This is a genomic window from Pseudomonas rhodesiae, assembly GCF_013285305.1.
In the GTDB taxonomy this organism is placed as follows: domain Bacteria; phylum Pseudomonadota; class Gammaproteobacteria; order Pseudomonadales; family Pseudomonadaceae; genus Aquipseudomonas; species Aquipseudomonas rhodesiae.
On record NZ_CP054205.1, the window covers coordinates 1888476 to 1942511 of the forward strand.

General features: G+C 57.9%; 68 protein-coding genes and 1 pseudogene (2 of these 69 running past the window's edge). 48 read left to right on the forward strand and 21 right to left on the reverse strand.

Going from position 1 to position 54036, the window contains the following annotated elements:
• Positions 1–1241 carry the 3' portion of a lipoprotein-releasing ABC transporter permease subunit gene (locus tag HRH33_RS08520; RefSeq protein WP_167416529.1) on the forward strand. 4 nt of this gene lie to the left of the window's left edge, so 1241 of the gene's 1245 nt are visible here — the last part of the coding sequence; the start codon falls outside the window, past its left edge; the stop codon is at positions 1239–1241.
• Between the two features lie 99 nt (positions 1242–1340).
• On the opposite strand, the gene HRH33_RS08525 is transcribed toward HRH33_RS08520, so the two are convergent.
• Positions 1341–2696, reverse strand: a complete 1356-nt coding sequence (locus HRH33_RS08525; protein ID WP_167416579.1) for a heavy metal sensor histidine kinase — start codon at positions 2694–2696, stop codon at positions 1341–1343.
• Positions 2693–3373, reverse strand: a complete 681-nt coding sequence (locus HRH33_RS08530; RefSeq protein ID WP_094064618.1) for a heavy metal response regulator transcription factor — start codon at positions 3371–3373, stop codon at positions 2693–2695. Before HRH33_RS08530 ends, HRH33_RS08525 begins: the two co-directional genes overlap by 4 nt.
• Before the next feature lie 156 nt (positions 3374–3529).
• Between HRH33_RS08530 and copI the strand changes: the two genes are divergently transcribed.
• Together copI and queF are read left to right on the forward strand one after the other, a co-directional pair.
• Entirely contained in the window at positions 3530–4048 is a 519-nt protein-coding gene (gene copI / locus HRH33_RS08535; protein ID WP_123480448.1) for a copper-resistant cuproprotein CopI, read from the forward strand.
• 68 nt (positions 4049–4116) lie between these two features.
• The gene (gene queF / locus HRH33_RS08540; protein ID WP_034096494.1) at positions 4117–4947 is read left to right on the forward strand and encodes an NADPH-dependent 7-cyano-7-deazaguanine reductase QueF; all 831 of its coding nucleotides are present in this window, start codon (positions 4117–4119) and stop codon (positions 4945–4947) included.
• A gap of 136 nt (positions 4948–5083) precedes the next feature.
• Here queF and HRH33_RS08545 read toward each other — a convergent pair whose 3' ends face one another.
• Together HRH33_RS08545 and pcrP are read right to left on the reverse strand one after the other, a co-directional pair.
• On the reverse strand, positions 5084–5350 hold the full coding sequence (locus HRH33_RS08545; protein ID WP_094064616.1) for a DUF4404 family protein: 267 nt from the start codon (positions 5348–5350) through the stop codon (positions 5084–5086).
• Between the two features lie 110 nt (positions 5351–5460).
• Positions 5461–6069, reverse strand: a complete 609-nt coding sequence (gene pcrP, locus HRH33_RS08550) for an HAD superfamily inactivated hydrolase PcrP (RefSeq protein WP_167416530.1) — start codon at positions 6067–6069, stop codon at positions 5461–5463.
• Positions 6070–6265: 196 nt separating this feature from the next.
• Here pcrP and HRH33_RS08555 point away from each other — a divergent pair, with 196 nt between their 5' ends.
• Positions 6266–6955, forward strand: coding sequence for an MlaA family lipoprotein (locus HRH33_RS08555; protein ID WP_167416531.1), 690 nt, complete (start codon positions 6266–6268; stop codon positions 6953–6955).
• 62 nt (positions 6956–7017) lie between these two features.
• On the opposite strand, the gene HRH33_RS08560 is transcribed toward HRH33_RS08555, so the two are convergent.
• Positions 7018–7314, reverse strand: coding sequence for a PilZ domain-containing protein (locus HRH33_RS08560; protein ID WP_173603385.1), 297 nt, complete (start codon positions 7312–7314; stop codon positions 7018–7020).
• A gap of 277 nt (positions 7315–7591) precedes the next feature.
• On the opposite strand from HRH33_RS08560, the gene rssB reads away from it, so the two are divergent.
• Together rssB and rssC are read left to right on the forward strand one after the other, a co-directional pair.
• Complete coding sequence (gene rssB, locus HRH33_RS08565) at positions 7592–8773, forward strand: two-component system response regulator RssB (protein WP_034137416.1); 1182 nt, start codon at positions 7592–7594, stop codon at positions 8771–8773.
• Positions 8773–9255 carry an anti-sigma factor antagonist RssC gene (rssC, locus tag HRH33_RS08570; protein ID WP_003172602.1) on the forward strand — a complete coding sequence of 161 codons (483 nt, stop codon included), beginning with the start codon at positions 8773–8775 and terminating at the stop codon, positions 9253–9255. The genes rssB and rssC overlap by 1 nt, the downstream gene beginning before the upstream one ends.
• Before the next feature lie 161 nt (positions 9256–9416).
• Here rssC and tal read toward each other — a convergent pair whose 3' ends face one another.
• Together tal and dusA are read right to left on the reverse strand one after the other, a co-directional pair.
• A complete protein-coding gene (gene tal / locus HRH33_RS08575; RefSeq protein WP_034096500.1) occupies positions 9417–10343 on the reverse strand; it encodes a transaldolase in 927 nt (308 codons plus the stop codon).
• A 276-nt stretch (positions 10344–10619) separates the two neighbouring features.
• Positions 10620–11639 carry a tRNA dihydrouridine(20/20a) synthase DusA gene (gene dusA / locus HRH33_RS08580; protein WP_173603386.1) on the reverse strand — a complete coding sequence of 340 codons (1020 nt, stop codon included), beginning with the start codon at positions 11637–11639 and terminating at the stop codon, positions 10620–10622.
• A gap of 102 nt (positions 11640–11741) precedes the next feature.
• Between dusA and HRH33_RS08585 the strand changes: the two genes are divergently transcribed.
• The 3 genes from HRH33_RS08585 to HRH33_RS08595 all read left to right on the forward strand — a co-directional run bounded on the left by HRH33_RS08585 (position 11742) and on the right by HRH33_RS08595 (position 14767).
• Positions 11742–12827 (forward strand): site-specific integrase, encoded by a 1086-nt coding sequence (locus HRH33_RS08585; RefSeq protein ID WP_173603387.1) that lies wholly within the window; start codon positions 11742–11744, stop codon positions 12825–12827.
• 109 nt (positions 12828–12936) lie between these two features.
• On the forward strand, positions 12937–14094 hold the full coding sequence (locus HRH33_RS08590; RefSeq protein ID WP_173603388.1) for a DUF262 domain-containing protein: 1158 nt from the start codon (positions 12937–12939) through the stop codon (positions 14092–14094).
• 1 nt (position 14095) lies between these two features.
• Positions 14096–14767 (forward strand): MAE_28990/MAE_18760 family HEPN-like nuclease, encoded by a 672-nt coding sequence (locus HRH33_RS08595; RefSeq protein ID WP_173603389.1) that lies wholly within the window; start codon positions 14096–14098, stop codon positions 14765–14767.
• Here HRH33_RS08595 and HRH33_RS08600 read toward each other — a convergent pair.
• From HRH33_RS08600 to HRH33_RS08645, 10 genes are all read right to left on the reverse strand, one after another.
• Positions 14712–15776: a DNA cytosine methyltransferase gene (locus HRH33_RS08600; protein ID WP_173603390.1), complete on the reverse strand. Its 1065-nt coding sequence runs from the start codon at positions 15774–15776 to the stop codon at positions 14712–14714. The two genes, HRH33_RS08595 and HRH33_RS08600, sit on opposite strands and share 56 nt — an antisense overlap.
• Before the next feature lie 150 nt (positions 15777–15926).
• Positions 15927–16196, reverse strand: coding sequence for a pyocin activator PrtN family protein (locus tag HRH33_RS08605; protein WP_173603391.1), 270 nt, complete (start codon positions 16194–16196; stop codon positions 15927–15929).
• Positions 16193–16477: a hypothetical protein gene (locus HRH33_RS08610; protein ID WP_173603392.1), complete on the reverse strand. Its 285-nt coding sequence runs from the start codon at positions 16475–16477 to the stop codon at positions 16193–16195. The genes HRH33_RS08605 and HRH33_RS08610 overlap by 4 nt, the downstream gene beginning before the upstream one ends.
• Complete coding sequence (locus HRH33_RS08615) at positions 16474–17016, reverse strand: phosphohydrolase (protein WP_173603393.1); 543 nt, start codon at positions 17014–17016, stop codon at positions 16474–16476. Before HRH33_RS08615 ends, HRH33_RS08610 begins: the two co-directional genes overlap by 4 nt.
• Positions 17013–17234 (reverse strand): hypothetical protein, encoded by a 222-nt coding sequence (locus tag HRH33_RS08620; RefSeq protein WP_173603394.1) that lies wholly within the window; start codon positions 17232–17234, stop codon positions 17013–17015. The genes HRH33_RS08615 and HRH33_RS08620 overlap by 4 nt, the downstream gene beginning before the upstream one ends.
• Positions 17231–17632, reverse strand: coding sequence for a hypothetical protein (locus tag HRH33_RS08625; RefSeq protein ID WP_173603395.1), 402 nt, complete (start codon positions 17630–17632; stop codon positions 17231–17233). The genes HRH33_RS08620 and HRH33_RS08625 overlap by 4 nt, the downstream gene beginning before the upstream one ends.
• A 49-nt stretch (positions 17633–17681) precedes the next feature.
• Positions 17682–18008 (reverse strand): pyocin activator PrtN family protein, encoded by a 327-nt coding sequence (locus tag HRH33_RS08630; protein ID WP_173603396.1) that lies wholly within the window; start codon positions 18006–18008, stop codon positions 17682–17684.
• A complete protein-coding gene (locus HRH33_RS08635) occupies positions 17959–18138 on the reverse strand; it encodes a hypothetical protein (protein ID WP_173603397.1) in 180 nt (59 codons plus the stop codon). Before HRH33_RS08635 ends, HRH33_RS08630 begins: the two co-directional genes overlap by 50 nt.
• Before the next feature lie 25 nt (positions 18139–18163).
• On the reverse strand, positions 18164–18448 hold the full coding sequence (locus tag HRH33_RS08640; protein ID WP_169903532.1) for a phage antirepressor KilAC domain-containing protein: 285 nt from the start codon (positions 18446–18448) through the stop codon (positions 18164–18166).
• Positions 18449–18457: 9 nt separating this feature from the next.
• Positions 18458–19039, reverse strand: a complete 582-nt coding sequence (locus HRH33_RS08645) for a hypothetical protein (protein WP_173603398.1) — start codon at positions 19037–19039, stop codon at positions 18458–18460.
• A 359-nt stretch (positions 19040–19398) separates the two neighbouring features.
• Between HRH33_RS08645 and HRH33_RS08650 the strand changes: the two genes are divergently transcribed.
• Positions 19399–20412 (forward strand): DUF2806 domain-containing protein, encoded by a 1014-nt coding sequence (locus HRH33_RS08650; RefSeq protein WP_173603399.1) that lies wholly within the window; start codon positions 19399–19401, stop codon positions 20410–20412.
• On the opposite strand, the gene HRH33_RS08655 is transcribed toward HRH33_RS08650, so the two are convergent.
• Positions 20413–21138 carry a LexA family protein gene (locus HRH33_RS08655; RefSeq protein ID WP_173603400.1) on the reverse strand — a complete coding sequence of 242 codons (726 nt, stop codon included), beginning with the start codon at positions 21136–21138 and terminating at the stop codon, positions 20413–20415.
• A gap of 78 nt (positions 21139–21216) precedes the next feature.
• Here HRH33_RS08655 and HRH33_RS08660 point away from each other — a divergent pair, with 78 nt between their 5' ends.
• From HRH33_RS08660 to HRH33_RS08820, 34 genes and pseudogenes are all read left to right on the forward strand, one after another.
• Positions 21217–21477 (forward strand): hypothetical protein, encoded by a 261-nt coding sequence (locus HRH33_RS08660; protein ID WP_173603401.1) that lies wholly within the window; start codon positions 21217–21219, stop codon positions 21475–21477.
• A gap of 328 nt (positions 21478–21805) precedes the next feature.
• On the forward strand, positions 21806–22324 hold the full coding sequence (locus HRH33_RS08665) for a phage regulatory CII family protein (RefSeq protein WP_173603402.1): 519 nt from the start codon (positions 21806–21808) through the stop codon (positions 22322–22324).
• Positions 22317–22544, forward strand: a complete 228-nt coding sequence (locus HRH33_RS08670; protein ID WP_093126267.1) for a TraR/DksA family transcriptional regulator — start codon at positions 22317–22319, stop codon at positions 22542–22544. Before HRH33_RS08665 ends, HRH33_RS08670 begins: the two co-directional genes overlap by 8 nt.
• On the forward strand, positions 22534–24753 hold the full coding sequence (locus HRH33_RS08675; protein WP_173603578.1) for a VapE domain-containing protein: 2220 nt from the start codon (positions 22534–22536) through the stop codon (positions 24751–24753). The genes HRH33_RS08670 and HRH33_RS08675 overlap by 11 nt, the downstream gene beginning before the upstream one ends.
• Positions 24746–25111: a PA0613 family protein gene (locus HRH33_RS08680; protein ID WP_173603403.1), complete on the forward strand. Its 366-nt coding sequence runs from the start codon at positions 24746–24748 to the stop codon at positions 25109–25111. Before HRH33_RS08675 ends, HRH33_RS08680 begins: the two co-directional genes overlap by 8 nt.
• Before the next feature lie 527 nt (positions 25112–25638).
• Positions 25639–25983, forward strand: a complete 345-nt coding sequence (locus HRH33_RS08685; protein WP_093527474.1) for a phage holin family protein — start codon at positions 25639–25641, stop codon at positions 25981–25983.
• A 206-nt stretch (positions 25984–26189) separates the two neighbouring features.
• On the forward strand, positions 26190–26786 hold the full coding sequence (locus HRH33_RS08690; RefSeq protein ID WP_173603404.1) for a terminase small subunit: 597 nt from the start codon (positions 26190–26192) through the stop codon (positions 26784–26786).
• Between the two features lie 3 nt (positions 26787–26789).
• Positions 26790–28814, forward strand: coding sequence for a phage terminase large subunit family protein (locus tag HRH33_RS08695; protein ID WP_173603405.1), 2025 nt, complete (start codon positions 26790–26792; stop codon positions 28812–28814).
• Between the two features lies 1 nt (position 28815).
• Entirely contained in the window at positions 28816–29022 is a 207-nt protein-coding gene (locus HRH33_RS08700) for a phage head-tail joining protein (RefSeq protein WP_069023714.1), read from the forward strand.
• Entirely contained in the window at positions 29022–30503 is a 1482-nt protein-coding gene (locus HRH33_RS08705; protein ID WP_173603406.1) for a phage portal protein, read from the forward strand. The genes HRH33_RS08700 and HRH33_RS08705 overlap by 1 nt, the downstream gene beginning before the upstream one ends.
• A complete protein-coding gene (locus tag HRH33_RS08710; protein ID WP_173603407.1) occupies positions 30500–31642 on the forward strand; it encodes a head maturation protease, ClpP-related in 1143 nt (380 codons plus the stop codon). Before HRH33_RS08705 ends, HRH33_RS08710 begins: the two co-directional genes overlap by 4 nt.
• Positions 31639–31977, forward strand: coding sequence for a head decoration protein (locus HRH33_RS08715; protein ID WP_069077637.1), 339 nt, complete (start codon positions 31639–31641; stop codon positions 31975–31977). The genes HRH33_RS08710 and HRH33_RS08715 overlap by 4 nt, the downstream gene beginning before the upstream one ends.
• A gap of 62 nt (positions 31978–32039) precedes the next feature.
• Positions 32040–33035 carry a major capsid protein gene (locus HRH33_RS08720; protein ID WP_173603408.1) on the forward strand — a complete coding sequence of 332 codons (996 nt, stop codon included), beginning with the start codon at positions 32040–32042 and terminating at the stop codon, positions 33033–33035.
• 2 nt (positions 33036–33037) lie between these two features.
• Complete coding sequence (locus HRH33_RS08725) at positions 33038–33358, forward strand: head-tail joining protein (RefSeq protein ID WP_173603409.1); 321 nt, start codon at positions 33038–33040, stop codon at positions 33356–33358.
• Positions 33355–34011, forward strand: a complete 657-nt coding sequence (locus HRH33_RS08730) for a hypothetical protein (RefSeq protein ID WP_173603410.1) — start codon at positions 33355–33357, stop codon at positions 34009–34011. Before HRH33_RS08725 ends, HRH33_RS08730 begins: the two co-directional genes overlap by 4 nt.
• Entirely contained in the window at positions 34004–34537 is a 534-nt protein-coding gene (locus tag HRH33_RS08735) for a hypothetical protein (RefSeq protein ID WP_173603411.1), read from the forward strand. Before HRH33_RS08730 ends, HRH33_RS08735 begins: the two co-directional genes overlap by 8 nt.
• Complete coding sequence (locus tag HRH33_RS08740; RefSeq protein ID WP_173603412.1) at positions 34537–35112, forward strand: phage baseplate assembly protein V; 576 nt, start codon at positions 34537–34539, stop codon at positions 35110–35112. Before HRH33_RS08735 ends, HRH33_RS08740 begins: the two co-directional genes overlap by 1 nt.
• Positions 35113–35169: 57 nt before the next feature.
• Positions 35170–35400, forward strand: a complete 231-nt coding sequence (locus HRH33_RS08745) for a hypothetical protein (protein ID WP_173603340.1) — start codon at positions 35170–35172, stop codon at positions 35398–35400.
• A gap of 5 nt (positions 35401–35405) precedes the next feature.
• A complete protein-coding gene (locus tag HRH33_RS08750; protein WP_173603413.1) occupies positions 35406–35732 on the forward strand; it encodes a GPW/gp25 family protein in 327 nt (108 codons plus the stop codon).
• On the forward strand, positions 35729–36610 hold the full coding sequence (locus tag HRH33_RS08755; protein WP_173603414.1) for a baseplate assembly protein: 882 nt from the start codon (positions 35729–35731) through the stop codon (positions 36608–36610). Before HRH33_RS08750 ends, HRH33_RS08755 begins: the two co-directional genes overlap by 4 nt.
• A 1-nt stretch (position 36611) precedes the next feature.
• Positions 36612–37217, forward strand: coding sequence for a phage tail protein I (locus HRH33_RS08760; RefSeq protein ID WP_173603415.1), 606 nt, complete (start codon positions 36612–36614; stop codon positions 37215–37217).
• Complete coding sequence (locus HRH33_RS26365) at positions 37214–38917, forward strand: phage tail protein (RefSeq protein WP_244962433.1); 1704 nt, start codon at positions 37214–37216, stop codon at positions 38915–38917. Before HRH33_RS08760 ends, HRH33_RS26365 begins: the two co-directional genes overlap by 4 nt.
• Positions 38918–38919: 2 nt before the next feature.
• On the forward strand, positions 38920–39393 hold the full coding sequence (locus HRH33_RS08770; protein WP_173603416.1) for a phage tail assembly chaperone: 474 nt from the start codon (positions 38920–38922) through the stop codon (positions 39391–39393).
• A gap of 89 nt (positions 39394–39482) precedes the next feature.
• Complete coding sequence (locus HRH33_RS08775; protein WP_173603417.1) at positions 39483–40655, forward strand: phage tail sheath subtilisin-like domain-containing protein; 1173 nt, start codon at positions 39483–39485, stop codon at positions 40653–40655.
• A gap of 13 nt (positions 40656–40668) precedes the next feature.
• Entirely contained in the window at positions 40669–41172 is a 504-nt protein-coding gene (locus HRH33_RS08780) for a phage major tail tube protein (protein ID WP_173603418.1), read from the forward strand.
• A gap of 14 nt (positions 41173–41186) precedes the next feature.
• Positions 41187–41468 (forward strand): annotated as a pseudogene (locus HRH33_RS26675) (phage tail assembly protein); the annotation flags it as partial.
• Between the two features lie 45 nt (positions 41469–41513).
• Positions 41514–41798, forward strand: a complete 285-nt coding sequence (locus tag HRH33_RS26680; protein ID WP_244962438.1) for a phage tail assembly protein — start codon at positions 41514–41516, stop codon at positions 41796–41798.
• Between the two features lie 140 nt (positions 41799–41938).
• Positions 41939–44422, forward strand: a complete 2484-nt coding sequence (locus tag HRH33_RS08790; RefSeq protein WP_173603420.1) for a phage tail tape measure protein — start codon at positions 41939–41941, stop codon at positions 44420–44422.
• 9 nt (positions 44423–44431) lie between these two features.
• A complete protein-coding gene (locus HRH33_RS08795; protein ID WP_173603421.1) occupies positions 44432–45277 on the forward strand; it encodes a phage tail protein in 846 nt (281 codons plus the stop codon).
• The gene (locus tag HRH33_RS08800) at positions 45252–45458 is read left to right on the forward strand and encodes a tail protein X (protein WP_173603422.1); all 207 of its coding nucleotides are present in this window, start codon (positions 45252–45254) and stop codon (positions 45456–45458) included. The genes HRH33_RS08795 and HRH33_RS08800 overlap by 26 nt, the downstream gene beginning before the upstream one ends.
• Before the next feature lie 68 nt (positions 45459–45526).
• Positions 45527–45844: a hypothetical protein gene (locus HRH33_RS08805; RefSeq protein ID WP_173603423.1), complete on the forward strand. Its 318-nt coding sequence runs from the start codon at positions 45527–45529 to the stop codon at positions 45842–45844.
• 70 nt (positions 45845–45914) lie between these two features.
• The gene (locus HRH33_RS08810) at positions 45915–46958 is read left to right on the forward strand and encodes a phage late control D family protein (protein ID WP_173603424.1); all 1044 of its coding nucleotides are present in this window, start codon (positions 45915–45917) and stop codon (positions 46956–46958) included.
• A gap of 63 nt (positions 46959–47021) precedes the next feature.
• Positions 47022–47585: a glycoside hydrolase family 19 protein gene (locus tag HRH33_RS08815; RefSeq protein WP_173603425.1), complete on the forward strand. Its 564-nt coding sequence runs from the start codon at positions 47022–47024 to the stop codon at positions 47583–47585.
• On the forward strand, positions 47567–48109 hold the full coding sequence (locus HRH33_RS08820; protein ID WP_173603426.1) for a lysis system spanin subunit: 543 nt from the start codon (positions 47567–47569) through the stop codon (positions 48107–48109). The genes HRH33_RS08815 and HRH33_RS08820 overlap by 19 nt, the downstream gene beginning before the upstream one ends.
• A 54-nt stretch (positions 48110–48163) precedes the next feature.
• On the opposite strand, the gene HRH33_RS08825 is transcribed toward HRH33_RS08820, so the two are convergent.
• Positions 48164–48499, reverse strand: a complete 336-nt coding sequence (locus HRH33_RS08825; protein ID WP_173603427.1) for a GrlR family regulatory protein — start codon at positions 48497–48499, stop codon at positions 48164–48166.
• Between the two features lie 254 nt (positions 48500–48753).
• Here HRH33_RS08825 and HRH33_RS08830 point away from each other — a divergent pair, with 254 nt between their 5' ends.
• A complete protein-coding gene (locus HRH33_RS08830) occupies positions 48754–49548 on the forward strand; it encodes a DNA adenine methylase (RefSeq protein ID WP_173603428.1) in 795 nt (264 codons plus the stop codon).
• A gap of 124 nt (positions 49549–49672) precedes the next feature.
• Here the strand turns inward: HRH33_RS08830 and HRH33_RS08835 are convergent, their stop codons facing one another.
• On the reverse strand, positions 49673–50422 hold the full coding sequence (locus tag HRH33_RS08835; RefSeq protein WP_173603429.1) for an SOS response-associated peptidase family protein: 750 nt from the start codon (positions 50420–50422) through the stop codon (positions 49673–49675).
• Between the two features lie 101 nt (positions 50423–50523).
• Between HRH33_RS08835 and HRH33_RS08840 the strand changes: the two genes are divergently transcribed.
• Together HRH33_RS08840 and umuC are read left to right on the forward strand one after the other, a co-directional pair.
• Positions 50524–50949, forward strand: a complete 426-nt coding sequence (locus HRH33_RS08840; protein ID WP_044286813.1) for a LexA family protein — start codon at positions 50524–50526, stop codon at positions 50947–50949.
• Complete coding sequence (gene umuC / locus HRH33_RS08845) at positions 50942–52216, forward strand: translesion error-prone DNA polymerase V subunit UmuC (protein ID WP_173603430.1); 1275 nt, start codon at positions 50942–50944, stop codon at positions 52214–52216. Before HRH33_RS08840 ends, umuC begins: the two co-directional genes overlap by 8 nt.
• A gap of 176 nt (positions 52217–52392) precedes the next feature.
• Here umuC and HRH33_RS08850 read toward each other — a convergent pair whose 3' ends face one another.
• A complete protein-coding gene (locus HRH33_RS08850; protein ID WP_173603431.1) occupies positions 52393–53229 on the reverse strand; it encodes a hypothetical protein in 837 nt (278 codons plus the stop codon).
• 737 nt (positions 53230–53966) lie between these two features.
• Here HRH33_RS08850 and HRH33_RS26380 point away from each other — a divergent pair.
• On the forward strand, positions 53967–54036 hold the start of the coding sequence (locus tag HRH33_RS26380; protein WP_167416534.1) for a hypothetical protein. Its footprint extends 149 nt past the window's final position; only the first 70 of its 219 coding nucleotides appear in the window; its start codon is at positions 53967–53969; the stop codon falls past the right edge of the window.

Consider the following 54036-nt stretch of genomic DNA (forward strand, 5'->3'; position numbering starts at 1 on the left):
TCAGACCGTTATCGATTTTTATCGGCACGCGCTATACCCGCGCCAAGCGCCGCAACCGTTTTGTCTCGTTTATCTCGATGACCTCGATGATCGGCCTCGCCCTCGGCGTACTGGCGATGATCGTGGTGCTGTCGGTGATGAACGGCTTCCAGCGCGAAATGAGTTCGCGCATTCTCGGCATGGTGCCCCATGCGACCATTGTCGGCGTGAAGCCCATTGACGATTGGCAGCCAGTGGCCGCCGCGGCGATGAAGAACCCGCAGGTCACCGCTGCGGTGCCTTTCACGCAAATGGACGGCATGTTTTCCTATAAGGGTGCCATGCAGCCGATTGAAATCAGCGGCGTCGACCCGGCCCAGGAAGGCAAGGTGTCGATCGTGGCCCAGCATATCGTGCGCGGCAAACTGGAAGACTTGAGGCCCGGCGAGTTCGGCGTGGTGGTCGGTGAGATCACCGCGCGGCGTTTCCGCCTCAATGTGGGCGACAAGCTGACCCTGATCGTGCCGGAACTCAGCAGCGCGCCGGGCGGCATCACCCCGCGCATGCAGCGGTTGAATGTGGTGGGGATCTTCAAGGTCGGCGCCGAGCTGGATGGCTCCATGGCCTTGATCAACATGGCCGACGCCGCCGAGATTCAGCATTGGCAGCCGAACCAGGTGCAAAGCGTGCGTCTGGCGGTGAAAGACTTGTACGCGGCACCCAAGGTTTCGGCGGATATCGCCGCCAGCCTGGGCGCGGGCTACAAGGCCGATGACTGGACCCACACCCAGGGCAGCCTGTTCAGCGCCATGAAAATGGAAAAAACCATGATCGGCCTGTTGCTGCTGATGATTGTCGCCGTGGCCGCGTTCAACATCATCGCCACGTTGATCATGGTAGTGAATGACAAGGGCGCGGACATCGCGATCCTGCGCACCATCGGCGCCACGCCGCGACAGATCATGGCGATTTTCATGGTGCAGGGCACCGTGATCGGCATCGTCGGTACCTTGATCGGCGGCGTACTCGGCGTGATCGCGGCACTGAACGTGAGCGAACTGGTGGGCTGGCTGGAGCGCGTGACCGGGCAGCATATCTTCAGTTCGGATGTGTACTTTGTCAGTAACCTGCCCTCCGAGCTGCAGGGCGGCGACGTGCTGCTGATCTGCTCGGCCGGTTTTGTGCTGAGCTTTCTGGCGACGATCTACCCGGCGTATCGTGCGGCGAAGATCGAGCCGGCCCACGCGCTGAGATATTCGTAATCATTGAGACCGCTATCGGGGGCAAGCCCCCTCCCACATAAGAACGGCATTCAAGGTGTGGGAGGGGGCTTGCCCCCGATAGGGCCGGCCCATCTTGCATCAACTTACCCTGGGCAACTCAATCACAAACCTTGTCACTCCAGCCGCGGATTCACAAAAAATCCGCCCCCCATGGGCCCGCACGATCGACTGGGTAATCGCCAAGCCCAAGCCGGCATGCTCGCTGCTGCCTTCGCGCCGCGCTGGATCTGCCCGATAGAAGCGGTCGAACAATCTCGGCAGTAACTGCGCCGGGATGCCATCGCCAGTGTTTTCCACCGCCAACCTCACCCCGTGCGCATCCTCAAGCATCGTCACCCGCACTTCGCCCCCGGCGGGGGTGAAGCGCAGCGCGTTGTCCAGCAGGTTCGACAACGCCCGGCGCAACATGCCGCGATCGCCGCGTGTGTAGGCAGCGCCCTCACGCACCAGGCGCACATTGGCGTCTTCGGCCAGCAGCGCAAAAAACTCCAGCAGCGCCTCCACTTCATCCGCCAGCGCCAGGGGCTCACGCTTGGGCGTGAGCAACCCATGGTCGGCCTTGGCCAGGTACAACATGTCGTTGACCAACTGCGCCATCCATTGCAGTTCTTCCAGGTTGCTGTGCAGCGCTTCGCGATAATCTTCCAGCGGGCGCGGCTGGGTGAGGATGACTTGGGTGTGGGTCAGCAGGTTCGACAGCGGCGTGCGCAGTTCATGGGCGATGTCGGCGGAGAACGCCGAGAGGCGCTGGAATGCGTCATCCAGGCGACCGAGCATGGCATTGAAGGCCTGGGCCAGCTCCGCCAGTTCGGCGGGCATATGTTGCTGGGGCAGGCGCTGGGTTAGGGAATTGGCCGACACACTGGCCGCGACTTCGCCCATGCGCCGCAGAGGCCGCAACCCGCTGCGCGCAGCCCAGGCGCCGAGCAGGGCGGTGGCCAGTGCCGAGAGGCCGACGGTAAGCCAGATCAAATGCTGCATGCGTTGCAGGAAATGCTGATGGTGGGTGATATCGAGCAGCAGGCTCAGTTGCGGCGAACCGGCCTGGCCCGCAATCAGTGGTGCGTTGAGCACCCGATAGTCCGTGCCGGCCTGTCGCAGGCTATGCAGGCCGGGCGATTCCGGCAGGGTCAGGTTCGCTGTGCTGTCAAACCAGCGCTGGCCGGCAGCCGTGACACGCAGCGTCAGGTCCGGTTGGCGGCTGAGTTCGGCGTGCAAAGGGGCTTGGTGTTGAGCGAACGCCTGCGGGGAATCGACGCCTTGCAGGGCGCCGCGTAGCGCCATCAGTTTGCTGTCCAGCAGTTGCTGATCCAGCTCCAGGAAATGCGCCTCGCTGGCTCGATTGAACAGCACGCCGGCCAACAGCGAGACCACCGCAGTACAGGCGGCAAACAACAGCGCCAGGCGGCTGGCCAGGGACAGGCGGCGGATCAATTGCACCGCTCCTCCAGCACATAGCCCATGCCGCGCACGGTGTGGATCAGTTTATTGGGGAAGTTGTCATCGACTTTCAGGCGCAGACGGCGGATCGCCACTTCGATGATGTTGGTATCGCTGTCGAAATTCATGTCCCACACCTGGGAGGCAATCAGCGACTTGGGCAACACTTCGCCCTGGCGCCGCAGCAGCAATTCGAGCAGGGAGAATTCCTTGGCCGTGAGGTCGATACGTTGGCCGTCGCGTTCGACGCGGCGGCGGATCAGGTCCAGGCGCAGGTCGGCCAACTGCAGCGCAGTCTCCTGGGGCGCACTGCTACCGCGTCGTAACAGGCTGCGCACGCGGGCCAGCAGTTCGGAAAAGGCGAACGGTTTGACCAGATAATCATCGGCGCCCAGTTCCAGGCCATGCACGCGGTCTTCCACGGCGTCACGCGCGGTGAGGAACAGTACCGGCACATCCAGCCCGGCGGCACGCACCGCTTGCAGGATTTGCCAGCCGTCGCGGTCCGGTAGCATGACGTCGAGGATCAACAGGTCGTAGTCACCGGACAATGCCAGGTGCTGCCCGGTAGTACCATCGATCGCCAATTCGGTGGTGAAACCTGCCTCGGCCAGGCCCTGGCGCAGGTAGTGGCCGGTTTTTGGTTGGTCTTCGACGATCAGCAGTTTCATGGGCGGCTCTAGGCAACGGGTAACGAAGGGCTTTATACCGTGGGCGCCAGGGCAAAGGCGCAACCTGACAAAGTTGTAATCTAGCAGTCAGCTGGCTGGCAGCGGCGCCATCTTAGAGTGCGTCTCAAGCGGATTACATTTTTTTGGAGAATAGCGATGGCATTGCGTACACCCCTGCTATTGGCGGGCTGCCTGTTGGCGTTGAGCTTCGATGCGCTGGCCGATGGGGCTTCCACCTATGCGTTCGGCCAGCCGGCGCCGGCCGACAAAGCCACGCGTACCGTGGAAGTGACGATGCAGGACATTGCCTACTCGCCAGCATCCATCGATGTAAAGGCCGGTGAGACGGTGCGTTTCGTACTGGTCAACAAAGGCAACCTGCTGCACGAATTCAACCTGGGCGACGCGGCGATGCATGCGCAGCACCAGAAGGAAATGTTGCAGATGCAGGCCAGCGGCATGCTCACCGCCACCGGCATGGGAAAAATGGACCACAGCGCCATGGGGCACGGTGGGATGATGAAACATGACGATCCCAACAGCGTGCTGGTGGAGCCGGGCAAGACGGCTGAACTGACGTGGACCTTCAAGCAAGCCACTGGCCTGGAGTTCGCGTGTAACCTACCGGGCCACTATCAGGCCGGCATGGTGGGTAAGGTCAACGTCAGCCAGTAAGCGGCTGAGGCGCAAAGGCGGGGGCAAGGCTGTTAGACTGGCGCGGTTTATTTAGCCAGGTTTCCGCCATGCATCCCGCAGCCGAACATTCGCCGCTGGGCAAGTCCAGTGAATACATCTCCACTTACACTCCGTCGTTGCTGTTCCCGATTCCCCGCGCCGCCAAGTGGGCCGAGCTGGGCCTTAGCGCCGAAACCCTGCCGTACCAAGGCGTGGATTTCTGGAACTGCTTCGAGCTGTCGTGGCTGTTGCCATCGGGCAAACCGGTGGTGGCCATCGGTGAATTCAGTATCCCCGCCGATTCGCCGAACATCATCGAATCCAAGTCTTTCAAGCTGTACCTCAACTCGTTGAACCAGAGTGCTTTTGCCGATAGCCAGAGCCTGGAAGCGACCCTGCGCGCCGACCTCAGCGCGGCGGCCGGCAAACCGGTGGGCGTGCGCATCCGCAGCCTGGCCGACGTGGAAGCCGAAGGCGTACAGGCGCTTCCGGGTGTCTGCATTGACGATCTGGATATCAAGGTCAGCAGTTACGAGCATCCGCGCCCAGAGCTGCTGCGCTGTGATGCATCGCGCATCGTCGAGGAGAGCGTGCATAGCCATTTGCTCAAGTCCAATTGCCCGGTCACCAGTCAGCCGGACTGGGGCAGCGTGGTGGTGGAGTACCGGGGGGCGGCGCTGGATCACGCCAGTTTGCTGGAATACTTGGTGAGCTTCCGCCAGCACTCGGACTTCCATGAGCAGTGCGTGGAGCGGATTTTCCTGGATGTGCAGCGTTTGCTGAAGCCGGAGAAGCTAACGGTATATGCACGGTATGTGCGGCGGGGTGGGTTGGACATCAACCCATATCGAAGCACCGAGAATACTCAGTTCTTAAATATGAGGCTCGCGCGTCAGTAAGCCTTTACCCAAAAATACTGTGGGAGCTGGCTTGCCTGCGATTGCGATCTTTCAGTCATTTATCCAGTGACTGATACGTCGGTATCGCAGGCAAGCCAGCTCCCACACTTGGTTTTGGGTTCGGCTTGGGCTTGGGTTAGATGCCCATGCTGCCCAGGGTAGTGACTATATTGCGAAACGTTCCAGCCAGCCCGGGATGACTGGATTCAAACTCGATCGCCGCTTTGTTGAAATCGTCGGCAATGCTGGGTGACTGGGCGCCCGGTTCCATTTGAAGTTGAAAATTCAAATCGGCAACCAGTTTTTCCAGTGCTTGGCGCTTTTCGAGGGGCAAGTCTGGATGCTCTTCCAGTTGTTTGCTCACTATATCGGCCTGCTGTTTTAACTTCTCGCGATCAGGCATCACATTCTTCCTTTTATCGATAGGCACTGGCATAGACCGCGCCACGCCGGGAAAGGTCTACGGACTTACTCGTAGATTAATCCACTGGCGGCGACTGTGCATGATCTCGATCAGGGCTTCTCGCCTTTGAGTTGGCGCAGGCTGATGTCCGCCAGGCAGGTGCCGAGTTCGCCGAGGTGATCGATCACCGAGTGCACGCCCAGCCCATACAACGCCACGGTGGCTTTACCGCGCTTGTACTCGCGTTCCTGTTCGCTGAGCGCTTGCCATTGCTCGGGTGCCAGGCCGCACAGCGAGCCGCAGGAGGCCAGGCCGATGGTCCACAGTCCGGCATTCAAGCCTGACTGCAGCAGGCGTGGCTCGCCGCTGACCAGTACGCAGCCTCCCAAACGCTCGATATTCAACTCCATCAAGGCTTGCCAGCAGGCATGGGGCGCCGGCCAGCGGATCGAGGAGGGCGTCGCGGCCTTCAGCCAGTGCGGCAGTACGGCTGCCAATGGCGTGGTCACGATAGGCGGCAGCTCATCCAACCAGGCGCACGGTACGCCTTGTTCCTTCAGGCTGCGTAGGACGTTCAGAGCGCCTGGGGTGGCTTGGGAGTGTGGCGACGATGAGTCGGTGCGCGCCTGGGAACCAAAGTCCACTAGGCAGCCACTCAGGCCGAACAACACGGCAGTCAAGGTAGGAGCGCTGGCGTTGGCAATTTCGGCGTGTGGCATGTCGACGTCCCTGAAATAGCTCAAACGCTATCGAGACGGGATGACAAGGCGATGACAGCTTTATTTAATTGTAGGAATTTTGTCCATTTTGCGTATGTCGTTTCCTAGCGGCTGCCTAATTGGATACTTCCGTCATATACTAACGGCCTTATTCAGGGCATAGCGCCCATGACAGACTATTCAAGGAGCTAAAGCTATGCGCTGGAGCCATTATTTCGCTCAGCTGTCGGTGTGTGCCGCAGTGATGCTGGCGCCGTTCGCCGTACAGGCTGCATCGGAAGACGATCCATGGGAAAGCATCAACCGCCCGATCTTCACATTCAACGACACGGTTGATACCTACGCCCTCAAGCCTTTGGCTCAAGGCTATCAGTGGATCACCCCGCAATTTGTCGAAGACGGCATCCATAACTTCTTCCGCAATATCGGCGATGTCGGCAACCTGGCCAACAACGTGCTGCAACTCAAGCCCCATAACGCAGGTGTGGATACGGCCCGTTTGCTGGTCAACACCACATTTGGCGTGCTCGGCTTTATTGATGTCGGCACCAAAATGGGGCTGCAACGCAGTGATGAAGACTTCGGCCAAACCTTGGGTTACTGGGGCGTGGGCAGCGGTCCGTACGTGATGCTGCCGCTGTTGGGGCCTAGTACGCTGCGTGATGCACCGTCCAAGTATGTCGATAGCTACACCCAGCCGTATCGCTATATGAACGATATCGACTGGCGCAACAGCACCATGGGCCTGAACATCATCGACACCCGTGCCAGCTTGCTCGACAGTGAGAAGCTGATCACCGGTGACAAGTACACTTTCATCCGCAATGCTTACCTGCAGAACCGCGAGTTCAAGGTTCGAGATGGCAAGGTGGTTGACGACTTTTAAGCTGTGACATATTGAAATGAAAAAGGCGACCTCTGTAGGGTCGCCTTTTTTGTGCGCGCTTTTCAGCTCTTTTTCAAGATTTTGAGCCCCAGCTTCTGTTGCCCGTCTTGCGCGTTGACCCAAACCACCTCGGTATCGGCTTCAAAGCCCTTGAGTGCTGCGTGCTCGGATTCAATGCGCACCCTCAGCAGGTCACCGACGCTGAATTGACGAGGCGCCTGCACCTGCATACCGGAGCTGGAAAGGTCCAGGCACACACCTTCAATTTCCTGGCCTGCGTGGATCAAAGACACATTGGTATCCACCCGCATGCGGATGAAATCGCGTTTTTCGGCGTAGTCGCGCTCTCGGTCGCTCATCGGTTTCATCCTTACTTTGTGTTGTGGTCTTGGCTGTTCTTATAACTCCCGGTGATTTGCGGTGTAAAGACGCCCGGCGACCATCGGCATGAGCTTGAAACACCTGGCGGATGGGAGTACCGTCTGCGCCTTAGAAGGGCACCTCTGCTTTACAGTTGTGCGTGGGCAAAAGGCCTATGCTTTGTAGGACAGAGAGGCTAGAAAGCGAATCCAGTAGTATGAGCCCGGCCATTGCCGTGCCGCCTACGCCAACCTAATTCTGGCGCCGTTTGCCCACATGCAAAAAACCAGTGCCACGCTGCTGATAATCGATGACGACGAAGTAGTGCGCGCGAGCCTCGCGGCCTATTTGGAAGACAGTGGCTTCAGCGTCCTGCAGGCCAGTAATGGCCAACAGGGTCTCCAGGTGTTCGAGCGCGATAAGCCCGACCTCGTGATCTGCGACCTGCGCATGCCCCAGATGGGTGGCCTTGAGCTGATTCGCCAAGTCGCCGAGCTGGCGCCGCAGACGCCGGTGATTGTGGTGTCCGGCGCTGGCGTGATGAATGATGCCGTCGAAGCCTTGCGCCTGGGCGCCGCCGATTACCTGATCAAACCCCTGGAAGACCTGGCGGTGCTGGAGCACTCGGTACGCCGTGCCCTGGACCGTGCGCGTCTGCTGCTGGAAAACCAGCGCTACCGTGAAAAGCTCGAAACCGCCAACCGCGAGTTGGAAGCCAGCCTGAATCTGCTGCAGGAAGACCAGAACGCCGGTCGTCAGGTACAGATGAACATGCTGCCGGTAAGCCCGTGGACGATCGATGAGTTCCGGTTTGCCCACCAGATCATCCCGTCGCTGTACCTGTCGGGAGATTTTGTCGACTATTTCCGCGTCGATGAGCGTCGCGTTGCGTTCTACCTGGCGGACGTGTCCGGCCACGGTGCTTCATCCGCCTTCGTGACCGTGCTGTTGAAATTCATGACCACACGGCTGTTGTTTGAATCCAAGCGCAATGGCACCTTGCCGGAGTTCACTCCGTCACAGGTACTGGGCCACATCAATCGAGGCCTGATCAGCTGCAAGCTGGGCAAGCATGTGACGATGGTCGGCGGCGTGATTGACGAAGAAACCGGTCTTTTGACCTACAGTATCGGCGGTCACCTGCCGATGCCTGTTTTATACACTCCCGACAGTGTGCGTTACCTGGAAGGCCGTGGCCTGCCCGTAGGCTTGTTCAATGAAGCCACCTACGAAGACCATATTCTGGAACTGCCGCCGACGTTCAGTCTTACGCTGATGTCCGACGGCATTTTGGATCTTCTTCCAGAGCCTACACTCAAAGAGAAAGAAGCTGCCTTGCCCCAACGGGTCAAGTCGGCGGGCGGCAGCCTGGATGGCTTGCGGCAGGTTTTTGGATTGGCCACGCTGGGGGAGATGCCGGATGATATCGCCCTACTGGTGTTGAGCAGGAATCTTTGATGAGTACCGGAAGAATCCAATTCGCCGAGCAAGACGGGACGTTTGTCCTGAAGTTTGTCGGTGAAGTGCGCCTGACCTTGTGTTCGGCGCTGGATGCGACGATTGAGCGGATCTTCACTGCGCTGAACTTCTCGGCGATCGTGATCGATCTGACCGAAACCCGCAGTATCGATAGCACCACGCTGGGGCTGCTGGCCAAGCTGTCCATTCTGTCGCGCCAGAAGGTCGGCCTGTTGCCGACGGTGGTGACGACCCACGAGGACATCACCCGTCTATTGCAATCCATGGGCTTCGATCAGGTGTTCAACATCGTCGATCGCCCGATACCTTGCCCGGAATGCCTGACAGACCTGCCCTCCCAGGACCAGTCCGAGGAAGTAGTGCGGGTCAAAGTGCTGGAGGCGCACAAGATCCTCATGGGCCTCAACGAATCCAACCGCGAAGCCTTCCACGATCTGGTCAACGCCCTCGAGCGCCACTGAGCCTCTGCCTAACATTCGCCCCATTGTGGGAGGGGGCTTGCCCCCGATAACGCAGTGTCAGTCAATGTATCTTCCCCTGTTGAAATGACATCGGCCTGAGACATCGACACAAAAAAGGGCGGTACCCTCACAGGTACCGCCCTTTTTGTCGCCTCCGCCGTTTACAGCTTAGCGGACAGCAGTGCCTCCAGCTTCTCCTGGTCCCGCGCAAACTGGCGAATACCCTCGGCCAGTTTCTCGGTTGCCATCGCATCCTCGTTGGACTCCCAACGGAACTGCGCTTCAGTCATATGCACGCGCGCCTCGCCCGCATGGCCTGGCGACAACTTACGCTCCAACTTGCCTTCATCCGCCGCCAACTTTTCCAACAAGTCCGGGCTGATGGTCAGGCGATCACAGCCGGCCAGTTCTTCGATCTGGCTCAGATTGCGGAAGCTCGCGCCCATGACCACGGTTTTGTAGCCATTGGCCTTGTAGTAGTTGTAGATGCGCGTCACCGACTGCACACCTGGATCGTCGGCGCCGGTGTAGTCATTGCCATTGGCTTTCTTGTACCAGTCGTAGATGCGGCCCACGAACGGCGAGATCAGGAACACACCGGCTTCGGCACAGGCCACGGCTTGGGCGAAGGAGAACAGCAGCGTCAGGTTGGTCTGGATGCCTTCTTTTTCCAGCTTTTCCGCAGCGCGAATACCTTCCCAGGTGGAGGCGATTTTGATCAGTACACGGTCACGGCCAACGCCGGCTTTTTCGTAAAGGTCGATCAGGCGGTGCGCACGCTTGAGTATCGCGCCTTCGTCGAACGACAAACGGGCGTCCACCTCGGTGGAAATACGGCCCGGTACCACTTTGAGAATCTCTTGACCCACCGCCACCGCAAACCGGTCGCTGGCCAGGCCTACATCACCGTTGCAGTCCTGCACGCATTCATCCAACAGCTTGGCATAACCTGGAATCGATGCGGCCTTGAGCAGCAGGGAAGGGTTGGTGGTGGCATCCTGCGGCTTGAGCTTGGCGAGCGTGGAAAAATCGCCGGTATCGGCTACGACGGTGGTGAACTGCTTGAGTTGTTCCAGCTTGGAAGTCATGGGCGTGCTCTGTCCTATGGGTCTGATGACATTACCCGAGCGCCAACAAGCGCTCAAGGGCGCAAATGCGTTCGATCGTTTGCGAGGGCAACAACCTGAAAACAGCCGTTTGAATTACCGGCCGTGGTGATCAATAGGAGGACAAAAGCGCCCGCAGGTTCAACCCAACTGCCCGAATACCTGCTGACGAAACCAGGTCAAAATGTGGAAGGGGGCTTGCCCCCGATGGCAGCGCCAGCCAATCCGCAGCTTGGCTGCCCCCTGCAAGCAATCCCATCAACGCCCTTCCAGCAGAGCCCCAGCCTGATCCAGCAACGCCAGCGGATCCGCCGCCTTATGAATATCCACCGACAACAACTGCCTGAACTTGCGCGCCCCAGGGAAACCAGTGCCCAAGCCCAGCACATGCCGAGTAATGTGATGCATCGTCCCACCACTCGCCAGATGCTCAGCAATATAGGGGCGCAGCTGCGCCAGCGCCTGGGCACGACTGATCACCGGCGCCTCGCTGCCAAACAATTGCTGATCCACCTCCGCGAGCAGATAGGGGTTGTGATATGCCTCACGTCCGAGCATCACTCCATCAAACGTCTGCAAATGCTCCTGGCACTGCTCAAGCGTCTTGATCCCACCATTGAGCACGATCTCCAACGCCGGAAAGTCCTGCTTCAACTGCGCCGCCACGTCATAGCGCAACGGTGGAATGTCGCGGTTTTCCTTCGGCGACAGGCCTTCAAGAATCGCAATCCGCGCATGCACCGTAAAACTGGTGCAGCCTGCCTCGTTGACTGTCCCGACGAAATCACACAACTGGGCATAGCTGTCGCGGCCGTTGATACCGATGCGATGCTTGACCGTCACTGGAATCGACACTGCATCACGCATCGCCTTCACACAATCGGCCACCAGCGCCGGATGCGCCATCAGGATCGCGCCAATCATATTGTTCTGCACACGATCGCTGGGGCAGCCGACGTTCAGATTCACCTCATCGTAACCAGCCGCCTCGGCCATGCGCGCACAGGCCGCCAAATCGGCGGGAACACTGCCGCCCAGTTGAAGCGCCAGCGGGTGCTCGGCTTCGTTGTGGCGCAGGAAGCGCTCGTGATCGCCATGCAGGATCGCACCGGTGGTGACCATCTCGGTGTAGAGCAAGGCGTGCTTGGAGAGCAGGCGTAGGAAGAACCGGCAGTGGCGGTCGGTCCAATCCATCATCGGCGCCACGCTGAACCGGCGTGACGGCTCTGAGCGGGAAGGGCTAGCTTTTACTGGAGATAAGGCTTTTTCGGAATTCATTAATACTGATCTTTTATACAGCGGTTTTTACCCGTTTTCCCTTGTTTTCTAGAGTCGGTTGCTACATTGTAGCGATCGAATTCGGCAATGTAGCAACTGGAAATGGGCACGATCACAGCACGTAACCGCAAGGACAACTCGACAGCCTACACGGCGCAGATACGGATCAATCGGGATGGCAAGACAGTTTATCAGGAAAGCCAAACCTTCGATCGTAAGCAGGTCGCCCAGGCCTGGATCAAGCGACGGGAAACCGAGCTGGCCCAGCCAGGTGCTATTGAGCGGGCGAATCGGAAAGGGGTGACGATCAAGAAGATGATCGAGCAGTACCTGGATGAGTACGAGAAGATCCGGCCGCTGGGGAAGACCAAGAGCGCGACGTTGAGCGCGATCAAGGAAACCTGGCTTGGAGAGTTGGACGACTCAGCGCTGAACAGCCAGAAGTTGGTGGAGTACGCGCAGTGGCGGATGAGCGAGGAAGGCGGCGGTGTGCAGGCGCAGACGGTTGGTAATGATCTGTCGCATCTGGGCGCTGTGCTGTCTGTGGCGCGGCCGGCATGGGGCTATGAGGTCGATTCTCATGCAATGCCTGATGCACGCAAGGTCTTGCGCAAGCTTGGCATGGTCAGCAAGAGCAAGGAGCGTAATCGCCGGCCAACGCTCGATGAGCTGGATAAGCTCATGGGGCATTTTTTCGAGATGCAGCAGCGCCGGCCGGACTCTATACACATGCCGAAGATGATTGCCTTTGCGCTTTTCTCGACGCGTCGGCAAGAGGAGATCACCCGGATTCGATGGGAGGATCTCGACTGCGCTCGGCAGGCTGTGCTGGTGCGGGACATGAAAAACCCTGGGCAAAAAATCGGTAACGATGTTTGGTGTCATTTGCCTGATGAGGCTTGGGCGATCATTTGCACAATGCCGAAGGTTGAGCGAGAGATCTTTCCCTACAATGCCAAATCGGTGTCGGCGGCTTTTACGCGGGCGTGCCCGATGCTTGGGATTGAGGACTTGCACTTTCATGATCTGCGTCATGAAGGTGTAAGTCGACTTTTTGAGATGGATTGGGATATTCCTAGAGTGTCAAGTGTTTCGGGGCACCGTGACTGGAACTCTTTGCGTCGTTATACCCACCTTCAAGGGAGAGGGAATCAGTACAAAAATTGGAAATGGCTTGAACATTTGTAGGTCATTGAGATGCCCAATGAGCGCAAAAATATCGTTTTACTGCTGGCAGCAGTGACGCTACGCTGTGGCACGATGCTATTGCCCTTAAGACTTGATGAATGGAACTCCAATGCCTACTCCAATGGAAGATTTAAGAAAAGAACTACAGCTAGCTCGCACTGAGGAGAGTCGTCAGCAGGCTTTGGCGAAAATGGAAGATTTGCGGTTGCAGGCTGAAAACTCGATACGAAATGCACAAAAAAATATTGCTTATAGTACTCGAGAATTTCCGATTGAAACGATCCTTCAGAAGTATCAGGATGGGATACATACGGAGGAGAACGAGCTATTCATTCCTGATTATCAGCGGGATTATAAATGGGACGTAAAAACTCTTTCCCGCTTCATAGAAAGTATTTTGTTGGATTTTCCTATACCGTACATTTATATAGCAAACGTTTCTGCGGAAGATCCAGAGCTGGATGGGCGGGTTGAAATCATTGATGGTTCACAACGAATCCGGGCGTTGGATTATTTCGTAACCAATCAAATTGCTCTACAGGACCTTAAGGAGCTGAAGGCTCTTGAAGGGTTCTATTTTGACGATTTGCCAGCCGGGCGTAAAAGGCGTTTTTTGCGTGAGACCTTGCGGTTTGTTGAACTCAAAGGCGATGTGAGTGAGTCACATAGACGCGATCTTTTTGAACGTATTAACTCAGGGATGAAGAAGTTGGTGGGTGCAGAAACTCGGCACGGTTCAGAGTTTGCTTCCTCTCCGTTTTACAAGCAAATTATCGTTCCATGTTCTGAAGATGAGTTATTCTCAAAACTCGCACCGCTCTCGAATAAGAAGAAGTCAAATGGAGATCACTTGGAGCTGGTTACTCGGTTCTTTGCTTATCTCAATGATTTGGCTGCTTACGACGGTAAGGTATTGCAGTTTCTTGAGGAGTTTCTTGCTAAGAGCGTGGGGCGGGATGATGGCGCTATCTCGACGGATCTTGCCGAATTCAACCAAACTATGCAGTTTATTGATGCACATTTCGCCATGGGTTTTAGACGAACTCCAACGAGTAAAACTACACCGCGTGCAAGGTTTGAGGCTATTGCTGTGGGAGTCGCGCTCGCTTTAAGAGAAGTGCCAGGCTTGGGTGAGCCGGCTACACCTGTCAGTGAGTGGCTGTTTAGTGATGAGTTCCAAGCCGTGATCAGTGCGGATAGTGCTAATAATAAGGCTCAACTATTGGCTCGAATTGGCTACGTTAAAAGTAAAATTCTAGGAGCTTAATATGCTCGAAGCTGTCAAGGATGAGTTTGATAAGCGCTCTGAGGAAATAGATACGCTTTATTCACATATCGTGAGTTTAGATTCGGAGAAGAATGAGTCGATTAGAGAGGCCTCCGTAGGCCTCATTTCTATATTAGCTTCCTCATTGAGCTTGATGCTTTACAATCAGGTTGAGTCTACTGCGTTCTCCTGTGTGGAATCAATCTATGACAGCGTTCATGAAAAACGAATTAGCTTTAACAGATTAGTGCCTGGGTTCAAAAAGAAAATTTTGAATGACTGTCGACAGGCGTATCACTCAGTAGATAGCTTGATGTCCGGGCTTCATAATAACGATATATCGGAAGTTATTGCTAGGACCTCGCTTAAACTGGAAAAGGTCTTCAGTGGTAACGTGGATGCTAGGAGGTTGAGGGAGGTGCTTGGATGTTATCACCTCGCCATTACTGGACCATCCCCATTGAATCAAGGGGCAGAGTTACATGGGTTGAGGATTGCTAGAAATTCCCTTGCTCACGGCTCCGCATCTTTCGAAAAATACGGACGGAGCCTTACAGTTTCTGACTTGGACAAATTGCGGGATAATATTCGAGAATATATGTCCCATGTTATTTCTCTTACTGAGGATTATCTTGTTTCTGAGGCTTACTTAAATCCTTCAGATGCTGCGTAAAGGTTTCCCCAATTACTTCGCCCAGTCGAACGGGTACGGCGTTTCCAATCATGGTTCCAATGACTCGTGTGGAAATTTCCGTACCTGGCTCGTAAAACTCATAGTTATCAGGGAATGACTGGAGTATTGCCATTTCTCTAAGCGATAACGCTCGATCTTGCTCAGGGTGGCCGAACCGTCCGGTACCGTAACCGTAGCTTTGGGTTGTGATTGTAGGGCTTGGCTTCTCCCATTGCATTCTGCCATACACGCTTGCATAGGTTGATCCGGAGGCTTTGGCGTGACAAGCGGAGCGAAGAGATTCAGGCCAATCTCTCCAAGTGCCACCAGGCACCGAACATTTAATACGCTGCAAGTTAGTGCTATTTAGCGATGCGGCAAAATGTAATGAGTCATTTGCATCCCTTTCTCCGGCTTGAAGCGGGGGCAGGTGTCCAATTGCGGATTTTACTGTTTCAAATTGATCGGGTTTAAACTGTGGTGCAATTATTTTTATCGGGCCGAGCCTAGAGGCGACTAATACTAGTCGTTTTCTAAGTTGATGTAGTCCGTACTCTGCACAAGAAACCACTTTGTAATCAACCTCGTAGCCTTCAGACTTTAAGGTATCAACAAATTTTAAGTAGACAGTGTGGGTCCGTAATTGTGGAACGTTTTCCATGGTTACGAGTTCAGGCTTGCACTCCAGAACTAACCGTTGAAATTCTCGGAGAAGCATCCACTTATCATCATCGCTCTTACGAGTACTTGAATACTTTGAAAAAGGCTGGCACGGCGCGCAACCTGCGAGTAGCTTAATGTCAGCGGTGCCCAGCCAGTTTTTAACTTCTTCGCTCGTAACTTCAGTTACAGATTTTCCGATGAATACAGAATCTGAATTGTTTTTTTCGTATGCATATTTGCAGGCTAGATCAAAGTCAACGCCATAGGTGACATCAATCCCTGAGTTTTTAAGTCCTCGGGTTAGGCCTCCGGCGCCGCAAAATAAATCAACAGCTGTAACGGTCATTCAGGTCACTCAGTGGTCAAGCGCAAGGGCGTATGGTACAGATTTTTCGACGTAAAATCGATGTCGTAGTCACCATATCTGTGGTTTTTGAAGCGGCTAGCGTCCTTCCCTGGTAAAAATCGTACCTTTCAGGGGGGAGCAGCGAATACATTAAAATCTCGGCCTGCACAGCTGATCCTGCTCTTTTACGGCTTTCTCTCGCTGTCGATCAATGTATTCAGCGAGATCTCTCAGATGGATCCCGAGCCCGGCTTTTTGGCTCTGTGCGCCAAGACGAACCACGGGGATATCAATCTCGCCAGTCAGCTGCTTGTGCTTAAATTTTTCTACCGTCAAATTCATGTAGTCAGCGCAGACTCGGGAAAGTGGAATCACCGCCTGACCGTCATATTGAGCCATCAGCAAAAAAAGCGTGTTCATGCGGCCTCCAATGTATTGACCATCAATTTGTGAGCTGGTGGCTGGCGCTTGTACCCCAAGGCAGGCTGCGCGAGCGGGCGTTCCTGAGCGTTTAGCGTTGCATCAGCGAGCGCTGCCCCGCGCAGCTTTTCGTGGGGTACAAGTGCCTCGGCAGTGGCGCGGGAAGGAGCAGTAATGCCTGCTGCTGCGCAGCAGAGACTGTTTGTTTCTAGCGTGTCGACGCTACCTGCAGTGCGGACCAAAGCGGGCAGTGTGCTGGTGTTGTCCTGTCGGTTCTTCATGCCGCTTTCCTCCGATGCTCGATAGCGAGTTGGTCCATCAGCCGCTGGTGGTAGGTAAGCCGGGCTTCGGCGGCAGGCCATGGGCGGATGGTTTCAACCATGGGTTCGATGCCGACCAAGCAATCCCAGATAGCCGGATCGGTTGGCATGAGGTCGCGGCGTTCGGTCGCAAGTGCAATCAGGTCGGCCTTGTAGATGCAGGCGGGGAGTTCTGGGGCGATGTCGAACCGTTCGCACACTCGCCACCAGATACAGTCCTCGAAATGCTGGAAGGCGCTAATCCACTGCTTGAGTGGCCGCGTCATGTCACCTAGGTACGCCTCGGCGGCGTCGTGAAGTAAGGCTGCGAGTTTGTGTTCTTCCGGCACCAGCTCGGCGACGATGCAGCTGTGTTGGGCCACGCTGTAGAACTCGCGGGTGTGGCCGTTGAATCGGCACAGGTGGGCCAGTGCGTGCGAGATGTCCCGCGGATCGATCATGTCGGCGTCAGGCTCGAACAAGTCGAAGCGCTTGCCGGTGGAGGTGAGGATCCAGTTCATGCGGCTTCCCTCACCAAATCGGCCAGCAACAAGGCGTTATCGGTTGCCTTGTGCAATTGGCGCAGAGCTTCATAGCCGATCAGGGCTTTCAGCTGGCGGTCGAACTCTTTGCTGTAGCGGGTCAGAGCGCGCAGTTCCTTGGCGGCCTTGGCGTGTTGCTGCTGCAGTGTGCCGGCGGCTTCGGGTGTCAGGCGCAGCATAGGGATGGCTCGGCTCATGCTGCATCCCCCTTCAATTCGAAGCGATCCATCAGCGCAGCCATATTCAGTGCCTTGTCACGTAGGGCAAGCGCCTGAGTTGCTTGGGTTTCGGATCTGACAGCGCGGAAGGTGTCTGCCGCGAGCTTCAGCTTTTCGGCAATGGCCAAAAGGGTGTAGCGGTCTTGCGGTTCCCGGCTCAATAGGAGTTCGGTGCGCATGCATTGATCTGACATATCTTTGAGAGAGGCTGCGTATGCGGCTGAAGCTTCCTCCCGGCCCGAGACGTGCCCGTCGGAATAGCCTTCGTCGTAGCCATCATTTTTGCCATCTGTGAGGCCGCCTCGGTAGCCGACCCAGTAGAGGATGCCGGCGGCGATTACGATGCCGATCAATGCGCAGATTTGAATTGCAGTCATGTGGTGTGCTCCTAGTAGTTACGTTGGCTGGTGGTGGCAGCCGTTGGGGTTACTGGTCCTGCTCGGTTAGATCGTTTTGCGGTCGCGGCATGTCCTCGTCTGCTCTGTAGGCGCGGATATCGATCAGTGCCGCGACGTGCTTGATGTGCGCGTACCGCAACGCCTTCACACTGTGATCCAGCGTGGTCACCGGCAGCTGAATCCGGCCGCTGTTGATCGCCTCGGTGAAGGTCTTTTCGTTGAGGTTCTTGAAGTAGTGCACGCGCAGCTTTTCCAGGGGGATAAGAACGTCACCGAAGAGTTGGTGCAGCATCTCGACGGTCGCGCTATCCGGCGCGGGTTGCAGCCGTAGCGGTGTTTGACTGTGGTTGCTCATGGGCGGCGGCCTCCTTGCGTTTGAGTCGTGAAGGGTGGTTCCAGGCATTCAGGCAGTGGCGTTTGGTCAACTCCCGCAGATGCTCCGGCACTTCGAGGAGCGCGGCGTTGCGCTCCTCGCGTGTGCGCATAGCGACGATCTGGCGGGCGTACTCCCTAGGCCACGTCACGGTTGTCTGCCGGGATGGCTGGCAGTTCGAGGCCCAACTGTTCGGCGAGCCAACGGATGCCGGCTTGGCGGACCTTGGTCGACTGGCTGTACTGCATGCCGGCCGTTTCGTGGTACCAGTTGCCATCCTTGACTCGCAGGTACTCGCGGTCCCGCACCGGGAAAGCCGGTAGGTTGCGGTCGTTGAGCAGGCCTTTTTTACGCATCAGCGCGATCAGTTTCGGGCGAGTGAGGCCGAAGTACTTGGCGGTTTTTTCCAGGCTACGCTCCATGCAGTCCTCCTAGGCTGCATGCGCGGCGGGAGTCGCCACGGCAGCGAGATGGGTGATGGACTCGGCCACCATGGAGTAGATCTCCACGTCGCTGCCGTACACCGTGAAGCACTTGGTACGCGGCTTCCTGACGCCGATGCTCATGATAGTTGTGATGCCAGCGCGGGTTTTGTTGCGATGGATTGCCAGGTTGATCGGTTGCTCGAAGCCCATATCGAGACTGAGTGCGCCTCCGGTTTGAACCAGGTCGAATACCTGCTGCTTGTGTTCGGTCTCGAACACGCCGTAGCGGCGGTCTGCGTGCGGCAGAGAGGATGGATCGGTTGGGTTGGTTGGCCCGTTGACGATCTCCTCAATGAAGTCCGCAAGCTTGAGGTGCATCTTCTTGGTATTGGTCAGGGTCAGCGTGTGGCGTTCGCTGCCCAGCTCAACAGTGAAGTGCGTGTCGACTTTGCGGCGCTCGACGTTCAGGCGGAAGGCCAGGGCCTCACGCTGTGTTTCTGCGCGCAGCAGGTGGTTGAAGGTTTGGGTAAGGCTGACCTGGGCCTTGAGCAGGGTCAGGGTACGGTTGTCGAGTTTGTACTTTTTCATGCCGCGCTCCCTCCGCCGTTTGGATCGAAAGGGGCGGGTGCGTAGCGCTGTTTCAGCTTGGGTTTGGACGCGATGAAGACGCAGCCGCAGTCTTGTGCCAGGCGGCGGACTTCGAAGATACGGGAGGGGTTAGCTACGGCCGGATGGACGTGCAGGGTGGCTGTGGTGTGCATGGTGTTGCCTCGCTCTGTGGTGGAAGAGTGAGGAAAATATCAACTATTGGTTGAATTATGTCAACTAATGGTTGATTTCTTTGGTTGTGGTTGCTTCTCTTGCTAAGTTAAGTCTTGCTAATGGCGCGTAGCTACTAGGAAAAAGTCCTATAGCGTCAGGTCCGCCATCATCGAAAAGGAGTGGATATGGAGTCGCCCGGAGAAAATTTGGTCATTAGGATGTGGGATACCCTTATGGGTAAGGGTATTGGAGGGCTGCTGCGGCCAGGCCAGATGAAGAGGGAGGGGTTGGCTAGTATCAGTGTTGATAGGGCTAGGATGCTTATCGACGCACAAACCCAGAGAGACGTAGAAGAAATTAAATCTGGGAGGAAAGATGCTTCAGACTTTCCTCTTGAGCTGAAGTTTGCCAATGCCGATAACATCGCAAATATTGTAAATCGTATTGAACCAAGTCTCAGTATGGATACGTTAATTGAGGTGGGGAATTCTAGAGTTCTAAATGACGCTTTAAGGCATGAAGTTAATACTGCGAATGCTATAATTTTTGCAGAAGAGGTTCTTCGAGGTGATGATACGGAGCCTTCTAGTGAAAAGGTTGATGAGGACTGGCTTTATAGATGGAGGGATTACACGGGTGACGTTTCAAATGCGGATCTCCAAATGCTATGGGGACGAGTTCTTGCGGGAGAGGTTAAAAATCCAGGAACATATTCCTTTCGATGTATGGAGTTTATTCGTAATCTTTCTCAGTCAGAAGCAAAACTGATTGAGGCAATGTGCAGCTTGGTTGTTGATATTTTCATATGGAGGCCGAGCACCGATAAACTCCCGTTACGTATGAGTCAACTCCTAGAATTGGAGGAATTGGGTTTGGTTAGTGGTGTGGCCGGTTCGTTAAGCCTGCAGTATAAGCATACTGAAGCTCCAGGTGCCGGCTGGTCTAAATTGCTACGCTCTAACGGTAAGTGTTTGTATGTGCAGCATTCAGATGAAAGCTCGGTTCTTAAGATTCCTGCTTATGCGATAACTAAACTTGGTATGCAAATTTCTACGTTGGGAAGTTTTAATTCTAATATTGGGTACTTGGAAGATATGGCGAGGTCTTTTGTTGCTCAAGGCTATACAGTGCAAATGGGTGACATAACCGCAGAGAAGGATGGTTATGTTTTATGGGGTAACAAAGTTGTAATTACTTGATTATTCTGGGATGAAAGACCCCACGACTTTTCCGCAAATATGCGTCTCCTCCGTAATGTCGATGATTGGATATTGCGGATTTATTGGTCTGAGAAATTGCCGGCCTGCATCTTCAACTAATATTTTAAATGTGGCCTCATTAGTGCGCGGAACCCTTGCGATCACCCGGTCTCCTGTTTTCGTTTCAGCTTCTGGATCGACAAAAATGATGCACCCTGTTGGGTAGCTACGGCCTGGTCCGGGGTTTGTCATGGAATCGCCAAGAACTTTCAGGGCATAACCACTCTCACTGATCGGGACAGGGCAAGAAAGCCATGATTCGCCGTCATGCTGCTCAAAGTTTGATTCACACCATGCCCCGGCCTGAACCCACGAAATCAATGGGACTTTGCCAAAACGTCGAGTCACCTCTCGGATATTGCTCTCGCCACCTACGCCGAGTTGATAAACATTACTCTCCCCGGTCTGCTCTTTAGGCAAAACGCCATATTGCAGCCATTCCCGCCTTACCTTCAGCCATGAGCACAGCACGGCCAGGTTATCCGCTTCAGGAATAGCTTCGCCATTCAGCCACTTGCTGATCGCTTGAGGGCTTTTTTCAGCCCCAACCTCCAGCAAATGTTTATGAATGTCCGCACCACGTCCCCGGGTGCGTACACCGGCATCGTCGAGTGCTTCGTGAAGGCGCGCCGTGAAAGCTGCCCGTAGCTCGTTCTTATCAACCATGAGTTGATGCTCTCACAGGGGTTGCGCAATAGTCAGTTGATGTTAATATCAACCGCGAGTTGATAAATGGAGGTTGCCATGTTGGACCCCGCAGATTTTCCGAACGCCATCGCGTTCGCATTTGAAGCAGTAGGCGGCATTGGAGCCGCGGCCAAGGTATGTGACAGGAGTTACCAAGCACTCAATAAATGGCGCTTGGCTGCCAGCCTTCCACGCACCGATTACACAGGTGAAACCCAATACGCGAAGCTTTTAGCGACTGCTGCAGAGCAAAAGGGCAACGCGTTTGACGCGGCCTGGCTGCTGAACGCATCGGCGCCGCAGAAAGCTGCAGCGTAGATAGAAAAAAGGCGACCCAAGGGCCGCCCAGTTCCTCCCGGCACACACCACCACAGTGCTGTCGGGTCGCGACGAAGGTAGGAGGGCACACCACATGCAAACCACCTCCCTTTATCGCGCTGCCAAGACACGGATGTCTTGGGTTGCTGCCTTTTCCACCACAGATTAGGCAGCTGTTGCGCCAGAGGTGAGCAACGGATTGTTCGCCTCGGCACGGTGCCGGTTTCGATCCACAGATCTAGCCGGCGTTTGGGCCCTTTCAAGCCACGCGGCAAATGTATCACCACTACACGTCGCGGGGCACTGGCAACTTAGTAGGATTAATGCCATGAGCCGAGTAGCTTTAAGCTGTGTTGATAGAGCGCAAAGGGAAGTCCTGACGCTCGAATTAGCCCTGTACCACGCCGCACGGGATTATCCCGGCGGTGCAGCTGCAATCGCCGCCACCACCGGCCGCAATGCCACCACCCTGCAGCACAAGTTGTCTCCCACCCATCCCTCCCATGCCGTCAACATTCAAGAGTTCGGCGAGATCCTCGAACTGACCAAGGACCGCCGCATTCTTGATGCGGTGCACGCCCTTGTCGGCGACACGATCTGGCAGGAACTGGCTGAGGCGTACACCAACGACATGCCTGAGACCCTGACCACGGGTATCGCCATGTTTTTCCGGCAGGTCGCCGATTTGTCCGAAACCTGGGCTAAGCACATTGGCGACGGCAAAGTTGATGACGGCGAGCTGGCAGAGATCCGCCAGTTGGTGTTTCGCGGCATTCAAGGTTTGTTGGGCATGTACAACCGCGCCCGCTACGTCAACCAGACGACTTGTGGGGTGGAACGTGGCTGATATCGCTGATTTCGCAAATGATCTGGTGCAAGAGCGCATCGATCAGGCCGTTGCTGCACGCTTGGCGCTGATGTCCAACACAGCTCAGCATTCGCTGATGTTCTGTGACGAATGCGATGGCCCCATCCCCGAAGCCCGTCGTTTGGCACAACCCGGTTGCACGCTCTGCATTGAGTGCAAGACCGTCGATGACCAGAGGGCTGCCCGTTATGCTCGATGACGTGCTCAATCAGTTCGCGGACTACGGTCTCGAACCCGCGCAGCCCCTCGTATTCGGAAAGCTCACTCGCTGCAAAACCACCCAGGATAAGGGCAAGGAAAAGAACGGCTGGTACGTCATCCACGAACACCGCACCGAAAAGAACGAGACGCTGATCTTCGGCAGCTTCGGTGACTGGCGCTCCGGCGACACCCAGAAGGTCAAGGTCAAAGCCGGACGCATGAGCCCCGAAGAGCGCGAAGTCATGCGCGCTCGCCAGGAGGATGCCAAGCGCAAGGCCGCCGAGATCGCGGCCAACGCGTCACGTCGAGCGGCCAACCGCGCTGCCGGATTGTTCAAACGCATGCCGGAAAAGGGCAAGAGCGCCTACTTGGATCGAAAGCAGATCGTCGGCTTCAAGGTTCGCTATGCGCCACGTACCGGCGCTTTTTTGGTACCCATGTGCAACGTGCGCGACCAGATCGTTGGCCTGCAGGTGATCTTCCCCGCGAAGCAAGAGGACACCGGGCGTGACAAAGCCTACTGGCCCTACGGTATGTCGAAGGAAGGCGCATTCCACCTGATCGGCCCACACCCTGAACCGGGCGAGCCGGTGCTGGTGTGTGAGGGCTACGCTACGGGCGCAAGCCTGCACATGGCGACTTCGCTGACCGTCGCCATCGCCTTCGACGCGGGCAACCTGCTGCCGGTCTCCAAGGCCATGCGCGAGCGTTTCCCCGGCTGCCCGCTGATCATCTGTCGCGATGATGACTGGAAGACCAAACGCCCCAACGGCGATCCCTGGAACCCTGGCGAAGAGAAGGCCAACAACGCCGCGCTGGTTGTCGGCGGCCAGGTGGTTGCCCCGGTGTTCTCCGGTGAGCGTGAGATCAAGTGGACTGACTTCAACGACCTGCACGTCGCCGAGGGTTTGGAGGCCGTCCGCCGCCAGGTGCTGGCGGTGGTCAAGCCGCCTGCAGCGGGTGGTTGGAAAGACCAGCTCGCCCGCACCGAGAACGGCTCCCTGATCGCGCACATGCAAAACGTCGAGCTGATCCTGGGCAACGACGAGCGCTGGGCCGGTGTCATCGGTTACAGCGTGTTCAGCTCCAAGATCGTCAAGCTGCGTTCTGCGCCATTCGGCGGTGGTGCCGGCGATTGGGCGGACATTGACGACATGCGAGTGATGAAGTGGCTCGCGCAGCAGTACAACCTACGGGTCAAAGCCTCCCATGTGATCGAGGCGGTCAGCGTGGTTGCTCACGACCATGCCTTTCACCCGGTGCGCGAGTACCTGGAGAAGCTGGAGTGGGACCGCGTGCCTCGCATCGAAACCTGGCTCACTGATGTGTTGGGCGTCCAGGCCAGCGAGTACTCGGCCAAGGTCGGCAAGCGCTGGCTGATCTCTGCGGTCGCACGGGTGATGCGCCCAGGCTGCAAGGCAGACTCGGTGATGATCCTCGAAGGCGGGCAGGGTGCTGGTAAGTCCACAGCCATGGGCGTTCTCGGTGGCGAATGGTTCATGGATACACCCTTTGCCCTCGGCGACAAGGACAGCTTCCAGGCGATTCGCGGCAAGTGGATCGTCGAGCTGGGCGAGCTGGACAGCTTCAACAAAGCCGAAAGCACTAAGGCCAAGCAGTTCTTTTCCGCGTCCACCGACACCTACCGCGAGAGCTACGGCCGCAGAACGAATGACGTGCCACGCCAGTGTGTTTTCGTGGGCACCACCAACCAAGAGGAGTACCTCAAGGACGCCACGGGCAACCGCCGCTATTGGCCGGTGTTCTGCAACAAGGTCGATCTGGAACAACTGCGCGAGATCCGCGATCAGCTGTGGGCCGAGGCGTTGTTCTGCTTCGAGGCCGGCGACATCTGGTGGGTGACTAAGGATGAATCGTGGATGTTCGCTGAAGCGCAGGATGAGCGCTTTGTGGTGGATGAATGGGAAGGACCAATCCTCGCCTGGATGGAAGAGTCGCAGATCGGTGAAACCGCTACCGGCAACGAGATCCTGACCCAGGCGCTGAAGCTCGACTTCGGTCACTGGGGCAAACCCGAGCAGATGCGGGTCGGGGCGATCATGCACCGGCTGGGTTGGCGTAAGCGACGCATGCCGGCATTGGCAAAAAGCGGCGTGCGGCCCTGGGCCTATGAAAAGCCTGCGGGCTGGGGGCGTGCGTCTGCGTTGCAGCAGTCGGTGATCGAGGAGCCTTGCTTCGATGATTAAGCGAATCGACGAGATGCTCAAACTATGGGCGCAGGATCTGCACTCACCTATGCCGGAAAACGGGGGAGGGCCGAGTGGCGGCAACATGATCGCCATGCTGATGGAGTGCAAGGGCGAGCTGATACGCGGAACACGGGGTAGTCGGGTGTTGCTGGACGAGTCGGCGGATATCGAGCTGATCGTCAGGAAACACCTGCCGCCTCGGCTTGCCCTGGTCGTGTGGGAACATTACTGCAACCACGAGAGCTTCCTGTCACAGAAGCTTTTGCACTGTGCATGCAGCTCTCGGACTTACTACATGCGTCTGCATGACGCCCATGTGTTCATCCAGGGGATGCTGATGGGGAAAGCCGCGTGACCCTAGGCGTTACTCCGCATATCTTTGTCCTACTGTCCCGCCTTGTCCAACTCGCATTTAGCGTAGTTGGACAGGCGCAGGCCGCGTCATTATTGGCCTGTCCTACCGTCCAACCTTCACCCGCCCCACGCACACATGAGCATAGCGGGCACGCAATCGCGCCCATGGCGCGCACGCGTGCTTTTAGCTTTCTTTCTATACACAAGAGAAAAGGAATAAAGGTAGGACAGTAGGGCAGAGCCCCGTATTCAGGCGCCTGTAGCTGTCCTACTTGGATCCAGAATAGTGGGGCAGGTAAGACAGGGCACCAGAAGCGACAGCCGATTGAATGCGTTGTCCCTGCGTTGCACCTGCGTCATACCTGTATTGCACCCGTATTGCGCCATGGCATTAAAACCCGCTTGCTGCCAGTAAAATCCACCTGTAAAAAGTACCCATCTTCGATAGGTGCGACCGCAAGCAGCGGGACACACCACCACACTGAACCCGGCCATTGCGCCGGGTTTTTGCGTTTATGGGGTAGGGCGATGACGAACGAGCAGCAAGCGCTTATTGAGATGCCGGTCTGGATGGTGATCCTACTGTCCCTGGTCGGCGGGATTTCCGGCGAGGCATGGCGGGCCGACAAGGCGGGGGTAAGCGGCTGGTCCCTGGTCCGCCGCTTGCTGCTTCGGTCCGGGGCCTGCGTGGTCTGCGGGCTTTCCACCATGATGTTGCTGCACGCGTCAGGCATGTCGGTCCTGGCAGCGGGAAGTATCGGATGCCTCACCGCGATGGCCGGCGCCGATGTCGCCATCGGCCTGTACGAACGCTGGGCCGCCAAGCGGTTGGGTGTGTGCGATGTGCCGCCCACGGGCGGCGGTCAGGCGTGATGCGCTGGAGGCCACGGAATACGTGGCCTGTAGGGGCTTGCGCCAAAATGAAGCGCAGAAAGGCCGCCGGGGACCCTGGGGGCATTCGAGGGACACGGGGCATGAAACCCGCGGGAAAGCGTTAGCGGGTGGGCTGCCAGCTTACTGAAATTCAATCCCTTGAAATTGAAAGGTTTCCATTGAAAAGCCGTTGAAAAGGAGGGCTTATGACGGATCCACTGTTCCTGTCTAAAAGCGCTTTCGCGGTTCGCATCGGCAGGACGCCGAGCTACATCACCTGGCTGAAAGACAACAACCGCCTGGTGTTGTCGCCGGATGGCAAGAAGGTCGACGTGCTGGCAACCGAAGCACTGATCCTCGAAACCGCCGACCCCAGCAAGGCCGCCGTCGCGGCTCGACACCAGCAGGACCGGATCCAGCGTGACGTTTACAGTCAACTGTCACCCCTGGTCGAGCCGACTAACACGGCTGCGCCGCAGCAGCCCATCACCGCCAAGGGCCACGACTTCCAGAAGGCTCGCGCCATGCGGGAACACAACCTGGCACAACTGGCTGAGATCGAGCTGCACAAGGCACAGGGTTCGCTGGTTTCTAGGGACGCTGTTGAACTGGGGGCCTACAACGCGGGGCGCCATCTGCGTGACCAGTTGTTCGGCCTGCTGCCGCAGCTGTCCCACAAGCTGGCCGCCATGACCGACCCCTGGGACATCGAAAAACACCTGACGGCGACACTCCGTAAATCACTGGAAGAGGCTGAGCGCATGTCCTCGTCCGACCTTGAACGAGCGATGACAACGAGCTGACCTATGACCATGGAATTTCCTGACGGTGACCGTGCGTACCGTGAGGCGTATTTCCGTGGGCTACGTCCCGACCCAGACCTCTGGATCGACGAGTGGGCCGACGAGTACATGCGCATCCCACGGGACACCGGTGCGCCTGAGCCCGGCCAGTACCGCACGGACCGGACGCCTTACGCTCGCGAACCCATGCGCTGCCTGTCGCCGGCTCACCCGTGCCGGAGAGTCGTCACCATGGTGGCCTCGCAGCTGATGAAAACGCAGATTGCCTTGAACTGGATGGGCGGCCTGATCCATATGGCGCCGTCGAACATTCTGGCGTTGCTGCCCAGCCTGGGCTTGTCCAAGCGGGTTTCCGGGCGGATCAGCAAGACGATCAAGGCGACACCGGAACTGGCGAAGCGAGTAGCGGCCAGCCGCTCACGGGACGCCCGCAACACCATGGACACAAAGGAGTTCGAGGGCGGCGCCTTGTACGTCACCACGGCGGGCTCTGCGGCCAACCTGTCGGAGCTGTCGGCGCGCTACATCTACGGCGACGAGGTCGACCGTTGGGAAAACGATGTGGGCCAGGAAGGTGACCCCATCGTGCTGGCGGAAACGCGTGCTACCAACTTCGGGCGCAACGCCAAAATCTACTTCTCCAGCTCGCCGACGATCAAGGGCGCCTCCCGGATCTCGGACCTGTTCGAGTCCAGCGACCAGCGTTACTACTACGTGCCATGCCCCTCCTGCGGGCATATGCAGGTGCTGGAGTGGGAGCGGCTGTTCTACAACAAGGACTACAGCACGGTTCACTACCAGTGCGCTGCGCCTGACTGCGATGTGCTGATCGAGGAACATCACAAGACCGACATGCTCGCCCGTGGCGAATGGCGTGCCCATGGTAGCGGCGATGGCAAGACGGTGGGCTTCCACCTGAACGCCTTGTACTCGCCGATTGGCTGGAAAGATTGGCCTTCACTGGCCGAGGAGTTCGAAGACGCGAAGAAGGCCCAGGCCAAGGGCGACATGGGCCTGATGCAGGTGTTCTACAACACCCGTCTCGCCAAGGTCTGGGACAGTGCGCAAGAGCAGACCAAGGCCGAAGTGCTGGTCGCTCGGGCACGGCTGGAGACCTACACCCTCGGCAGTATGCCGGTGGGCGTCCTGATGCTGACCGGCGCCGTCGACGTCCAGGCCAACCGCTTGGAACTGATGGTGATGGGTTTCGGTGTTGGGATGGAGCGTTGGGTAGTCGACCACCAGGTGATCTGGGGCGACCCTGCCGATGAGCGCACCTGGGCGGTGTTGGACGAGAAGCTCAAGGCTCGATACCGGCATCCGTGCGGTGTTGCCTTGGCGATCCTGGCGACGGGCGTCGACTCCGGCGGTCACCACACTGACGAGGTGTATCAGTTCTGCCGTGTTCGTCGCTGGCGCAACGTACTCGCGCTCAAGGGGGCGAGCAAGCCTGGTAAACCAGTGATCGCTCAGCGGCCGTCCATGGTCGACGTGACCTGGAAGGGCCAGACCGAACGCGGCGGCGCCGAGCTGTGGTTTGTTGGCACCGACACGGCGAAGGACTGGATCTACAACCGCTACGCCTTCGAGGACGGCCCCGGCTCGCTGCACTTTGCCAACGACCTACCGGACGAGTTCTTTGCCCAGTGCGTGGCCGAGCGCAAGGTCGCCCGCTACGTCAAAGGCTACAAGCGCATCGAGTGGGTCAAGGGCAAGGCCGAACGCAACGAGGCGCTTGACCTGATGGTGTACTGCCTGGCAATGGCGCATTACCTCGGTATCAACCGCTACCAGGAACACGACTGGGAGCGGGTACGCCAGGCGCTGGCTCAGTCCGGCTTGTTTGACGATGTGTTGGGCGTCAAGCCCGTGCAGGGCGAGCGCGTCGAAGCTGACGAAACACCGGCACCGGTTGCGGCGCGTCAGTCGCTTCCAGCGCAGCCAGCTGCTGCACCCGTCGCCCAACCACGACCCGCCGCACCCCCACAACGCCGCAGCTCCACCAGCGGTTACCTGAAGAGACGCTGATATGTCGTTTACCCCGAAGCACCTCGAAGCCATCGAGCGCGCCATCGCACGCGGTGAAAAGACCGTGCGCTACAGCGACCGCACGGTGGAGTACCGCTCCATCGACGAACTGCTCAAGGCCCGTGACGAGATCCGCACGTCGCTGACCAACGCCGCCGGACCGCGTTCTCGCGTGATTCGGCTTACCCACGGAGGCAAGGGACTCTAATGGCCCGACATTATCCGACGCTCACCCGTAATGGATTCTTGCTGCCGTCGAACATCAAGGCCAGTTACGAAGGCGCCGGGGAGGGCCGGCGTTCGGCCAGTTGGGAAGCTACCGACAACGGCATCAACAGCATCAACACCCCGGCCCTGCGCAACCTGCGGGCACGTTCGCGGGCGGCGGTGCGCAATGACCCGTACGCGTTCAACGTCATCGACAAGCGCGCCAGCAACCTGATCGGCACCGGCATCACACCCAGGCCGACCACGGATGATGCGGCCCTGCGCAAACTCAAGCAGCAGCTCTGGGATGACTGGGTGGACGAGGCCGATGCCGATGAGCTGACCGACTTCTACGGCATGCAGGCCCTGGTGGCGCGTACTGTCGAAACAGCCGGCGAGTGCTTTGTGCGGCTACGGCCGCGCAGCCCTAGCGAAGGCTTGGCGGTGCCGCTGCAGCTGCAGGCGCTGGCCCCTGAGTTTGTCCCACACGACAAGTTCGAGACCGCCAAAAACGGCAACGTGATCCGCGCCGGGATCGAGTTCAACCCGGCCGGTAAGCGTGTGGCGTATTGGATGTACCTGTCACACCCACGGGATTCGTCGTCGTTGAACGCAGGCTACAACCAACTGGTGCGTGTGCCGGCGGCGCAGGTGCTGCATATCTTTGAACCGATGGAGCCGGGGCAGTTGCGCGGGGTGCCGCGTCTGGCGCCGGTGTTGAAGCGTTTGCGCAGCCTGGATAATTACGATGACGCGGTGCTGTTCCGCCAGGAAGTGGCAAACCTATTTGCCGGTTTCATCAAGCGGCCATCACCGGAGATGGGGCAACAACCGCGTGACCCTGTCACGGGGCAACTCCTGACCACCGACCGCGACGGCTTCACGCCGATGGTCGCCCTGGAGCCCGGCACCATGCAGGAGCTGGGACCAGGTGAAGAGGTGGAGTTCTCCAAGCCACCGGACGCCGGCAACAACTACCCAGACTTCATGCGGCAGCAGCTGATGGCAGCTGCGGCGGGTTCGGGCACGCCCTACGAGATCCTCACCGGTGACATGCGTGAGGTCAACGACCGGGCGCTGCGGGTAGTGCTCAACGAATTCCGGCGACGCCTGGAGCAACTTCAGTTCGGGGTGTATGTGCATCAGCTGTGTCGCCCGGTGCGGGCGGCCTGGATGGACATGGCGGTGCTGTCCGGTGCCCTGGTGCTGGAGGACTACGCGCAACGCCGCCGCGAATACCTGCGCACGCGTTGGGTGCCGCAAGGCTGGGCCTACATCCAGCCGGTGCAGGACGTGCAGGCACGGCGGATGGAAGTGCAGGCGGGTTTCGGTTCGCGCAGTGAGATGTGTCTGCGTAACGGTTACGACGCGGAAACCATCGACGCAGAAAACGCCGCCGACCTCGCCAGGTCCACGGGCCTCGGCCTCAACTACACGACTCTTGATGCCATCGAGCCGATTGATGACAAGGAATTACCATGAGTAAAAAAACCAAGCCCCGCGTTTATGACAAAGCGGGCAAGCAAGTAAAAGTCGCCGATAAAAGCTGGTACACCTTGCAGGCCAGCGGCGAAGCCGAGCAGCGCAACATCGAGATCTTCGTTTACGGCGAGATCGGCGCCTGGGGCGTCACCGCCAATCAGTTCGTACAGGATCTGCGCGCCATGGATGATGGTGTGTCGCCGGTGATCGTTGCGTTCAACAGCATCGGCGGTGACCTGTTCGATGGCCTGGCGATCCACAACGCGCTGTCGCGATTGGGCGAGCGCTGTACCGGGCGCATTGATGCGCTGGCAGCCAGCGCCGCCAGTGTCGCGGTGTGCGGCGCTCACCGGGTGGTGATCGCGGCCAACGCCATGCTGATGATTCACAACCCCTACACCTTTACCGGTGGCGATGCCGAAGACTTCCGCCGCGTCGCCGATGTGCTGGACCAGACCCTGGAAGCGATCATCGCGGCTTACAAAGCCAAAGCGCCGGACATCGATGAGGCGGAGCTGCGGCGCATGGTCAACGCCGAGACCTGGCTCACTGCCAATGAAGCGGTAGCGTTGGGTCTGGCTGATGAGGTGGGTGACGGCCTGAAGGTCAGCGCCTGCCTCGGCCAGGGCAGCGTGCTGCAGCGTTTCCAGCATGCCCCGCCTGAGTTGCTCGCCCAGCTGGACGATGAACCGGATGCTGAGCCGCAAGAACCGAGCGAGCCACCGGAACCTCCTCCCGTGCTGGATGCAGCCAGCCTGGCGCTGCTGGTCACTCAAGGGTGTGCGGCAGCGGGCATCAGCAATCTGGTAGATCCAATTCTCGCCACGACAAAGCTGGAAAGCGAAGCGGTGATCCAGGCGGCGCTGGCTAAAGCCAAAGTGATGCACGGCCTTTGTGTTGCAGCACGGTTGCCTGAACTGACCGGCGATTTTATCGCGGCGGGCCTGGATGAAGCGGCCGTCAGGGCGCGGCTGTTCGACAAGCTGGTGAGCAGCGGCGGTGGCTTTGAAATCAACAACAGCCTACCGCTGGACGATGACCCAGCCCCAACAATCAAGGCCAAACAGGTCGATACCCACGCTGTCTGGGCCGCTCGTCAGGCAGCACAGAACGGAACCTCGAAAGGAGCAAGAGCATGAAAACCGAATCGATGCACGCGGGCGAGTTCCTGCTGTCCGAAGGCGCTGGCAACATTTCCCGCGAAGCGATCAACGTCGCGGCTGGTGCGGCACTTGAGCCGGGGCAGATCCTGGGCCTGATCACCGCCACCAGCGAGTTTGCGCCGTATCAGCCGACCGCTGAGGACGGCACCGAGAACGCCATCGCGATCCTCTACGGCCCGCTGGGCGAGTCAGATGTTCCTCGTCGCGGTCGTGCTGTCGTGCGCTTGGCCGAGGTCAGCGAAGCCCACCTGACCGGACTCGACCCGGCCGCCGAAAAAGCCCTGGCGTCCCATTTCGTGATCGTCCGCTAAGACGTTCACCCCACTTATCCATCCCGCCGCGTGCGGGATTTTTTGTTTCTGGAGAAAGCCCCATGGCCGATATCGCCATTTTTGAAGACGATGCGTTCAGCGTCTCCTCGCTGACCGCTGCAATCAACGAACAAGAATACCTGCCGGGTCGCATCAGCAGCCTCGGCCTGTTCCGCGAAGAAGGCATCAGCACCCTGACCGTGCAGATCGAGAAGGACGGCGACACCCTGGCCCTGGTGCCAGCGGGCGAGCGTGGTACATCGGGCCTGGTGGTTGGCGGGACCAAGCGTACGTTGATCCCGTTCAACACCGTACACCTGCCGGAGCGCTTCACTATCAAGGCGGATGAGATCCAGGGCATCCGCGCCTTTGGCACCCGCAGCGAATTGCAGGCCGTGCAGGACGTGGTCAATAAGCGCCTGGCGAAGGCCCGTCGCCAGTTGGATGCCACCCACGAATTCCAGCGCATGGGTGCATTGAACGGGCAGGTGCTGGACGCCGATGGCAAGACCGTCCTGTTGGATATTTACAAATCCTTCGGCGTGAATCGCCAGAGGCTGCCGATGGGTTTGAACAGTCCAGATACCGAACTACGGGTCAAATGCGGCGAAGCGCTGGATATGCAGGAGGAAGCCCTCGGCAGCGTCACCAGCTCCGGCTCCCGTGCTTTGTGCGGCAAGAACTTCTGGAACAAGCTGATAGTTCATAAGTCGGTGAAAGAGACCTACCTCAACACCATGCAGGCCGCGTCTCTGCGTGGCGATGCCCGTGAAAGTTTCGAGTTCGGCGGGATCGTCTGGGAGCGTTATCGCGGCAAGGTTGCCGGCGTAGCGTTTGTTCACGATGACAAGGCGCTGCTGATCCCTGAAGGCGTCCCTGATCTGTACATCTCGTCCTTCGCACCGGCTGACTACATGGAAACGGTCAACACACAGGGCATCCCGTACTACAGCAAGATCGAGCCGCTGCCGTTCAACAAGGGCGTGGCCGGTGAGGCCCAGTCCAACCCGCTGCACCTGTGCACGCGACCTCGGGCGCAGATCCTGCTGGAGATGTGACCGTGGCCTTCCGCGAACTGATCGATGATCTCGACGACGTGGTCTTCGACACCTTGGGCGACAGTGCCCAGATCGAAGGCCGCGCCGAGCCGGTGCTGGGCATGTTCTCGGCACCCTGGAAGCAACCCGCGTTCGGCAAGGTCCACTCCGCCATACGCGAGCCTCGCTTTGAGATCCGCGTGAAGGATTCGGAAGGCCTCAGCAAAGGACTGCGGGTCACGGTCGACGTACCGGTTTTGGATGGTGGTGGCGAATACGACCTGCTGCAGCTGGAGCCCAACGGTAATGGCCTGGTGGCCCTGATCTTGAGGAAGCGTCCATGAGCGTCGGCAGCCACGTACAGCAAACCCGCGACAGCGGCATGATCAACATCCAGCCATCGGCGGTGCATTCCCAGGCCCTGCGTGAGTTCGGACAGTTGGTGCCCAAGGCGGCCGCAGCAGCTCAACGCCGTGCGATCAACAAGACGCTGGGCTGGCTGCGCACTCACATTGCCCGGGCCGTAGGCAAGCAGGAACGCATCGCCATCGGCGCCGTCCGGCAACGCCTGCGGGCTTATCCGGTCAGCGGCGGGGTGATGCGCGGCAAGTTGTGGTTCGGGGTCAACGCCATTGAGGCCAGTCGGATCGGGAAGGCTCGGCAAACCCGCGCCGGTGTTTCGGTGGCGGGGCGGCGGTACCAGGGGGCGTTCTTCAAGCAGGTTTACGGCAGCGGTCCAGATATCTGGATCCGCACGTCGAGCAAACACTTCAACGTCACGGACTACCCAGGCAGCACGCAGGGGCGGCGCAGCTCTGGTTTCATCGCGGAAAACGACAACCGCTTCCCGCTGGCGAAAGCCAAAGTTTCGCTGGACCAGGTGCGACCGCACTTCGACAGCTGGGTGAAACGTGCCGATGAGCGCTTGCTGGAGATCCTCAAGCAAGAACTCAACTTTGAACTGCAGAAATACCTCAAGGGGAACGCCCGTGTCTGATCAACCCTTCAGCCTCAACCGTTTATATGAGGCCATCGAGCAGCACCTGCAGGAGCATTTGCCGGGAATTCAGGGCGTGTCGTTCTGGCCGGATCTGTCGGCAGAGACCAGCATCCCCACGCCCGTGGTGCTGCTGGAAATGGCTGAGATGGAACCGGCACCGGAAATCGGCACTGGCGAAACCGCGCTCACCTGCAAGTTCGAGGCACGGATTATCGTCGATTCGATCGGCGCGGATCCGCAACGTCAGGCGGTGCAGTTGGCGTCTCAGCTAGCGGTATTGCTCCGGGCGCAAAGCTGGGGCCTGGAGGTCGACTGTGCCGAGTTCGTGCGGTCCACCCAGGACTGGACCAAGCCAGAACTGGACGGATATTTCGTCTGGTTGGTGGAGTGGGACCAAACGATCTATCTGGGCACCGAAGAGTGGCCGTGGCCGGATGAACCGCCGGGCACGTTGGTGCTGGGGTTCAACGAAGACACCGGCCCAGGCAGTCAGGATAAATACATCAGGCCGGAGGATCTTTAATGAGCTACGCCTCTGCACAGCATGATCGAATGATCGCCTCGATGTTGATGCCTTGCGTGGTGGTCGCCGTGGACCTCACGACAGCGATGGTGCGTGTACAGGCGGACGGCTGGACCAGCGCCTGGGTGCGTTGGCACAGCCTGGCTGCCGGTAAGACGCGCCACTGGCGGGCGCCAAGCCTGAAAGAGCAGGGCGTGTTGTTCAGTCCCAGCGGTGAGCCAGCGATGGGGACGTTTATTCCTGGGTTGTATGGCAATGCCGGTGCGCAACCCGACAATCGCGATCACGTCGAGGTCTGGCGTTTCGACGATGGCGGCTCTCTGGTCTACGACTGGGAAGCCAGCAGCTACACCATCGATCTGCCCGCCGGCACTGTCACGATCAAGGTCGGCGGTTCTGTGCTGGAAATTACGCCTGACGCCACCACGTTGGTGTCCGGCGAGATCAACCTGGTGGGCGTGGTCACCATTGACGGCGCCACTCAGATCAATAGCACATTGAATACAACCGGCAATATCAACAGTGCCGGCAAGATCATCGATGCCGCCGGAAACAGCGCGAACCACACGCATTGATACACAGGTTTATACAACCCGCCGAGGGCGGGTTTCTTCGTTTTTGGGAGCTTCGTTATGAGCAAGAACAAACCTGACGGTCAGCCGATAACGGTCATTGAGCCGCCGGCCTCGACGATGTTGGCAGCGAGTGACGGTGTGGTGTTCCTCGACCAGATTTACACCTCGCGCACCCTGATCCTGCCGGATGGACGTGCGGCAATGGTGATCAAGGGCCGGATCAGTGCGAGCGACGACGTGCTGCATAACTACCTCTCAAAACATGCCGACTTTAGGCAAGTGGAGTAACCCTGATGATCGGAATGGATCGCCGCACCGGCCAACCGTTGTCCGGGCTCGACCATCTCCGGCAGTCCATCGAAGACATTCTTTCCACGCCCGTGGGCAGTCGGCGGATGCGCCCGGAGTACGGCAGCCAGATCCGGCGCTTTGTCGACCTGCCAGTAAATGCAGGCTGGAAAAGCGCGGTACAGGCCGAGGTAGCGCGTTCGCTCGGGCGTTGGGAGCCGCGGCTAAAGCTGGAGCAGGTGCAGGTCGTCGCCATTGTCAGCGGACGCATCGACTTTAAGTTAACCGGTGATTATCAGGGCGAGCGCTTGCTGCTGGAGGTGTCGGCATGAGTACGGTGGATCTATCGGCATTGCCGGCACCGCAGGTGCTGGAGTCCCTGGATTATGAAGCGCTGTATGAGGAAGGCCTGCAGGCTTTTCGCGGTTACATGGGCGACAACTGGTCGGCGGCGCTTGAGAGCGATCCGGTGGTCAAGTTGGTGGAACTGGGTGCCTACGGCAAGATGCAGAACCGGGCGCGGGTTAATGACGCGGCCAAGGCATTGCTCTTGGCCTATGCGCAAAAGGAGGACCTTGATCAGCTCGCGGCCAACGTCAGGCTCAAGCGTCTGGTGATTCAGCCGGAAAACTTGCTCGCAGTCCCGCCGGTTGAAGAGGTCAAGGAGTCGGACGATGCGCTGCGCGAGCGTATCCAACTGGTCTACGAGGGCCTGACCACGGCTGGGCCGCGCAACAGCTACATCTTCCATGCTCGCAACGCCTCGGCGCTGGTGGCTGATGCGACGGCGGAAAGCCCAGCGCCGGCCGAGGTCGTGGTCACGGTGCTTAGCCTTATCGGCAGTGGGCATGCCGATCAGGCGTTGCTTGATCAGGTGTTCGCGAAGCTGAGCGACGACGATATCCGGCCGGTGGGTGATCGATTGACGGTGCAAAGCGCCGAGATACTGGAATACCGGATTGACGCCGTGTTGTATCCAGTCGGCGCCGGTCCGGAAAACGATGCGATCCTCACCGAAGCTATCAAGCGCCTTGCTGCCTGGATCAATCCACGTAAACGCCTGGCTTTGGAAATCGCTCGCTCCGGGGTCGACGCCCAGTTGCACATCAGCGGTGTCGGTCGGGTCGAGCTGAAAGACTGGGTCGACCTGAAACCGACCAAATACCAGGCGGCATATTGCACCGGGTACAGCGTGGTTCTAGGAGGATGACATGAGCAGCTTGTTACCTCTGAACAGCACGCAGCTGGAACGCGCCATTGAAGCCGCGCTGGCCGAAAAGACCGAGATCCCGCTGCGCACGTTTTACAACCCGGATACCTGCCCGGTGCACTTGCTGCCTTGGTTAGCGTGGACTTGGTCCGTCGACCGCTGGGATACCCGCTGGCCCGAAGCGGTCAAGCGTTCAGCGATCCGCTCGGCGTTCTTCGTGCATGCGCACAAGGGCACCATCGGCGCACTGCGTCGCGTTGTCGAGCCGCTGGGCTACCTGATCGAGGTGCTGGAGTGGTGGCAGACCGCGCCCAAAGGCATTCCCGGCACCTTTGCGTTGAAAGTCGGCGTGCTGGATACCGGCATTACCGAAGAGATGTATCTGGAGCTGGAACGGCTGGTGGACGACGCCAAGCCTGTCAGTCGCAAGCTGACAGGGCTGGCGATCAGCCTCGAAACCCAAGGCGCTTTAAACATTGGTGTCGCCATGTATGAAGGCGATGAAATCAACGTCTATCCGCCGATGCAGCGTGATATCGAAGTCACCGGCTACATCGGTTCGTCAGGACGTGAGCACAGCATCGACACCCTGGACGTGTACCCATGATCGACCTTAATTCACAATTCTTTGCCATCCTCACCAAGGTGGGTGAGGCGAAGCAGGCCAACGCTGATGCGTTGGGTATCCCCTGGAATATTTCACAGATGGGCGTGGGAGACGCACACGGCACTGATCCTATCCCGAATCGTCTGCAGACGAAGCTGATCAACGAGCGTCGTCGGGCGCCGTTGAATCAGTTGATGGTTGATCCACTCAACCCCTCGGTGCTGATCGCCGAGCAGGTAATTCCTGCGGATGTCGGCGGTTGGTGGGTGCGAGAGATCGGTCTCTACGACGCAGACGGCGACCTGGTAGCGGTCGCCAACTGTGCGCCGAGCTTCAAACCGTTGCTGTCGCAGGGCTCTGGCCGCACGCAGATCGTGCGGATGAACTTCATCATTTCCAGCATCACCAACGTGGTGTTGAAGATTGATCCCTCGATTGTGTTGGCAACGCGGGAGTACGTGGACCGCTCGATTGAAGCGGTGCTGCCGGCGGATAAAAAGGCGGGGACCTACACCCAGGTTACGATCAACTCGCGAGGCATTGTGGTCTCGGGTAAAAACCCGACTACGCTTGCGGGCTATGGCATCACCGACGCCTTGCGCGTAGGTGTAGTGAGCCAGCAACAGCCGGTGTTGGCAGCGCCTTTGCCAGGCGGCACGGATGGCTCTGGCAACGGTGGAGCCCTTCAGATTCGGGAGGCCCAGGGTGTCGCCAACACCAAGGCGGACTTGTCGTATGCGCCGCGTATTCTGTTTCATTGGCAGGGACAAAAGGCCAAGGACTTGGCCATGTCGAGTGTCGGTGACCTGCTGTGGGGTGGTAGTACTCTGTGGCATGCCGGTAATTTCGATCCCGCAAGTAAGGCGAATGCGGACGACGTCACCGCTGCACTGACGCAGAAAGCCAACAAGGCCACAACGTTGGCTGGCTACAGTATCGGAGACGCCTATACCAAGGAGCAGACCGTCGCCGAGATCACAGCGGCGATAAAGAAGTTGGTCGGTGCAGCTCCTGAGCTGCTGGACCAGATTGATGAAATTGCAAAAGCCATCGGCAACGATCCCAACTTCGCCGTCACCATGATGCAGGCCCTAGCGCTGAAGGCCGATATCCTGACGTCGCTGAGGGTAGGCACGACCAGTCGACAGCGTCCGGTGTTGGCTGGAACGGTGGCGGCAGGAGAGGACGGAGGCACGGACGGTAAGGGTGGCGCGATTGAGATCCGGGAGATCAACGAAGTCGGTGGCGGCCAGACCGATCTGAAATGGGCGCCTTCCATCCTTTTCAATTGGTCCGGCAAGTTTGCCCGCTACCTGAAAATGTCGGTGCTGGGCGACCTGATCTGGGGGGACAAAAAGGTTTGGACGGAAGGTAACTTCATCCCTCCCACGGCGGTACTTACGGCGAGCGGTCGTCTGATGATCCCGACCAGCAGCGGCGTGTGGTATCTCCAGTGGTATGAGGGGCCGCTCGCAGGGGCTGAAACGGTAGCATACCCGGCAATCAGCCACCCTGTACCGTTTCCGAACGAGTGCGTATTTGCTGGGCCGTTTACCCGCTCGACTTCTGGTAACACGCTTTCTGACCAAATGTTCCAGATGGAATATTGGGACCGTCTGGGTGTGAAAGTCTTTCCGCAGTGGTTTGGCACGGGTAACCAGTCACTCGTTAAACCCCTGATCATTGCTCTTGGACGTTAATCATGATCAACAAAACCAAAGGTGCTTCCACGATCTATTACAGCGCCAAGGACTGTGGCTTTGTGTTCCTTGCTGAGCGGGCAGCCTATGACGCAGCAGGCACGTGGCCGAGCGATGCCATTGAGGTGACCGAGGAGGAATGGCGGATGTTCGGCCAGCAACCACCACCGCCCGGTATGCGGCGTGGCAGTGATGACCAAGGCCGACCGGCATGGGTTACGCCCAAACTCACCGTTGAGGAAGCTACCGCACATGAGCGTGCCTGGCGAGATCGGCAGTTGAGCGGCTCTGACGCGCTGGTGACCCGTCACCGCGATGAACTGGAGGCTGAGCGCGACACCACTCTGACCGCAGAGCAGTATCGAGAGCTGCAGGCGTTCCGATTGCTACTGCGTGACTGGCCTGTGGCCGAGCATTTTCCTGATGTGGAACACCGCCCGGTCGCTCCGTCATGGCTCACTGACCAAACCGAATAACGCCCCGCATCGTCGGGGCGTTTTTGTATCCCCCGATCAACCCCTAAGCCCCGCCAACGCGGGGCTTCGCTATTTCTGGAGACCGCACAATGAGTGCAAGCGGATTTTTTCACGGCGTCACCGTGACCAACGTCGACACTGGCACGCGGCCTATCGCGGTGCCGTCATCGTCCATCATTGGTTTGTGTGACACCTTCACGCCTGGCCCTGACGCAAGTGCGTTGCCCAATCAACTGCTGCTGATCACCCGCGAAAGCGAAGCCATCGCCGCCTGGGGCGCAGACGCGGCGATTACCAAGGCGGTCCAGGCTATCTACGTTCGCTCTAAGGCAGTGATCGTCGCCTGTGGTGTGGAGAAACTGGCGGATGCTGCAGCGCAAACATCAGCCATCATCGGTGGCGTTTTGGCGAACGGCACCCGCACCGGCATGCAGGCGCTGCTCGATGGCAAGAGCCGCTTCAACGCACAGCCTCGCTTGCTGGCCGCTCCGAAGCACACCGCCACGCTGGCGACCGCGACGGCGCTGGTAGCGCTCAGTGAAAAACTGCGCGCCCTGGCGATTATCGACGGCCCCAATACCACCGACGAAGCGGCCATGGAGTACCGCGAGAACTTCGGCAGCAAACGCGTGTTCCTCGTCGACCCTGGTGTGAAGTTCTGGGACACCGCGCTCAGTGCCACCATCGACGCACCCAGCTCTGCCTGGGTCGCCGGGCTTTTCGCCTGGACCGATTCGGAGTACGGCTTCTGGGCCTCGCCGTCGAACAAGGAATTTGTTGGCATTACCGGCACCGGCCGTCCCATCGAGTTTCTGGACGGCGACGAGACCTGCCGGGCAAACCTGCTCAACAACGCGCAGATCACCACCATCATCCGTGATGACGGTTACCGACTGTGGGGCAACCGTACCTGTTCCAGCGATCCGAAGTGGGCGTTTGTCACCCGCGTGCGGACCATGGACATCGTCATGGACGCGATCCTTTACGGCCACAAATGGGCGGTCGACCGCTCAATCACCAAGACCTACGTCAGCGATGTCACCAACGGCCTGCAGGCGTTTATGCGTGACCTGAAGAATCAGGGGGCGTTGATCAACTTCGAGGTGTTTGCCGACCCGGAGTTGAACACGGCCAGCCAGCTGGAGCAGGGCAAGGTGTACTGGAACATCCGCTTTACCGACGTACCGCCGGCGGAAAACCCAAATTTCCGGGTCGAGGTCACCAACCAGTGGCTGACCGAAGTCCTCGATACCAACGCATAAAGGAGAGCCGCAGATGGTTCCGCAAACGCTTTACAACATGGCTGCCCACATCGATGGCGTCAGCTTTGCCGGGGATATCACCACTGTCACGCTCCCCAAGCTGACCTTGAAAACCGACGAGTTTCGCGCCGCAGGAATGGACGCCCCGATTGAGATGGACCAGGGCATGGAAAAGTTGGAAGCCAGTTTTGCCGGCAAAGGCGTGCGTGCCGAAGCCATGAAGTTTTACGGCCTGGCTGACCAGACTGCTTTCAACGCGGTATTCCGTGGCTCCTTCAAGGGGCAGAAGGGCGCGACAACAGGCGTCATCGCGACCATTCGCGGAATGCTCAAGGAGATCGATGGCGGTGACTGGAAACCGGGGGATTCAGCCGAGTTCAAGTACGCCGTGGCGGTCAGCTATTACAAGCTCGAAGTGGCGGGGCGGCTGATGTACGAAATCGATCCGGTCAACTGCGTCCGGGTCATCAACGGTGTGGACCAACTTGCCAGCGTCCGTCGCGACCTGGGCCTGTAACGGAAACGTATCCTATGAAAAAGCTGAAAACACTCAACGAGCTTCCGTCCTGGCTCACACTTGGTCCTGATAGTGCGACGGTCACGCTGTCGCGTCCATATGATATCGATGGCGACAAGGTCGACGGGTTGACCCTGCGGGCGCCGTTGTTGCGTGAAGTGCGTGCCTCGGACGCTATCGGCGGTGACGACGCCGTGCTGCGTGAAATGACTATTCTCGCGTCCCTCTCGGATGTCGGTACGAAGGATCTGGATGGGCTCAAACTGACGGATTACGCACGCTTGCAAGCCGCCTACGGGCAGTTGCTGCGTGACACGGGTATATCCGACGACGAAGGCGCAATGCCCGCGTGGCTGGTGGTTGATCTCGAACGCGCAATCGTCACGCTGTCCAGGCCCTACGAGATCAAAGAGATGAAGGTCGACCGCCTGACCTTGCGCGCTCCTACTGTGAGTGACGTCCGTGCCGCGACGTCTGCTTCCAATGGTGACTACGATCAGCGCGACGCAATCATCCTGGCCAACCTGACTGAGTCCGACATCAAGGATATGGAGGGGCTCAAGCTGACGGACTACCAGCGGCTGCAGGCCGCCTACTTTCGCCTGGTGCAGGATGACGGGGTTTAACGCCTCCCTGCAGAAGCAGGTAGCGAAGCGCCTGGCTACGGAGTTCAACTTCGCGGCCAGCGAAATCGAGTCTATGCCTTTTTCCACGATGATCTGGTGGCTCACGGATTGAGCCCCGCATCCCTACCTGGAGTGTTCTTATGGCAAACAACCTGGCGCTCGGCCTGGTCATCGGCGGCGTCGTCAGCTCCACGGTCGGCGCTGCCTTCAAGGATGTCGAAGGCCGCATCAAGAAGCTTGGCGAAACCGGCACCAAGGCCCGTGTGCTGCAGAGCACCATCGGCGACACCATCCGCTTGCGGGACGAATGGAAAAAGGCCCACGACACCGGTGCCGCCTCGGCTGACGGCCTGCTGCGAAAGCTGGAAGGCAACCTCAAAACCCTGAAAGAGCAGGGTATTGAGGTTGGAAAACTGCGTAAGGAGTACCAGGCCCTCGGCCAGGTAGCGCGTGGCGCCGAACTCAAGGCGCTGGGGCATACGCAGATCCAACAGGGCAAGGAGGGCATGAAGAACTCCCTCGGCAAAGCGACGGCGCTTGCTGCATCGTTGGCGATTCCGACCAAGGTCTCTGGCGATTACCAGGCGCAAATGCGTCAGATGTCACTGTGGGCTCATACCGCCGGTACGGATGAAGAGGCCGCGATGACTGAGGCGATCAGCAAGGTAGCCGCAGACAAAGGCATGAGTCAGAAGCTGCTCGCTGGTGCTGTTGGCGCATTGATCGAAAAGGGCGTCGAGTGGAAGGAATCCACTAGTTACGCCGGGCAGATCGCCGATCTCATCGACGGACAGGGCATGGAGCCCGAAACCATCGCAACCTTGATCAACTCCTTCAAGGAGGCCGGTGTTAAGCAGGCAGATATGGGGGCCATGCTGGGACAGGTTGCGGCGGCCGGTGATATCGGCGCATTCGGTCCAAAAGACATGGCGCGGTATCTGCCGTCCATGCTCGGCAACATCAAACGCCTGGGCATGGAAGGCCCTGAAGCTGTGCGCTTCCTCGGTGCCAGCCTGCAGTCGCAGTTCTCGCAAACCCAGGACGCGGCGGCAGCGGCCACCAACATGGACAACCTGCTCAACGCCGTGATCAGCAGCACCAGCCAGGAACGGTTTGCCAAGGAAGGTTACGACCTGGCCGGCTCGATCCTCGCCGCGACCAAAAGCGGTAAGGCGGCGAACCCGGTGGACGCGTTCATCATGCTCAGCGAGCAACTGATCAAGAAACAGGATCCGGCCAAGGCCAAGAAGATCGAGGCGCTCAAGGCCAAGATCAAGGCTTCGGCGGATGGTAGCGCAGAGGAAGAGCAGGCCATGGTCGCCCTGACCGAGGCGGCCGGGCTGGCGAATATCGTCAGCGATCAGAGTGCCAGTGCGGGTTTGCTCGCGCAGATCAAATACGGCGACAAGATCAAGGCTGACATGTCGACCATCAAGAAGACGGATGGTAAGGCCAAGATCGAGGCGGATGCGGCGAAGGCTCGTGAGACGTCCAACCGGAAGTGGGCAAGCGCTACGGCCGGTATTGAATCGTCGATGACACGTATTGGTGATGCGGTGCGGCCGCTGACGGACATCGTGGCGGATGGGCTGGCGAAGGTTGCGTACGGGCTTGGAGAGCTGGCAGGGAAGTTCCCGACTGTCATCAGCGGTGCGACGGTGCTGGCAGCCGGTGTCGTCGGCTTGGGCGCTGCGATCAATGCAATCAAGATCGGCAAGGGATTACTGAACGTTGGGCGTGGTTCGTTGATGGGCAACCCGAATGTGATCCAGCGGGTGTTCGTTACCAACCCCTCCGGCGGCGCTGGTGGGATTGATGGTGGAGATGGGAAGCGGCGCCGTGGCAAGGGTAAGCGTGGGCGCGGTGGTCGAGGGGCTGCCGCCAGCACTGCTGCGGCTGCAGCTCCGCTTGGCGCTACTGCTAGTCGTTTCGCGCCCAAGGCTATGATGGGCAAGGGGCTCGGGTTCGCCAAGGTCGGGGCGCCTATGGCGCTGATCGAGGCTGGGTTGATCGCTGCTGATACCTACCAGAATGCAGAGACCCGCGACGAAAAAGCCGAAGGCTACGGCAACGCTGCAGGGACATTGGCCGGCACGCTGGCTGGTGCTGCTGCAGGTGCGGCAATTGGTTCGGTGGTGCCCGTGATCGGCACCGTCGTCGGCGGGTTGATTGGTGGGTTCCTCGGTAGCTGGGGCGGCGGTGAGCTGGGCAGTGCGGTGGGCAAGGCTGCCTTCGGTGGACAGGATAAGCCGATTGAACGCTTGGCTCAGCCCTCACCGCTGCTACTACCGAAGCCCAGCGGACCAGGCATTACACGGTTTGCGCAACTTGCGCCGAGTTCGGCTGCCGGTCCGTTGATGGGGGACGTTGCCCGTTCGTTGACGACGGGGCCATCAACCGCAGCAGTGCCTGCATTGCTCAGTGCCGGCGCTGCCGCGAAGCCGGATCCTGCTCGCGTTGAGCAGGCCTGGACGTTCGCCCCAACCATGCCCGTGACAGTGCAGGGCGACGTCAAGGATCCACGGCAACTGGCGCAGGAAATGATGCCGTACATGCGTCAACTGTTCGAGGAGTTCAGCCGGGAACAGGCGCGGCGCAACTTGTTCGATGCCCCTCACGTTTGAGGAATTCTCATGGCTTACATGGAGCAACTGCAATCCGGCTTCAAATCCCTGGTCCAGGCCGGGGAGGCAGGCCGGCATAGCATCGACGGCATGATCGGGCCGGTGAACGGTGCTATTGGCGAAATCACCGGGGCGGCTGATGAACTCTCCAGCATTCCCGGTGTTCCGCCGGACGTGGGCGAAAAGCTGCAGCGGGTGATGCGCGGGATTGATGCGGCGCAGTCCAAGGTCGGCGCGGTCTTGTCGACCTACAGCAAAACGACCCATGCGATATCGGCCATTGATGAGCGCCTGGGCACCTTGAAAGAACAAACCGCCCGGGCCAGCACGGCGATCAACCAGATGGCGGGCAAGGTCAGCCCAAGCCTGGCGAACATCTTGCCCACCAGCGCCTTGGCGCCGAACGCTACACCTTTGGCGGAAGCAGTGAAGCCGTTCCCGCATCTATTGATCCTGCAGCCGCTGCAAACCAACGCCCAGCCGTTCTATTTCAACCTGGACACGGCGGCGTTCGACGAACTGCGCCGGCAGACGGAATTCCGCTGGGCCTCGCAAGAGCGCCTCAGTCGTCGACCGGCGCAGCAGGCCGTGGGCATGGGGGAGGAGAAACTCAGCCTAAAGGGTGCGATCTTCCCCACGTTCAAAGGCGGCCTCAAGCAATTGGACACCCTCCGTTCCATCGGTGCCCAGTTGCTGCCGTTGAACCTGACCACCGGCTACGGCGTAGTCCTCGGCACCTGGTGCTTGCGCAGCCTGGAGGAAGAGCAGGGCGCGTTGCTAGCTGGCGGGATCCCGCGCAAGCAAACCTTTAGTTTGGAGTTCACACGCTATGGCGATGATATGCAGAACGTCTGACGGCGACCTGCTGGATACGTTGTGCTATCAGCATTACGGGCACTTGAACGGTACGGTCGAGGCGGTGTTGGCGACCAATCGGTTGCTGGCGGATGAGCCGCAGCCGTTGCGGGCAGGCTTGTTGATCAACTTTCCTGATCTTCCTGAGCCCATGGATGAGCAGGTGCAGTTGTGGGACTGATGGCTCGTTGCCCATAAAATCGGCACGCTGATAGACTCCCTCGCTTATTTGCATGCATGGAGTCTTCTATGGAAAGAGTCAGCGAAATTCGGCTGGTTAAAAGGAGTTTTTGGAGCGAGCTTAGCTACCGGTCAAACTGGTTTATCTTCGGTCTGATCGCTTGCATTCTTTTGGCGTTCATTCCTATTGTTGGTTGGTTCATGGCTGCCGGCGTATTAGTGGCGATGGTGTGGAAAACCTTCGGCCTCAGGGAAAGGCAAAAGGTCGGAGATTGTCCTGTTTGTACCCAAACGCTGCTGATTGAGTCCAAGGTTGAAGGGATCGATTGCCCTGTGTGCCAAAGCTACGTCGAAATTAATGACAACAAGCTGGTAGTCGAGAGCTGATATCGCGTACCGCTACACCAGATCAAGCCCTGCCATCGTGCGGGGCTTTGTCGTTTTTGGAGGTTTACTATTGAAACCAATCTTTCGAATTGTCGCTGACGGCGCTGACATAACGGCGCTGATCAACGACCGTTTGCTGTTGTTGCGTACCCTCGACAAGCCCGGCATGGAGTCGGACGAGTTCGAGCTGCGCATTGATGATCGCGACGGCGCCGTGTCCCTCCCCAAAAAAGGGGCGGCGATACAGATCTACCTAGGCTACGACAGCAAAGCACTGACTCGCCTGGGTCGCTACACGGTCGACGACATCGAGGTCTCCGGCCCGCCGGACACCCTGGTTATTCGCGGCAAGGCCAGCGACATGCGCGGCAGCGGCAAGACCACCCGCAGTGGCAGTTGGGAAAATGTGCCGCTGTCCAAGATCGTCAGCGACATTGCCGCTCGCAACAGCTGGAAACCTCAATGCCCGGTTGCCACGGTGGTACCTCGGGCGGACCAGTTGAACGAGTCAGACTTCAACTTCATCACCCGACTCGCCAAGGATCACGACTGCACGGCCAAGGTCGCCGATAGCAAGCTGCTGGTGCTGCCTCGCCAAAGCGGGCAGACCGCCAGCGGTAAGAGCCTGCCAGCGGTCACCATCCGACGCAGTGAGGTCAGCCGCTGGCAATTCCGCTTCACCGACCGTACCACGCAGAAAGCCGTCAAGGCCAAGTACCAGGACAAGAAGACCGGCGAGCTGGTCAATCTGATCCTGGACAACGACGACGCGCCTGCCGGGTTGCCGCCGGTTCATACCGACCGGCATATCCATCCGAACAAATCCGCTGCAGAGCAAGCGGCCAAGGCCCGTCTTGCGGCGTTCAACCGCTCGACCGCCGAGGTTCGGCTGGAGATGGTTGGGCGCACCGATCTGTTTGTTGAACGGCAGATCAACGCGCAGGGCTTCAAGGACGGCTTGGACGGTGAGTTTCTGGTCGATTCGGTGGAGCAGGTATTCACCCAGTCCGGTTGGAGCACCACTGTGGAATGCAACGCAGGGAAGAAGGGTAAGGCCAAGGTGGCCGGAAAGAAAACGAAGAAGTCCAAGGAGGTTAAAGTCCTGGAGCTGTAACCGACCGTATCTGCTTCAACACCCGCCGCCATCGAGCGGTCTTTTTTTGCCTGGGAAAAAGCGATGTCCATTACCGAGCAACAACTCCAACGCATCATGCCCAACGCCCGCCGCCAAGCGGGCGTTTTTGTATCCGCGCTAAACGCGGCCATGACCAATCGCAAGATCGATACACCCAAGCGCCAGGCAGCCTTCCTCGCCCAGGTCGGCCATGAGTCCGGCCAGCTGCAGTACGTGCGTGAACTGGGGAGCGATCAATACCTCAGCAAGTACGACACGGGCCCGCTGGCGGCGAAGCTGGGGAACACGGCGGCAGCCGATGGTGACGGCCAACGGTATCGCGGCCGTGGGCTGATCCAGGTCACCGGCCACGACAACTACCTGCGCTGCAGCTTGGCGCTGTTCGGCGACGAACGATTGCTGCGCACGCCTGAGCTGCTCGAGCAGCCGCAGTGGGCGGCTGAGTCAGCGGCGTGGTTCTGGTCGGTGAATGGGTTGAATGCGCTCGCGGATCAGGAGCAATTCAACACCATCACCCGGCGGATCAACGGCGGGCTCAACGGTTTGGAAGATCGTTTGCAACTGTGGGCCAGGGCGAGGGTGGTGTTATGCGTCTCTTCGACCTGATCCCCACGCAATACCGGATTGCGGCGGTCGGCCTGCTGCTGGTGATGTTGGCCGCCGGATCGGCTGCCCTGGCCTGGACCGCTCAAGACTGGCGCTATGGCAAGCAATTGGAGCACCAGGCCCGGCTCCATGCCGACACCCTCGGCGAGTTATCCCAAGCCGCTGCCACCCTGCAGCGCAAAGAGCAGGACAAGCGCTTTGCCCTGGAGCAGCGCCTGCACAACAACGACGAAACACACCACAAGGAATTGACCGATGAGCAAACGAAGCAGGCTCGTCTGCGTGATCGCCTGGCTACTGCTGATCTGCGGCTGTCAGTCGTTCTCGCCGCCACCGAAACCACCGGCAACTATGCAGTGCCAACCACCACCGCCACCGGCCGCGTGGTTCATGGCGCCACAAGAGCCCAACTTGACCCAGCGCATGCTCAACGAATTATCGGAATCACCGATGCCGGCGACCGAGGATTGATCGCCCTGCGGGCCTGTCAGGCTTATGCGAGAGACATTTCCCGCAACTTGTGAGTCGAGTGTTGGTAAGGCAGATAACCTTAAAAGGTTATCTGCCGAAGAGAGTTACTACACGGCAGGGGCAATTTTACTTCCTTGTAAAGTTATTTCTATGTGAGGTGCGCCCTCTACAGTGCCTGATAATGAGATTGTTCCATTTTCATAATCGATATTGCCAGCCGCATTCAATGTGTAGTTGTCGAGGCCGGTAACGTTAGTATTGCCCTCGCGCCACATGCTGACTCTGAATTGCCCTGTGAAGGGCCCTGAAACGGTAGGGACGGCCCCTTGATAGAGATAGTTTGGGTCTCCGCCGTTAGCTGATCCGTTTTTGATTACAACAAGGCCGCCGCCATTATCTGGGCGGTTCGATCTAAAGTTTACTGAAAATATACCGTTCGACATTTCATACTCCTAGTGTGATGGCGTATTGATGCTAGCTGATTGTTATGAATATGCAATTTTCTAGGGGAGAGATAAAAAACGAAATGTAACGATATGTTTGATTTACAAAAAGAGCGATCCAATTAGATGCGTCAACATCTAAATGGATCGCTGTCCCGCAGATTACCCCTGCAAGTCCAGCCAAGGCTCCTGCTTCGTGCACAAAGCGGAGCGAGCCTAGCACTGTTTATCCATACAGCAAAGGTCTTGCTTCTATGTCTACACCCATCGTCCCATGGATGGGCGGCAAACGCCGTCTGGCCGACCGCCTTATCCCGCTCTTCCCACCCCACGAATGCTACGTCGAAGTCTTTGCCGGCGGCGCCGCGCTCTACTTCATGCGTCCCCAGGCCGCGCCGGTTGAAGTCCTCAACGACATCAACGGCGACCTGGTGACGCTCTACCGCGTTGTGCAGAACCACTTGGAAGAATTCGTGCGCCAGTTCAAATGGGCACTCAGTTCTCGACAGGTGTTCGAATGGCAGAAAATGACCCGCCCTGAAACCCTTACCGATATCCAGCGCGCCGCCCGATTTTTCTACCTGCAGCATCACGCCTTCGCCGGCAAGGTGACGGGGCAGACCTTTGGCACCGCGACCACTGGCCCGGCTATTAACCTGCTTCGGATCGAGGAGAACCTCTCTGCCGCATGGCAGCGCCTGTCCGGCACTTATGTTGAGAATCTCCCCTGGATTGATTGCGCCGAACGTTACGACCGACCGCACACTTTCCATTATATGGACCCGCCTTACTGGCAAACCGCAGGCTATGGCGTCGACTTTCCTTTTGAAAACTACGAGCGAATGGCCGACTTCATGCGGCGCTGCAAAGGCAAGGTTATGGTCAGCATCAATGACCATCCCGATATCCGCCGGGTGTTTGAAGGCTTTCACTTCGAGACGGTAGATATCCGATACAGCACAGCCAACCAGCGCCAAGGCAAAGCCGAGATCAGCGGGGAGTTGGTAATCATGAATTGGGAGCCGGCAGCGTTGGGTGGGCTGTTCTGATAGGCGCCGCCGTTTTGAACCGGTGGCGCGTTGCCCTCACTGAACTAAAGTTGCCCCTGTAGCTCGTATTGCAGTCTTTTAACCTCACATTGGGTAGCGGATGGATAAGCAACTTGCGGGTTTTTCATTTCTGCTTACCCTGGTGTGGATCTCTGCAGTCGCCTTCGTGATGTGGTACCTGAGCTGACCTGTCTGGCTCAATCAGTTCAGGGCCCTGATTTCTAACATTCCCTACGGTCTTGCCTACGGGAAACCATTCAAACTCTTCCGTGGGTTGGCACCGCTTCTTTGCAATCTCCTCCGCTCGCGATGGGGTTATGCCGGGATCAAGCCACTCGTTGGCATGCTCTGGCGTCAGCACCAAAGGGCGCCGGTCGTGGATATCGACCATGCCCTGATCGCTTGCGGCGGTGATAATGACAAAACCATCGCCCTCATGAGGCTCCAACCCTGGATTGACCTGGGCAAGCGCTCCGAAGAACATCGGGCGCCGGCTCTTCAGACGGATGAAATAGGGCTGCTTCTTCTTCGGGTCGTCTGGGTCTTTTACCCATTCATACCAGCCTTCACTGGGCACAATGGCCCGGCCATTCGGCCAGAGCTCTTTGAAGAACTTCCCGGTGGTGACCGTCTCGACCCTAGCGTTAATCGGATCCGGACGTTTTCCCTTCGCCCAGAACGGTGCCCATCCCCATTTCACTGCATCGATATGCAGCCCATCCTCAGCTGTGTGTAGAACCTGCACCCGCGTTGACGGTGCCACGTTGTAGCGATCAATAGGCTGAGCGTCATACCCGCTGAACAGCTCTATCTGCGGGCTCAGCTCTTCAATGAAGATCGCCATTCCTTCGTATTGCACGAATCGCCCACACATACGCACCTCTCCGCTTGTCGAAATTCCCTACAGAAAAATTGACCGCAAGCGTCCTACAAAGTTAACTGTACATTCATACAGTAATTGTAAAAGGCCGCATCATGAGCTTCACCATTCTAGGTCCCATCGCTGAGGTCGGCGCGAAGTTGCCGTTGTGCTCGTTCCAGGTTCCGGCCGGTTTTCCTTCGCCGGCAGCGGACCATATCGAGCAGCACATCTCATTGGATGAGGTCCTGAATATCCGTGCGCCCCACGTGTACCTGGTGGCGATCACCGGTGAGAGTATGCAGGGCGTCGGGATCTTCGATGGTGACCTGGCCGTTGTAGACCGTGCCATTGAGCCGATCCATGGGCATGTGGTCGTGGCACTGCTGAATAATGAGCCCGTCTGCAAGCGCCTATGCAAGCGCGGCCGGGAGGTGGTCCTGCTTTCCGAAAACCCCAAGTTCCCGGCACGCTACGTTCTCGAAGGCGACGAACTGTCGATCTGGGGCGTGATCACCAGCACAGTGCGCAGCCATGTCTAAGCAGCCAACCTTCGCACTGATCGACTGCAACAGCTTCTATGCCAGTTGCGAGCGGGTATTCCGGCCAGACCTGGCGAAGGTGCCCATCGTGGTGCTGAGCAATAATGACGGCTGTGTCATCGCCCGCAGCTACGACGCAAAGCCCTTCATCAAGATGGGCGAGCCGTATTTCCAGATCAAGCACAAGCTCAAGCAGCACGGCATCGTCCCGTTCTCCTCCAACTATGCACTGTACGGCGACATGAGCGAGCGCGTGATGAGCCTGATCGAGGCGATGGTGCCGGCGGTGGAGGTGTACAGCATCGACGAGGCGTTCGCCGACCTGACTGGTATCGGTGAGCTGGATGCTTTAGGCCGGCAGATTCGCGCTCAGGTGCTTCGTTGCACTGGCATCCCTGTCGGTGTAGGTATCGCTCACACAAAGACCCTGGCGAAGCTGGCAAACCACACCGCGAAGCGCCTGCAGTCCCAAACCGGTGGGGTGGTCAACATCACCGACCCGGTTAAGCGTGACTGGGTCCTGCGCAATACGGACGTGGCGGAGGTGTGGGGCGTCGGCCGCAAAATGAAACTCCATCTTGATGCCATGGGTATCAAGTCGGCTATGGACCTGTCCAAGGCTGACCCGTGGACGCTTCGTAAGAAGTTCAGTGTAGTGATCGAGAAAACGGCCAGGGAGTTGGGGGGGGCGCCTTGCCTGGAACTGGAGGAGCCGGATCCACCGAAGCAGGAGATCTGCTGCAGCCGCATGTTTGGCATGAGGCTTACGGAGTTGGCACCCATCAAGGAGGCTGTAGCCACCTACATGATGCGTGCCTCTGAGAAGCTCCGCGCTCAGAAGTCGCTGTGCAAGAAGGTGCGTGTGTGCATCCGCACGGGCATGTTCAATCCGGAGGAGGCGAAGTATGCCAATGGGGTGGTGGTGGATATGCCGTATCCCACCGACGACGTGCGGCTGCTTACTCAAGCAGCGGTGGGTGCGCTTGATCGGATATTTCGATCAGGTTTTAAGTACAGCAAGGCTGAGGTGATGTTGCTGAACCTCTGCCAGCCTGGTGAGTACACCGATGATTTGTTTGCAGTATCACAGCCGGCTGAGGCAACGAGGGTGATGACAGTCATGGACCAGATCAATGAGCGATGGGGTAGGGGCACGCTGCGTTCGGCTTGTGTGCCGGCAGTTCCTGATTGGGGAATGCGCCGCGATATGATGAGCCAAAGTTATACGACGAAGCTTGATCAGCTCTGGTCTGTCGCCTGTATGTAGCGGCGGCTTTCGGTCAATTGCATCCCCTTGGGAAAATGGCTGACGCCTCGCCACCAAGAGTGGCAACCGCCCGGAGAGTTGGGGTCGAAGCATTTTTTCAATAATGGTGGTCTGACCCCTATTTCCTCTCTATTTCCTCCGCTTTCATTTATTAATAAAAGCTATGTGGTTAGTTTTTATATCGGGGGCGGTGCTACGATGGCTGCCATTAGTGCTTCCAAGGTAAAGCGTCTATAAAATTTTATAAAGCTAAGATAAAAAATATAAGAAAGTGTGCTTAGTGTGATGAGAGTGATAATGATGCTTTGAGGTTCTGCTTGGCTATAAGAGAGGTGCCAGGCTGCTACCCAAAATAATATGACTAAGTATAAGGTTAAAGTTCTCATTAAGCCGAAAAGCGCGACGTAGTTTTGCATTTTAGGTGCGTGGTTTTTGGAGTTCTCTAATGCGTAGTGATAGATGAAAAGGAAGTAATTTGTTTCTGTTATTGGTTCTGTAGGCGGGGATTTTAATCCGCTTGAATTCGACATTATCAAGGCAATTTTTTGTTTTGTGATTTCTTTCATCAAGGGATCAAGTTCTTTGTTTAATAGGTTTTTTATGCCGAGTACATAGTTAAAGAAAAAATCTATGGCGCTAATTGGGATTAGCAATAACGCTATTATGCTTCGGATGATATTTTTTTTAATGCTTTCGTTTCCGGTGGTAAAGTAGTTGTTTTGATAGAAGCCTAGTAAAGTTTTCGAGGGGAAGCCGTACATCCAATTAAGATGTTTCTCTACCGTGATAGCTGAAAGAAAATTTATCAGGTGTCCACTGATGTAGGCAAGTAATATCAGTGGGGTATAAAGTTCAATGCCTTTTAGATCTGAAAGGTTAATGAATTTAATTAGTGTGCTTTCTCTAATGGTTGTGTGTGAACCTACACTGATTAGTAAATAAACAAAAAGCGAACCGGGTACAAAGTACCCAAGGAAATCGTAAAATGAGAAAGGGTTTTGTTTGACTTCCATTCTTATTGTTCCATGCCAGTCTACAGAGAGTTCGGGTGACGTTTAGCGTAGCACCGTATGCCGGTACCGAAATCAGTTCTATTTGCCGAAAAAGAAGCTGCGAGCAATTTCGGTGCTCAATTCGTCTGAGATGAGGCCCAATGGATGAGGCACCGTTGTGAGACAGGGCCTCGAATGCAGCATCGAGTTTCGGTGAAATGAGCATATCCTTAGCATTCAAGTAAATGGAAATTTGGCGGCGGCTACGCCATTGCTGAACAAGAGTCGGATAGAGTTGTCATAAGTACTCTGACCATTGGGTTCATGGTGGATGGATTAATAAAGGGTCCCAACCAGTGGTTAATGACGTGATTTTCACTCGCGGCTTCGAGCTTGAACGTTACTAAACAGCTGTTGCTAAATAATTGCTACATGGAGAAAGTGTGGAGCGGCGGTAGGCAAGCAGCGCGGAGGTAGTGGCGATTGGTCGGTCCAATCCATCATCGGGGCGATGGAGAAGCGGCGGGAGAGTGGAGCGGGTTGTAAGAGCATGGGGGGATCTGAGTCAGCGAGGCGAATGGGGCGCAGTTTATCAGGGATGCATCCGAAACGTTGCGCGTTCAAGAGCCTCGTCTCCGTCCGGCAGGAGCCTGAACCCACCCTGTCGCGCATTAAAGTTTCATTATCGTTTCTGCCCGGTAGGTCTACGATCTGCTCAAGCGAGGACCGCCGAGCCTCCAGCCCCTAGGGAACCGAAAATGACTTCAAGCCTTGTCAAAGTCGTGTTGATCGCCGGTGCGTTGCTGTTGAGCGCGTGTTCATCGTCTT

Bases quoted from the DNA above. Each gene is read 5' to 3' on its own strand.
- HRH33_RS08555 (WP_167416531.1), top strand. From the start codon at position 6,266: ATGCGCTGGAGCCATTATTTCGCTCAGCTGTCGGTGTGTGCCGCAGTG.
- pcrP (WP_167416530.1), bottom strand. From the start codon at position 6,069: ATGCCACACGCCGAAATTGCCAACGCCAGCGCTCCTACCTTGACTGCC.
- HRH33_RS08600 (WP_173603390.1), bottom strand. From the start codon at position 15,776: ATGACCGTTACAGCTGTTGATTTATTTTGCGGCGCCGGAGGCCTAACC.
- HRH33_RS08690 (WP_173603404.1), top strand. From the start codon at position 26,190: ATGACGGATCCACTGTTCCTGTCTAAAAGCGCTTTCGCGGTTCGCATC.
- HRH33_RS08750 (WP_173603413.1), top strand. From the start codon at position 35,406: ATGATCGGAATGGATCGCCGCACCGGCCAACCGTTGTCCGGGCTCGAC.
- HRH33_RS08815 (WP_173603425.1), top strand. From the start codon at position 47,022: ATGTCCATTACCGAGCAACAACTCCAACGCATCATGCCCAACGCCCGC.
- HRH33_RS08850 (WP_173603431.1), bottom strand. From the start codon at position 53,229: ATGGAAGTCAAACAAAACCCTTTCTCATTTTACGATTTCCTTGGGTAC.
- HRH33_RS08675 (WP_173603578.1), top strand. From the start codon at position 22,534: ATGCTCGATGACGTGCTCAATCAGTTCGCGGACTACGGTCTCGAACCC.
- HRH33_RS26365 (WP_244962433.1), top strand. From the start codon at position 37,214: ATGATCGACCTTAATTCACAATTCTTTGCCATCCTCACCAAGGTGGGT.
- HRH33_RS08625 (WP_173603395.1), bottom strand. From the start codon at position 17,632: ATGACTGCAATTCAAATCTGCGCATTGATCGGCATCGTAATCGCCGCC.
- tal (WP_034096500.1), bottom strand. From the start codon at position 10,343: ATGACTTCCAAGCTGGAACAACTCAAGCAGTTCACCACCGTCGTAGCC.
- HRH33_RS08695 (WP_173603405.1), top strand. From the start codon at position 26,790: ATGACCATGGAATTTCCTGACGGTGACCGTGCGTACCGTGAGGCGTAT.
- dusA (WP_173603386.1), bottom strand. From the start codon at position 11,639: ATGAATTCCGAAAAAGCCTTATCTCCAGTAAAAGCTAGCCCTTCCCGC.
- rssB (WP_034137416.1), top strand. From the start codon at position 7,592: ATGCAAAAAACCAGTGCCACGCTGCTGATAATCGATGACGACGAAGTA.
- HRH33_RS08745 (WP_173603340.1), top strand. From the start codon at position 35,170: ATGAGCAAGAACAAACCTGACGGTCAGCCGATAACGGTCATTGAGCCG.
- copI (WP_123480448.1), top strand. From the start codon at position 3,530: ATGGCATTGCGTACACCCCTGCTATTGGCGGGCTGCCTGTTGGCGTTG.
- HRH33_RS08610 (WP_173603392.1), bottom strand. From the start codon at position 16,477: ATGAAGAACCGACAGGACAACACCAGCACACTGCCCGCTTTGGTCCGC.
- HRH33_RS08620 (WP_173603394.1), bottom strand. From the start codon at position 17,234: ATGAGCCGAGCCATCCCTATGCTGCGCCTGACACCCGAAGCCGCCGGC.
- HRH33_RS08590 (WP_173603388.1), top strand. From the start codon at position 12,937: ATGCCTACTCCAATGGAAGATTTAAGAAAAGAACTACAGCTAGCTCGC.
- HRH33_RS08795 (WP_173603421.1), top strand. From the start codon at position 44,432: ATGGCTTACATGGAGCAACTGCAATCCGGCTTCAAATCCCTGGTCCAG.
- HRH33_RS08710 (WP_173603407.1), top strand. From the start codon at position 30,500: ATGAGTAAAAAAACCAAGCCCCGCGTTTATGACAAAGCGGGCAAGCAA.
- HRH33_RS08830 (WP_173603428.1), top strand. From the start codon at position 48,754: ATGTCTACACCCATCGTCCCATGGATGGGCGGCAAACGCCGTCTGGCC.
- HRH33_RS08770 (WP_173603416.1), top strand. From the start codon at position 38,920: ATGATCAACAAAACCAAAGGTGCTTCCACGATCTATTACAGCGCCAAG.
- HRH33_RS08560 (WP_173603385.1), bottom strand. From the start codon at position 7,314: ATGAGCGACCGAGAGCGCGACTACGCCGAAAAACGCGATTTCATCCGC.
- HRH33_RS08805 (WP_173603423.1), top strand. From the start codon at position 45,527: ATGGAAAGAGTCAGCGAAATTCGGCTGGTTAAAAGGAGTTTTTGGAGC.
- rssC (WP_003172602.1), top strand. From the start codon at position 8,773: ATGAGTACCGGAAGAATCCAATTCGCCGAGCAAGACGGGACGTTTGTC.
- umuC (WP_173603430.1), top strand. From the start codon at position 50,942: ATGTCTAAGCAGCCAACCTTCGCACTGATCGACTGCAACAGCTTCTAT.
- HRH33_RS08585 (WP_173603387.1), top strand. From the start codon at position 11,742: ATGGGCACGATCACAGCACGTAACCGCAAGGACAACTCGACAGCCTAC.
- HRH33_RS08820 (WP_173603426.1), top strand. From the start codon at position 47,567: ATGCGTCTCTTCGACCTGATCCCCACGCAATACCGGATTGCGGCGGTC.
- HRH33_RS08780 (WP_173603418.1), top strand. From the start codon at position 40,669: ATGGTTCCGCAAACGCTTTACAACATGGCTGCCCACATCGATGGCGTC.
- HRH33_RS26680 (WP_244962438.1), top strand. From the start codon at position 41,514: ATGCCCGCGTGGCTGGTGGTTGATCTCGAACGCGCAATCGTCACGCTG.
- HRH33_RS08630 (WP_173603396.1), bottom strand. From the start codon at position 18,008: ATGAGCAACCACAGTCAAACACCGCTACGGCTGCAACCCGCGCCGGAT.
- HRH33_RS08720 (WP_173603408.1), top strand. From the start codon at position 32,040: ATGGCCGATATCGCCATTTTTGAAGACGATGCGTTCAGCGTCTCCTCG.
- HRH33_RS08755 (WP_173603414.1), top strand. From the start codon at position 35,729: ATGAGTACGGTGGATCTATCGGCATTGCCGGCACCGCAGGTGCTGGAG.
- HRH33_RS08655 (WP_173603400.1), bottom strand. From the start codon at position 21,138: ATGGTTGATAAGAACGAGCTACGGGCAGCTTTCACGGCGCGCCTTCAC.
- HRH33_RS08730 (WP_173603410.1), top strand. From the start codon at position 33,355: ATGAGCGTCGGCAGCCACGTACAGCAAACCCGCGACAGCGGCATGATC.
- HRH33_RS08645 (WP_173603398.1), bottom strand. From the start codon at position 19,039: ATGAAAAAGTACAAACTCGACAACCGTACCCTGACCCTGCTCAAGGCC.
- HRH33_RS08680 (WP_173603403.1), top strand. From the start codon at position 24,746: ATGATTAAGCGAATCGACGAGATGCTCAAACTATGGGCGCAGGATCTG.
- HRH33_RS08615 (WP_173603393.1), bottom strand. From the start codon at position 17,016: ATGAACTGGATCCTCACCTCCACCGGCAAGCGCTTCGACTTGTTCGAG.
- HRH33_RS08825 (WP_173603427.1), bottom strand. From the start codon at position 48,499: ATGTCGAACGGTATATTTTCAGTAAACTTTAGATCGAACCGCCCAGAT.
- HRH33_RS08840 (WP_044286813.1), top strand. From the start codon at position 50,524: ATGAGCTTCACCATTCTAGGTCCCATCGCTGAGGTCGGCGCGAAGTTG.
- HRH33_RS08665 (WP_173603402.1), top strand. From the start codon at position 21,806: ATGAGCCGAGTAGCTTTAAGCTGTGTTGATAGAGCGCAAAGGGAAGTC.
- HRH33_RS08605 (WP_173603391.1), bottom strand. From the start codon at position 16,196: ATGAACACGCTTTTTTTGCTGATGGCTCAATATGACGGTCAGGCGGTG.
- HRH33_RS08740 (WP_173603412.1), top strand. From the start codon at position 34,537: ATGAGCTACGCCTCTGCACAGCATGATCGAATGATCGCCTCGATGTTG.
- HRH33_RS08800 (WP_173603422.1), top strand. From the start codon at position 45,252: ATGGCGATGATATGCAGAACGTCTGACGGCGACCTGCTGGATACGTTG.
- HRH33_RS08760 (WP_173603415.1), top strand. From the start codon at position 36,612: ATGAGCAGCTTGTTACCTCTGAACAGCACGCAGCTGGAACGCGCCATT.
- HRH33_RS08835 (WP_173603429.1), bottom strand. From the start codon at position 50,422: ATGTGTGGGCGATTCGTGCAATACGAAGGAATGGCGATCTTCATTGAA.
- HRH33_RS08635 (WP_173603397.1), bottom strand. From the start codon at position 18,138: ATGCGCACACGCGAGGAGCGCAACGCCGCGCTCCTCGAAGTGCCGGAG.
- HRH33_RS08545 (WP_094064616.1), bottom strand. From the start codon at position 5,350: ATGCCTGATCGCGAGAAGTTAAAACAGCAGGCCGATATAGTGAGCAAA.
- HRH33_RS08790 (WP_173603420.1), top strand. From the start codon at position 41,939: ATGGCAAACAACCTGGCGCTCGGCCTGGTCATCGGCGGCGTCGTCAGC.
- HRH33_RS08775 (WP_173603417.1), top strand. From the start codon at position 39,483: ATGAGTGCAAGCGGATTTTTTCACGGCGTCACCGTGACCAACGTCGAC.
- HRH33_RS08650 (WP_173603399.1), top strand. From the start codon at position 19,399: ATGGAGTCGCCCGGAGAAAATTTGGTCATTAGGATGTGGGATACCCTT.
- HRH33_RS08715 (WP_069077637.1), top strand. From the start codon at position 31,639: ATGAAAACCGAATCGATGCACGCGGGCGAGTTCCTGCTGTCCGAAGGC.
- HRH33_RS08660 (WP_173603401.1), top strand. From the start codon at position 21,217: ATGTTGGACCCCGCAGATTTTCCGAACGCCATCGCGTTCGCATTTGAA.
- HRH33_RS08705 (WP_173603406.1), top strand. From the start codon at position 29,022: ATGGCCCGACATTATCCGACGCTCACCCGTAATGGATTCTTGCTGCCG.
- HRH33_RS08595 (WP_173603389.1), top strand. From the start codon at position 14,096: ATGCTCGAAGCTGTCAAGGATGAGTTTGATAAGCGCTCTGAGGAAATA.
- HRH33_RS08685 (WP_093527474.1), top strand. From the start codon at position 25,639: ATGACGAACGAGCAGCAAGCGCTTATTGAGATGCCGGTCTGGATGGTG.
- queF (WP_034096494.1), top strand. From the start codon at position 4,117: ATGCATCCCGCAGCCGAACATTCGCCGCTGGGCAAGTCCAGTGAATAC.
- HRH33_RS08640 (WP_169903532.1), bottom strand. From the start codon at position 18,448: ATGGAGCGTAGCCTGGAAAAAACCGCCAAGTACTTCGGCCTCACTCGC.
- HRH33_RS08530 (WP_094064618.1), bottom strand. From the start codon at position 3,373: ATGAAACTGCTGATCGTCGAAGACCAACCAAAAACCGGCCACTACCTG.
- HRH33_RS08700 (WP_069023714.1), top strand. From the start codon at position 28,816: ATGTCGTTTACCCCGAAGCACCTCGAAGCCATCGAGCGCGCCATCGCA.